Source organism: Streptacidiphilus sp. MAP12-33, from assembly GCF_041261265.1.
Lineage (GTDB): Bacteria > Actinomycetota > Actinomycetes > Streptomycetales > Streptomycetaceae > Streptacidiphilus.
Window position 1 is genome coordinate 1 of sequence record NZ_JBGCCA010000025.1, and the last position, 57,547, is coordinate 57,547.

Genomic DNA, 57,547 nt, shown 5'->3' on the forward strand with positions numbered 1-57,547 from the left:
CAACGCCCGCAAGGGCTGACCCCCCTCACCCCACCGCACCACCGGACCCCGCGCCCCACCCCGGGACGCGGGGTTCGTCGTACGATCAAGCGGCCCGTCCAGCTGCGAATCCGGTGGGGGACATGTGATCGTCTGGCTCAACGGCGCGTTCGGCGCGGGTAAGACCACGACCGTGCGCGAGCTCCAGCGGCTGCTTCCCGGGTCCCACATCTTCGACCCCGAGTCCATCGGCGACCTGCTCCGTGACCGGCTGCTCCCCGCCGAGGCGCTGGCCGGGCTCACCGACTTCCAGGACCTGGTGACCTGGCGCCGCCTCGTCCCCGACGCCCTCACCGCGCTCCGCGCGGAGCTCGGCGAGGGCGCGCCGCTGCTCGTCCCGATGGCGCTGCACCGCCAGGACTACCGCGACGAGATATTCGGCACGCTCGCGTCGAGGCGCATCGATGTCCACCATGTCGTGCTGCACGCTGAGGAAACGGTTCTGCGCAGGCGCATCGAGACGGACGACGTCGAACGCGCCGCCCGCGCCTGGCGCCTGGCCCACCTCGACGTCTACGCGGGCGCCCTCCCGTGGCTGCGCGAGGACGCGGCCGTCCTCGACACGGCGGAGCTGACGCCACGCCAGGCGGCCGAGCGGGTCCTCGCGGTGGTCCGGGCGGGGACGGCCCGCGTCCCCATCGTCCAGGACCCGGTGGCCAACGGCGACACCGTCGCCGCGGCGGTCCTGTTCTTCGACGAGGCGGACCGGGTCCTCCTGGTCGACCCGGTCTACAAGCCGGGCTGGGAGTTCCCGGGCGGCGTCGTCGAGACCGGCGAGTCGCCCTCGGCGGCGGCGGTGCGCGAGGCGGCGGAGGAACTCGGCATCACCCTCCGCGCGGACGAGCTCACGCTCCTCGTCGTCGACTGGGAACCCAAGCGGGGCCCCCGCAGCGGCGGCCTCCGCCTCGTCTTCGACGCCGGCGTCCTCACCCCCGCGGCCCGGGCCGCGCTCACCCTGCCCGCCGCGGAACTGCGCGCCTGGCGCTTCGTCGCCCCGGCGGACTTCGACACCCACCTCGCCCCGCCCAAGGCCTCCCGCCTCCGCGCGGCCCTCGCCGCGCGCCGCTCGGGCGCTGTCGCCTACCTGGAGGCGGGCAAGCGGCGCTGACCTTCGCTCCCGCAGCCAGCTGGACCACCCAGGGGCGCGGGGTGGTGCCGATCCACGGCTCCTCCCCCAGCCTTCGGCCGGAGGTGCCCCCTGCCTGGGCCCGAGCGGGTCACCCGTGCTACCGCCTGTGGTTGCCTCACCCAGGGGCGCGAGGCCCTGCTGACCTGCGGCTCCTCCCCCAGCCTTCGGCCGGGAGGTGCCCCCTGCGGGGCGCGACAAGCCACCCACGTGCGGATGGTCCGGGGCGTGCAGGGCCATACGCACGCCGGTGGTTGCTCGCGACCACGCAGGGCACCTCCCGGCCGGAGGCTGGGGGGAGGCGCATATACCCAGAGCCCCGCGCCCCTGGACAGGGCGACTGCGCCCATGAGCGACCCAGCCGACATGTCAGGATGGAACGCGTGCCGTTCACCTTCAGTCACCCCGCTGCCGTGCTGCCGCTGCTGCGTGACGGGCGCGGGCGGGGCCCGCTGATCGCGACCGGCCTGGTGGCCGGGTCCCTCGCGCCGGATCTGCCGTTCTTTCTCGACAGTCCGCTTCCCGGCACCTACGGCCTCGGACGGCTCACCCACCGTGGCTGGGCGGTCCCGACGCTCGACGTCGCCCTCGCCGTCGCGCTCGCCGGGGCCTGGTACGGGGTGCTGCGCGAGCCCGTCGTGGCGCTGCTGCCGCCGCCCCTCGCCGGCAAGGTCGACGCGATGACCGCCCCCGCGCGGAAGCCGGATGACCTCGGGGCCGCCGACGCCGCGTGGTTCGTGGCGTCAGCGGCGATCGGGGCGTTCACCCATGTGGGGTGGGACGCGTTCACGCACCACGGTCGTTGGGGTGAACGCCACTGGCCCGCGCTCGGGCACCGGATCGGGGGACGGATGCCTGTCTACCAGGCGTTGCAGTGGACGACCTCGGCCGCAGGCCTGGCCGTCCTGGGCGTGGCCGCCCACCGGTCGCTCGCCGCCGCGCCACCTGCGGCGACGCCGCCGCAGGTGGCGAGAGCGCGGGGGCATGCCGTTGTCGCGGGAGCGACCGTGCTCGGTGCGGTCCACCGGCTGTGGCGGGACCGGGCGCGACACGCCGGTCGGCGGATGAGCGGGAACGACCTCGTCGGCGCCGTCACCTTCGGCGGCGGCGCGGGCGCCGCGCTGGGCGCGGCCGGGTGGGCGCTGTCCGCGCTGCGAGGGGGACGCGCCAGTAATATGACCGATCGTGAGCGAGAACCCGCGCCCTGGCGCAGATGACATCGAAATCCGGTCGGATGCGCAGCCGGCCGCGCTCGAGGACGAGCTCGGCGGCGTCTGGGACGTCGTCGTCGTGGGCGCGGGCCCGGCCGGAGCGTCGGCGGCCTACGCAGCGGCGGACGCCGGGGCGACGCGCGTGCTGATGCTCGACAAGGCGGCTCCGCCCCGTTACAAGACCTGCGGCGGCGGCATCATCGGCCCCTCGCGCGACTCGCTCCCGCCCGGCTTCACGCTGCCGCTCAAGGACCGTGTCCACGCCATCACCTTCACCCTCGAGGGCCGGTACGAGCGCACACGCCGCTCGAAGCGGATGCTCTTCGGCCTGGTCAACCGTGACGAGTTCGACCACGGTCTGGTGCAGGCCGCCGAGAAGGCGGGCGCGACGCTGGTCACCGGCGTCACCGTCACCGGCGTGACCCAGCCGGAGGAGGCCGAGGGCGGCCTGGCGCTGGTCGCGCTGCAGGACGGCCGCGTCGTACGGGCGCGGGCCGTGGTGGGCGCGGACGGCAGCGCGGGACGCGTCGGCGCGCACGTCGGCGTCGTCTTCGACCAGGTGGATCTGGGCCTGGAGGCCGAGATCCCGGTCCCGCCCGCCGTCGCGGAGACCTGGCGCGGCCGGGTCCTGCTCGACTGGGGGCCGCTGCCGGGCTCCTACGGGTGGGTCTTCCCGAAGGGCGAGAGCCTGACGGTCGGCGTCATCTCGGCCCGCGGCAAGGGCACGGAGACGCGCGCCTATCTCAAGGACTTCGTCCAGCGCCTGGGGCTGGCCGGCTTCGAGCCGAGTGTCGAGTCCGGCCACCTCACGCGCTGCCGCGCGGAGGAGTCGCCGCTGTTCCGCGGCCGTGTGCTGGTCGCGGGCGACGCGGCGGGCCTGCTGGAGCCGTGGACGCGTGAGGGCATCTCGTACGCGCTGCGGTCCGGCCGACTGGCCGGCAAGTGGGCGGCGCGGATGGCCTCGGCGGCCGGCGAGGCGGGCGTCCGCCGGGAGGCGCTGGGCTACACGTTCGACATCCGTGCGGGGCTGGGGGAGGAGATGCGGGTCGGCCGCAAGATGCTTTCCGCGTTCGAACGCCGCCCGGCCGCGTTCCATGCGGCGGTCCTCACCTTCCGCCCGGCGTGGCGGGCTTTCGCCCGCGTCACCCAGGGGCACACGACCTTCGCCCGCCTCTCCCGCGAATACGGCCTCGCCCGCCAGACCATCGCATTTCTCACACGTCGGTAACCCCCAGAGCCTGGCGCCCCTGAAGGCGCCTACGGCGCCTGGATCGGGCCGAGCCAGGTGCCGCCGGAGGCGTCGAGGGTTTGGCCGGTGATCCAGCGGGCCTGGTCGCTCGCGAGGAAGCCGACGATGTCCGCGACGTCGGCGACCTCGCCGATGCGGCGCAGGCAGGCGACGGACTCGATGCCCGCCGCGAGCTCGGGGACGGCGAGGAAGTGCGCCGTCATGTCGGTGCGGATCACGCCGGGGGCGACCGTGTTGACGGTGACGCCCCGGGCGCCGAGTTCGAGGGCCAGGGTGGGAGCGAGCGACTCGAGCGCGGCCTTGCTGGCCGTGTAGCCGATCTGGAGCGGGACCGCCATCCGGCTCGCCACCGAGCCGATGTTGACGATCCGGCCGCCGTCCCGCAGCAGCGGCAGCGCGCGCTGGACGACCAGCAGCGGGGTGGTCACGTTCACCGCGAGCAGGCGGTTGAGCTCCGCCTCCGTGACCTCGGCGATGCCGTGCGCGGAGCCGATCCCGGCGTTGTTGACCAGGATGTCCAGTCCCTCGTCCGTGTCCAGCTGGTCGAAGAGCCGGTCCACCGCGCCCTCCGTCCCGAACGACGCCTGGACCGTGTACGCGCTGCCACCCGCGGCCTCGATCCGGGCGACCGTCTCCTTCGCCGCCGCCTCGTCCGAGCCGTAGTGGACGGCCACGTGCGCGCCGTCCGCGGCCAGGCGCAGGGCGATGGCGCGGCCGATGCCGCGGGAGCCGCCGGTGACCAGGGCCGTCTTGTGCGCCAGGGGCTGCTGGGTGCTCTGGGTGTTCATCTCTCGCGGTCCTCCCGTTTTCCGCCGGCCGCGTGTCGTCCGGCGATGAGCCCTACGTTCCGGGGGAACGCTGACCGCGCGCTGACCGGCCACTGACCGGCCACTGACCTGGCCACTGATCGGCCACTGCTCGGGGCTACTCCCGGGGGAGTAGGTGACCCCACCGCGCCGAGGGGACGCGGACGGACGATCAACCGGCATACCGTTCCCGTATGAGATTCCGCAGGCGCCGCTCGCGTCCGCTGTTCCTGCTGCCGGTCCTGGTCGCGTTCGTCCAGGTCGTCGGCACGCACGCGGTCGCGCGCCACCACACGGGCGGGACCACGCGGCCGCTCGACGCGCTGGCGACGGTGCTGCTGCTGGCCGGGCCCGCGCTGCTGCTGGTCAGGCGGCAGTGGCCGGTGCAGGTGTGCGCCGGGACGGCGGCCGTCGCCGGGGCGTACCTGTTGCTGCGCTACCCGTACGGGCCGATCGTGCTCAGCGTCGTCATCGGGTACGTGACGGCCGTGATGGCCGGACGGCGGCGCGCGGCGTGGATCAGCCTGGGGACCCTGTACGTCGCGCACGTCCTGGCCAACTCCTTCACGCACGCGCTGAGCTGGCCCGTCGAGCTGGGGCTGCTGGCCTGGCTGCTGGTGGTTGTGGCGGCCGCGGAGCTGATGCGGACGCGGGTCGAGCAGCGACGGCAGTGGCGGCTGGCCCGTGAGGAACGGGAGGCGCGCGTCGCGGACGAGCAGCGGCTCGCCATCGCCAGGGAGCTGCACGACGTGCTCGCGCACAGCATCTCGCTGATCAACGTGCAGGCGGGGGTGGCCCTGGAGCTGATCGACGACGATCCCGAGCAGGCGCGGACGGCGCTGCGGACCATCAAGGACACCAGCAAGCAGGCCCTCGGCGAGGTCCGCCAGGTCCTCGGCTCGTTGCGGTCCCCGACGGCGTCCACCGGCCCGGGCCCGGGGCCGGGACCGGGGCGGTGGCGGGGGCCGGGACCGTCCGCCGCGCCGCGCAGCCCCGCGCCGGACCTGGGCCGGCTGGACGAGCTGGTGCTTCAGGCAGCCGCCGCGGGGCTGACCGTCACCGTCCGCCGCGAGGGGAGGGAGCGCCCGCTGCCGTCGGGCGTGGGCCTGGCCGCCTTCAGGATCGTGCAGGAGGGGCTGACGAACGTGCTGCGCCACTCCTCGGCCCGCAGTACGGAGGTCATCCTCGACTTCCGCACCGAGGGCCGGCTGCTGCTCACCCTCCAGGATCCGGGCCCGGCCTCCACCACGGGCGGTGCCCGTGCGGGCGGCAGCGGTGCCGGGCTGGTGGGGATGCGGGAGCGGGCGAGCGCGCTCGGCGGCTCCGTCGAGGCGGGGCCCACGGCGTCGGGTGGGTTCCGCGTCCACGCCCAACTACCGTTGCAGGCACAGGATGCCTAGGAGGCTGACGACGTGATCCGGGTTCTGCTCGCCGACGACCAGCAGTTGGTGCGCGCGGGCTTCCGCGCCCTGCTCGACGCACAGGCGGACATCACCGTCGTCGCCGAGGCCGACGACGGCGTCGCGGCGGTGGCGCGCGCCCGCGAGCTGGTGCCGGACGTGGTGCTGATGGACATCCGCATGCCCGAGCTGGACGGTCTCGCCGCCACCCGGCGGATCTGCTCCGATCCGGCGCTGGCCGACACCAAGGTCGTCGTGCTGACCACCTTCGAGCTGGACGAGTACGTCTTCGAGGCGCTGCGGTCGGGCGCGGCCGGGTTCCTGGTCAAGGACACCGAGCCGGCCGAGCTGGTGCGCGCGGTGCGGGCCGCGCACGCGGGGGACGGGCTGTTGTCGCCAGGGGTGACGCGCCGACTGATCGCGGAGTTCGCCGCGCGCTCGAAGGAGCCCGAGCAGCCCGCCTCGCTCGCGCGGCTGACGGACCGCGAGCGGGAGGTGCTGGCGCTGGTGGGCCTGGGCCTGACCAACGAGGAGATCGCCGGCCGGCTGGTGGTCAGCCCGCTGACGGCGAAGACGCACGTCAGCCGCACGATGGTGAAGCTGGGCGCGCGCGACCGGGCGCAGCTGGTGGTGCTGGCCTACGAGTCCGGGCTGGTCCGGCCGGGCTGGCTGGGCTGAGCGCCCTCCAGGGCGCCCTCCAAGGCGAGGGCCTCCGCGCGCTCGCGGTTGTAGCGCTCCAGCAGGGCGGGCATCTCACGGCGCAGGAAGGTGAAGAAGTGCAGCGATTCGCCGAGCCGGGCGCTGGCGGGGGAGTCCTCGCCGAGCAGGTGGATGCCCTCGGTCAGCGCGCTCTGCCAGCGGCTCAGCACGAAGTCGCGGTTGAGCATGGCCTCGCGCCAGACCTCGTCGAAGACCCGGTACTTGTCCCGCCGCGAGCCGGAGTCGCGCTCGCGGCCGACCAGGTGCAGCTGGGTCAGGTAGCGCACCGCGCCGGAGACGGCGGCGGGGCTGATCTGCAGCGTCTCGGCAAGTTCGGCGGCGGTGAGACGGCCGCTCCCGGCGGTCATCAGCGCGACGAAGACGCGCGCGGGCATGCGCGGGAACCCGGTGTCGGTCAGCACGCCCGCGAACCGTTCGATGTAGGCGTGGAGTTCGTCCGGATCGGTGGTCACTCGATCACCCTACCGTCGCGTCATGTCAGGAGTTTCTCAATGTTCACGAATTCATGAAACAAGTGTAGCGTCGTCCCCATGACGACGGCCATCGACGTGTCCGCACTGGTGAAGACCTTCGGCCGGACCCGCGCCCTGGACGGGCTGGACCTCAGCGTCGTGCAGGGCGAGGTGCACGGCTTTCTCGGCCCGAACGGCGCGGGCAAGTCCACCGCCATCCGCGTCCTGCTCGGCCTGATCCGGGCCGACGCGGGCCGGGTCGCCCTGCTGGGCGGCGACCCCTGGCGCGACTCGGTCGCGCTGCACCGGCGCCTCGCCTACGTGCCCGGTGACGTGACGCTGTGGCGCGGGCTGACCGGCGGGGAGGTCATCGACCTGCTGGGTCGCCTGCGGGGCAACGGCACCGACCGCGGGCGCCGGGCCGAGCTGCTGGAGCGCTTCGAACTCGACCCGACCAAGAAGGGCCAGACCTACTCCAAGGGCAACCGGCAGAAGGTCGCCCTGGTGGCGGCGTTCTGCTCGGACGCGGAGCTGCTGATCCTGGACGAGCCCACCTCCGGGCTCGACCCGCTCATGGAGGAGGTCTTCCGCGGCTGCGTCGCCGAGGAACGCGAGCGCGGCCGGACCGTCCTGCTGAGCAGCCACATCCTCTCCGAGGTCGAGGCGCTCTGCGACCGCGTCAGCATCATCCGCGCCGGGCGCACCGTCGAGACCGGCACCCTCGCCGAGCTGCGCCACCTCACCCGCACCTCGGTCATCGCCGAACTCGCCGCGCCGCCCACCGGGCTGGACACGCTGCCGGGCCTGCACGACGTCGAACTGCGCGGCACGACACTGCGCTGCCAGGTCGACACCGACCACCTCGACGCCCTCCTGCGCGCCCTGACCGCCGCCGGCGTCCGATCCCTGACCAGCCGTCCGCCGACGCTGGAGGAGCTGTTCCTGCGCCACTACGAGCCGGAGTCAGCGACGGAGCCGGCCGGGGTGACCTCGTGAACGCCGCCGCCTCGATCACCGGGACGGGCCCGCTGCTGCGCTTCGCGCTGCGCCGCGACCGGACCATGCTCGCCTGCTGGGTCTACGCGCTGCTCGCCTCGGTCATCGGCACCGCCGTCTCCTTCCGCAAGCTCTACCCCACCGCGTCCTCGCGCGAGCAGCTCGCTGCCGGCATCAACGACAACGGCTCCCTGCGCGCCCTGTACGGGGCGGTGTACGACACCGGCAGCATCGGCGCCCTGACGGCCTGGCGCATCCTCGGCCTCGGCGGGCTGATGCTCGGGCTGCTCTCGGTCCTGCTGGTCACCCGGCACACCCGGGCCGAGGAGGAGTCCGGGCGGCTGGAGCTGCTGGGCACCGGGGCCGTCGGACGCGGTGCGCCGCTCGCCGCCGGGATCGGAGCCGCGCTCACGGCCTCGGCGGTCGTCGGTGCGATCACGGCCGCCTTCCTCGCGGGGAGCGGCGAGCAACTGAACGGCTCGCTCGCCTTCGGCGCGGCGCTGTTCGGCTGCGGCGCGTGCTTCGCGGGCGTCGCCGCCGTCGCCGTGCAGCTGACCGGCACCGGCCGCGCGGCCAACGGGATCGGCGGTGCCGTCCTCGGCCTCGCCTTCCTGCTGCGCGCCGTGGGCGACGCGGCGGGCAGCGGCGGCCCAGGGTGGCTGCTCTGGCTCTCGCCGCTGGGCTGGGCCGAACGCGTCCGCCCCTACGACGACAACGCCTGGTGGCTGGTGGCCCTGCTGCTCCTTGCGGGCGCGGCCCAGGCCGCGCTCGGTTACGGGCTCGCCGGGCGCCGCGACCTCGGCGGCGGGCTGCTGCCGCAGCGTCCCGGACCGCCGGCCGCCGCGTCCTCGCTGCGCAGCGCGGCGGGACTGGCCTGGCGGCTCCAGCGCGGCAGTCTGATCGGCTGGACCGTCGGCCTCGCCCTCGGCGGCGCGCTCCTCGGCGGCATCAGCAAGGGCGTCGACCAACTCGTCTCCAGCAGCGCCGGTGTCGAGCAGATCGTGCAGCGGATGGGCGGCACGGCCCAGGTGACCGACGCCTACCTGGCGACCGCGATGAACCTGCTGGCCATGGTGGCCGCCGTCTACGCCGTCCAGGCCGTGCTGCGGCTGCGTGGCGAGGAGACCTCGGGACGCGCCGAGCCGGTGCTCGCGAGCGGTGTCCGCCGGCTGGCCTGGGCGGGCGGCCATCTGCTCCACCCGCTGCTCGGCTCCGCCGCGCTGCTGCTCGCGGGCGGCCTGACGGCCGGTCTCGGCGCGGGCGCGGTCCTCGGGGACGTGCCGGGCTGGACCGGCAGGATGGTGGTCGCCGGGCTGGTGCAGCTTCCGGCGGTGTGGGTCTTCGCGGCGGTCACGGTGGCCCTGTTCGGGCTGCGGCCGCAGTGGACCGGCGCCGCCTGGGGCGTGCTCGGCGCGCTGCTCTTCATCGCCTACCTGGGCCCGGCGCTGAACGCCGGTCAGTGGCTGCTGGACCTCACGCCGTTCACGCACATCCCCAAGCTCCCCGGGGCGACCTTCCACGCCGCGCCGCTGCTCTGGCTGACGCTGCTCTCGGCGCTGCTGGCCGGAGCGGGACTCGCGGGCCTGCGGCGCCGCGACATCGGCTGATTCGTCCCGGTCTGCACCTACGCTCACCAGGGTGATGCATCTTCGCCTGATCGTGCCGAAAGCCCTGCTCACCCAGGTACGGGAGGTCCTGGACGCCGCCCTCGGGGTCACCCACGTCGTCGTCCTGGAGGGCGCCGCGGTGCGCCCCGAGGGCACCCTCGTCGAGTGCGACGTGGCCAGGGAGTCCGCGGACGAACTCGTCGCCGCCCTGCGGGAGCTGGGGCTGCCGCACGCGGGCGCGATCGTGCTGCGCGATGCCGGGTTCACCCAGTCCGAGGCGGCGACCCGGGCGATGGAGCAGGCGCCCGGGGAGGCCGCGGACGCGGTGGTCTGGGAGGCCGTCAGCGAGCTGACGCAGGAGGAGTCGACGCTCAGCGCCACCTACGTCGCCTTCCTCACCGTGGCCACCATGCTGGCCGCCTGCGGTGTGATGCTCGACAACGCGATCCTGATCGTGGGCGCGATGGTGGTCGGGCCCGAGTTCGGCCCGCTGGCCGGGCTCTGCGTCGCCCTGGTGCGGCGTCAGCGGCCCGAGGCGTGGCGGTCGACGGTCACGCTGGTGCTCGGCTTCGTGGTGGCGATCGCGCTCACCGTGCTGTTCAGCTGGGTGCTGGAGCAGCGCGGCCTGTTCAGCCGCACCCAGTTCGAGGGTCCGCGCCCGCAGACCTCCTTCATCTGGCAGCCGGACCGGATGTCCCTGGTCGTCGCCTGCCTGGCCGGGATCGCCGGGATGCTCTCGCTCACCTCCGCCAAGTCCGCGACGCTGATCGGCGTCGCGATCTCGGTCACCACGGTGCCGGCGGCCGGCAACATCGCGCTCGCGGCCACGTACTCCGCCTACGAGCAGGCCTGGGGTTCCTTCCAGCAGCTGGCGATCAACCTGGCCGGCATCGTCGTCGCGGGCACCTGCACGCTGCTCGCGCAACGCCTGCTCTGGTCCCGGGTGCGGGGGCGTGAACTGGCGCGCCTGCGCGGGTGAGGCGCGCGTCACGATCATCAGGCACTGTCAGCGCGGTCGTGTGCTGCATAGGCTGACCCTGCGCCGTCACAGAGTCGTGGCCGGCCGCCGTAACCGGGAAGGACTCGCACCGATGACCTCCGACGCAGAGCCGCTGGTCCGCTACGCCGTCGACCGCGGCATCGCGACGCTGACGCTCGACTCGCCCGCCAACCGCAACGCCCTCTCCTCCCGCCTGGTCGCGGAGCTGGAGCAGGGGTTGGCCGAGGCCGCCAAGGACGCCTCCGTCCGCGCCGTCGTGCTCACCCACACCGGCGGCACCTTCTGTTCCGGCGCGGACCTGTCCGAGGCCACCGGCGGCGACCCGACCGCCAACCCGCGCCGCCTGGTGACCGCGATGCGCGGCGTGCTGGAGTCCCCGAAGCCCGTCGTCGCCCACGTCGACGGCCATGTCCGTGCGGGCGGGCTCGGGCTGCTGGGCGCCTGCGACATCGTGCTGGCGGGCCCCAAGTCCACCTTCGCCTTCACCGAGGTGCGGCTCGGCCTCGCGCCGGCCGTCATCTCGCTGCCGCTGCTGCCGCGCCTGGACCCGCGCGGCGCCTCGCAGTGGTACCTGACCGGCTCGGTCTTCGACGCCGCCGAGGCGCAGCGGATCGGCCTGATCTCGCAGGCCTGCGCGGACGCCGACGCCCAGCAGGAGGCCCTGGCCGCGATCCTGGGCGCGTTCCGCAAGGCCAGCCCGCAGGGGCTCGCGGAGACCAAGCGGCTGGTGACGGCCGACGTGCTGCGGGTCTTCGAGCGCGACGGCGAGTCGATGGTGGCGCAGTCCGCGCTGCTGTTCGGCTCGGAGGAGGCCCGCGAGGGCATGCTCTCCTTCCTGGAGCGCCGCCCGCCGGCCTGGGCCGCTGAGTAGGCCTGGGCCGCTGAGTAGAAGGGCTGCGGAGTGACCCCTTCGGGTGTGACGCAGCCGTCGTCGATCCAGCGGTTACCGACCGGTTAACGTAGGCGCATGCCGTTCGCCGAGAAGATACGCCGCCGCGGTCGCGGCCTGGCCTCCCGCCTGGTCCACCGGGGCTGGGGCTGGGTCCGGGAGACCGGTGCGATCAGCGCCGAGCAGCCCGGTCCGCTGCGCTTCGCCGCGCTCGGCCCCTGCACGAAGCTGGCCTTCCCGCAGGGGACGATCTTCAACGAGCACGCGATCGCGATCGGCTGCTACTGCATCATCGGCGAGCGGGTCTCGATGTCGGCCGGCTTCGCGCCGGGCCTCCGGCTCGGCGACGAGCCGATCCTGCGCATCGGCGACGGCTGCGTCATCGGCCGCGACAGCAACATCGTCGGGCACCAGTCGATCCTCATCGAGGACAACGTCTGGACCGGGCCCAGCGTCTACATCTCCGACCAGAACCACTCCTACGACGACCCGCACCTGCCCATCGGCAAGCAGTGGCCGCGCAACGAGCCGGTCCGGATCGGCGCGGGCAGCTGGATCGGCACGGGCGCGGTGATCCTCCCGGGCGCGGACATCGGCCGCAACGTCGTCGTCGCGGCCAACGCGGTCGTGCGCGGCCACGTCCCGGACAACACCGTGGTCGCCGGCGCCCCGGCCAAGCCCGTCCGCCGCTGGACGCAGGCCGAGGGCTGGCAGCCGCCGATCCGCACGACGCCGCCGCGCGCCATCCCGGAGGGAGTCACCCACGAGGAGCTGCTGGCCCTCATCGGCTGGGACCTCCACCTCCCGCCCGAGGTGGCGGACTCCGTCGCCGTGGACCCGGACGCGGACCCGGTGTCGTAGCGCGCGCTCGACGGGCGCACCGGGCACCCGGATGGCACAGTGGGATGGATTCGCCTGCACGCCGGACCTCTCCGAGGAGGCCTCCATGCGTATCCAGATGCGTGTCCCGCTCGCGGCGGCAGCCGCGTCCCTCTCCCTCGCGACAGCCCTGAGCGGTTGCGGCTCCAGCGCGACCGGCAACGCGATCGGCGCGCCGGTGGCGGCGGCCTCCTCGGCGTCGGGCTCGTCCGACGTGCCCACCGCCGACCAGCTGCAGAGCGCGCTGCTCGCGGCCTCGGACCTGGGCCCGGACTACACGGCGCAGCCCGGCGACAGCTCCTCGCCGACCGACACCACGGCCCCGACGGGCTGCAGCACGTTGACGAACCTGATGAACTCCGCGCCCTCCAGCTCCCCGAACCCGGCCCAGGGCCCGGACGCCCAGGTCATCCTCCAGGGCGGCCAGACCGGCCCGTTCGTGGGCGAGTTCCTCTCCGCGCGTCCCCAGTCGGTGCTGGACCGGAACTACCCGTCCGTCGTGAACGCCCTGCGCGGCTGCCAGGAACTGGACTTCCCGACGGGCACGACACAAGTGCCGTTCAAGCTCTCCGACTTCGACATGGGTGCGCCGGGCACCACGGCCAAGCGCATGACCGGCACGGTCGACGGCGTCCCGGTCAACGGCTACCTGGCGGTGAACCGCCTGAGCCCGACCGTCGCCATGGTCTACCTCTACCTCGAAGTCGCGGGCGACTCCCCGCAGACCGCGAAGTCCTACTTCGACCAGGCGGTCACCAAGGCGAACTCGGCCCTCACGGGCAGCGCGTCGGCGGCGAGCGTGTGAGCGGAGGCCTTGTCGCGGGTCCGGCCGCCGGGTGAGACTCGCCGTATGGTGCTCGACGCCTCGACCCTGGCCGTACCCAAGGTGAGCTCCCCTGCGGTGATCCCCGCCTGGCCGGCGCCCGGTGAGCGCCAGGCCTGGCTGGACGGGCTGAACCTGGCGTTGCGTCGGCCCGACGAGTACGGCGGACTCGAGGCCGTGGCCAGGCTGCTCGACCGCCTCGCGGCGAGCGAGCCGCCGAGCCCGGACGGAGCGGTCTGGCTGCCGGACACACTGGCCCGGATGTCGACGGCCGGTCTGCTGCGGCAGGCGTTCCCCGATCCGGAGCTCCACGTGGTCGTGGCCCAGTACGCCGAGGACGCCCATCGCCGGGGCTGGTTGCGCGTGGACCGGACGCTGGCTCCGGCGGAGCACGCGGATCTGGTGGGCGCTCTTCGGGACTGGATGCGGGAGGACCGCACCTTTCCGGAGGTGGTGGCGCGCTTCGGCGACCCCTCGGTCGTCCACGGTCCCGCGGAGCCGGACCGTCCCAAGACCCTCACCTACGTGACCACCGACCGGCAGGCGCCCGTCGTGACCTTCCACCTCGCCGCCGACCCGGCAGCCGGGCCGGCGGTCGTCCTGGCCGCTCGGATCGACGAGAACATCCTGGGTGGATGGGACCTCACGCCCTATGGCGAGAAGTTGTTCACCGAGGAGTGAGGCGTCAGGCCTTCGCCCGCACCACCAGGGCCGCCACGCCCGCCAGGGCGATGAGGAGGGCGACCGAGAGCAGGGCCAGGGGCAGGCCGAGCCCTTGGGCGAGGAAGCCGATGACGGGCGGGCCCGCCACCATGCCGCCGAAGCCCAGCGTCGACGCCGTGGCCACGCCGCGCGGGCCGCGCAGCGCGCCGGCGCGGTCGATGGCGAGGGGAAAGATGTTGGCGAGCCCCAGGCCGACCAGGAGGAAGCCCGCGAGGGCCAGCGGCAGCGAGGGGCTGACGGCCGCCGCCACCATGCCGACGGACGCGATCGACGCGCCCGCGACCAGGAGCTTGGTGGGGCCGAAGCGTTCCACCAGGCGGGTGCCGCTGAGGCGGCCGACCGTCATGGTGAGCGAGTAGACCGCGAAGCCCGCCGCCGCGACGGCGGAGGAGGCGTGCAGGTCCTGGCGCAGGTGCAGGGCGCCCCAGTCGGCCATCGCGCCCTCGCCATAGGCGTCGCACAGTGCCACCACGCCGAGCAGGACCACCAGCAGCGCGACGCCCGCCGCGGCGGACGCGGCTGCGGACGGGGTCTCGGAGGACGGCGCGTCGTTGTGGGCGACCTCGTGGCGGAGCAGGACGCGGCCCGCCCACGCGGTGACCGCGAGGCCGCCGACCGCCAGCAGGCCCAGGTGCTGGGTGGGCGTCAGCACCGTCGCCAGCAGCCCGCCCAGCGTCGCGCCGAGGAGGCCGCCGAGGCTGTACGCGGCGTGGAAGGAGGGCATGACGGGCCGCCCGGCCGCGCGGACGAAGTCCACCGCGGCGCTGTTGATGCCGACGTTCATCGCCCCGTAGCCGGCGCCGAACAGCAGCAGCACCAGCCCGAGCGCGAGCACGGAGTGCGTCAGCGGCGGCAGTGCGACGGACGCGCACAGCAGCACACAGGCGGCGACGGTCACCGCGTGGTTGCCGAAGCGGACGCAGAGCCGCCCCACCGGGCCCATCGCCGCGACCGCGCCCGCCGAGACGCAGAGCAGGGCGAGGCCGAGCAGCCCCGGGGAGGCGTGCACCTGGGCCTTGATCTCGGGGATGCGGACGACCCACCCGGCGAAGAGGAAGCCGTCGAGCGCGAAGAACCCGGTGAGCGCCGTACGGGCGGCGGGCCAACGGGTCGAGGGAACGGAAGAGGCAGGATCGAGAGTGGAAGCCGACTCTATTTTGTCTATCTGCGGCACAAAATCATAATAGAAGGGTGACGCAGACCCAGACAAGCCCCGACCGGGGCCGCGCCGCGCTCGGGCCCGCCCTTGAGCTGATCCACACCGGCGCCGCACCCACCCGCTCCGCGCTGACCGGCGCACTCGGCGTCACCCGCACCACCGTCGGTGCGATCACCGGGGAGCTGGAGGCGCTGCGGCTGATCACCGTCGACGCCCGCCCCGTCGGTGCCGGGCGCGGACGGCCCTCGCACCGTCTGGAGATCGACCCGCAGGGGCCCGTCGTCCTCGCGGCCCAGCTCCACACGGACGGGTTCACCCTCGCCCTCGCGGGCCTCGGCGGCCGCCTCGGTCGGCCCCTCGACCTCCCGCTGGTCCAGCGGCCGGGCGACACCGACCCCCGCGTCGTGCTGCGCACCATCGCCGACGAGGCCGTACGGCTGCTCGCCGCGAGCTCCCGTCGCTGCGTCGGCGCGGGCCTCGCCGCGCCGACCCCCGTCACCGAGCCCGAACGGCTCGCCGTCATCTCCGCCTGCCTCGGCTGGCCCACCGGCACCCCCATCGGCGAGCTGTGGCAGGAGGCACTGCGCGACGCCGGACTGGTGCTCCCGGAAGGGGTCGCCCCGGCCGTCGCCAACGACGCCAACCTCGCCGCGCTCGCCGAGCACCGCCACGGCGCGGGGCGCGGCGCGCGCGACCTCCTCTACGTCACCGCCGGTCACGAGGGCGTCGGCGGCGCACTGGTCGTCGACGGCCGCCTGCACACCGGCAGCACCGGACTGGCCCTGGAAATCGGGCAGTTGACCGTCGATCCGGACGGCCTGCAGTGCCGCTGCGGCCGGCGCGGCTGCCTGGACGTCGAGGCCGGGCCGCCCGCACTCCTCACGGCGTACGGGCTCCCGGCCCAGTCCCCCCTGGCCGAGGTCGACGCGATCCTCGCCGCGGCCCGCGCGGGCGATCGCGCGGCGCAGGCCGCGGTGGACCACGTCGCCGTCCGGCTCGGGTACGGCATCGCCGCCGTCGTCGACATCCTCAACCCCGACCGGGTCGTCCTCGGCCCCTTCCACAGTGCGCTGCTGGCGGGCGCGCCGGAGCTGTTGCCGGAGACGGTCGCCGCCCGGGCCCACTGGGGCCGCTTCGGCTGTGTGCCGCTGCGCGCGGCGGAGCTGGCCGCGCCGGAGCTGGCCGGCGCGGCCGAACTCGCCTGGGCGCCGGTCCTCGCGGACCCGCAGGTGGTCGGCGCGGTGGGCTGAGCCGTACTCCCGGGGGAGCAGGGCAGGTGTCCCCCGGCAGGCGACGCCGCGGGCGTCCGCGCGGAGGAGTCTCTTCAGTACCGGATCGGTTCCGGAACTCACCTGAGGAGCGCGAGATGAACACCTTCCTGGCCGACGGATGGCACGGCGGACCCGGCCCGTGGATCCTGCTGGTGCCGCTCTTCTGGATCGGCGCGTTCACGTTCGTGCGGCGCGTGCTGTGGCGCGGGGGCCCGCGCGGTGGGCGGCGGGACGTCCCGTTCGGGCCGCGCGCGGCGGCGGCGTGGGGCGGCGGCCCGCAGCAGCAGGGGCCGGCGCCGTCCCCGCTGGAGACGCTCAACCGGCGCTACGCGAACGGCGAGATCGACGAGTTCGAGTACCGCCAGCGCCTCGACGTCCTCAACGGCACCGAGACCACGGCGTAGTGGTTGCACCATCTCCGGCGTAGCCGCCAGGGGCGCGGGGAACTGCGCGACAAGCCACCGGCGTGCGGATGGCCCTGCTCGATGAGGACCATCCGCATGTCAGTGACTCGTGTCGCGCAGTTCCCCGCGCCCCTGAGTAGTGCAACGGCATCAATCTGCCAGGACTGGCTCCAGAACGGCCCCCGCGGGCACCTCCACCGGGACCGGCACGGTCTCCAGCAGGGCGGAGCCCGGCGCCGTGGCCACCGTGAACCAGACGGTCTTGCCCGTCTCGCCCAGCTGCGCGCCCCACTCCTTGCAGACCGCCGCCACCAGGGACAGCCCGCGCCCGCCCGCGTCCAGCGGTTCGGGGCTGCGGGCCTGCGGCAGGTCGGGGGAGTTGTCGCAGACCTCCACGGTCAGCGTGTCCGCGTCGGCGCGCAGGCGCAACGTGCAGGGCGCGGTCGCGCCCACGTGCTGGTGCACGTTGGCCAGCAGTTCGGTGATGCCCAGCAGGGTCTGGTCCGTGACGGCGGCGAGATGCCAGTGCCGCAGGTGCGCCTGCACGATTCTGCGGACCACCGCGAACCTGCTCGGTTCGGCGGTGAGGCGCAACTCGTAGCGCCGGTCCATGTCCTCCATCGCGCTTTCGACTCCTTCCGATCTTCCGCTCGCTGCGGTCGACTTCGAAGAGTGAGCAATGAGAAGCATTCCGTGATACGACCAGCGTTTCCCGGTTCGCCCGGGAGCGCAACTTCTGACATCCTGCCCCGGATGCGAGCCCAGGGTAAGCACCCGGACGCAGTGAGTCGCGGATCATGCAGCCAGGTTCGGGATCATCCAAGCATTTGTTGTGACGTGGGCCACGTTACGATGCGAAAGAGGAACGAGGACCGCCCGAACGACGAAAGCAGCACGCCGTGAAGACCCTGGACGTGGACCGCAGCGACGCCGACTACCGTGCCTGGCTCAAGGAGGCGGTCCGCAAGGTCAAGGCGGACGCCAACCGCTCCGCCGACACGCACCTGCTGCGCTTCCCGCTCCCGGAGGAGTGGGGGATCGACCTCTACCTCAAGGACGAGTCCACCCACCCCACGGGCTCGCTCAAGCACCGCCTCGCCCGGTCGCTCTTCCTGCACGCGCTCTGCAACGGCTGGATCCGCCCCGGCAGGCCCGTCGTCGAGGCGTCCAGCGGGTCCACCGCCGTCTCGGAGGCGTACTTCTCCGCGCTGATCGGGGTGCCGTTCATCGCGGTGATGCCGCGCAGCACCAGTGCCGAGAAGATCGCGCTGATCGAGGCCCAGGGCGGCAGCTGTCACCTCGTCGAGGACACCCGGACGATCTACGACGTCTCGGCCCGGCTCGCCGCCGAGTCCGGCGGCCACTACATGGACCAGTTCACCTACGCCGAGCGGGCCACCGACTGGCGCGGGAACAACAACATCGCCGAGTCGATCTACCACCAGATGGCGCAGGAGCGCTTCCCCGAGCCGACCTGGATCGTCGCCACCGCCGGCACCGGCGGCACCTCGGCGACGCTCGCCCGCTACGTGCACTACATCGGCGCCGACACCCGCGTCTGCGTCGCCGACCCGGAGAACTCCGCCTTCTTCGACGGCTGGGTCGGCGGTGACACCTCCGCCACCTGCGAGTGCGGCTCCCGGATCGAGGGGATCGGCCGCCCGCGCGTCGAGCCCAGCTTCGTGCCGGGCGCGATCGACCGGATGATGAAGGTCCCCGACGCGGCGACCGTCGCCGCCATGCGCATGCTGGCCCGGGTGATGGGCCGCAAGCCGGGGGGCTCCACGGGTACCGGCCTGTGGAGCGCGCTGCGCATCGTCGCCGAGATGAAGGCCGCCGGGGAGCGGGGCAGCGTCGTCACGCTGATCTGCGACCCCGGTGACCGGTACCTCGACAAGTACTACTCCGACGCCTGGCTGGCCGAGCAGGGCCTGGACATCGCCCCCTACCTCGTCGTGCTGGAGAAGGTCCTGGAGACGGGTGAGTGGACCGGGGAGTGACTGGCAGGATCGGGGCATGAACGCGTCCCCCGGCACCGAGTCCCCCGGCACCGAGTCGACCGGCACCGAGTCCCCCGGCACCGAATCGGCCACCGCTGTGTACCGTGAGCTCGCCCGCGACGGCTTCGTCACCCTCTACTGGCATCCGCCGGTCCTGGAGGGTGTCGTGGACCGCCTGCTCCGGGCCGGATTCGCCGTGGTCCGGCTCGACGCCTCGGGCTGGCGGACCGAGGACGACCTCCATGACGACGTGGCCGCCGCGCTGGACTTCCCGAACTACTACGGCCGCAACCTCGACGCCCTCAACGACTGCCTGCGCGACGTCATGAGCGGGGAGTACGGCGTGCCGTCGGGCGCGGCCGGGGTGGCCTTCGTGTTCACGCACTACGACGCCTTCGTCCGCGCGTGTCCGCGCGAGGCGCACGTCGTGCTGGACATCCTCGCCGACCACGCCCGCCGGGCCTCGGTGCTCGGAGGGCCGCGCACGCTCTGCCTGGTTCACAGTGACGATCCGGATCTGGCGCCGGCGCCGGTCGGTGCCCAGCCCGTCCAGTGGAACCCGCGGGAGTGGCTGCACTCCGTGCGTCACCCGGAGGCCGGGGAGGGCCGGCGCTGAGGCCGTGACCTCCCCGGCTGCCATGCCCTCCCTGCCTGCCGTGCACTCCCCGCCTGCGGGGCGTGACGGGCCGGGCGTGCCGGGGCTCAGCCCCGGAAGTCGGGCGCGCGCTCCGGGGAGGCCGCGGCCAGCGCCGCCGTGACGGCGGCGACGTCGCCGCGCAGGCCGTAGACGGGCGTGCCGGGCTGCTGGCGCCAGGAGTCGGCCAGGGTGCCGGAGTCGACGGTGTCGAAGCCGATCTGGTCGATCACGTCTCGGACCAGCTTCTTCGCCGTCGCGTCGTCGCCCGCGACGGGCAGGGCCAGCCGGTCGGGGCTGCCCGACGGGAGCGGCTGCTCGACGATGTCGGCGGCGTAGGTGCCGTTGAACGCCTTGACGACGGTGTGGCCGAGCTGCTGGGCCACCCAGGCGCTCTCCGTCAGGCCCTCGTCCTCGATCGCGGTGATCCGGCCGTCGCGCTGCTGCGGGTAGTAGTTGTTCGTGTCGATCACCGCGAAGCCCGGCGCGGCCTCGGCGAAGAGGCCCTGCGGCAGGTTCGGGACGTTCTTCAGCGGGATCGTCACGATGACCAGCTCGGCGCCGCGTGCCGCCGCCGCGACCGTGACGGGCGTCGCCCCGGTCTCCTTGGCCAGCTCGGTGAGCGTCTCGGGGCCACGGGAGTTGGCCACCGCGACCTCGTGGCCCACGGCGGTCAGCCGTCGGGCCAGGTTGCCGCCGATGTTGCCCGCGCCGATGATGCCGATCTTCATGGAACAGCCTTCCGGGTCGGTCGTGTGGTGCCGAAAGCGACAACAGTCGCTCTCGTGCGACAACCCGGTTCACAGGCGGGACATTCCGTGTACGCGCGACGGTTTTCGGCGGTAGACCGCCCGACCGACACCGGCGGCGCGCGCCTCGGCGCTGACGACCAGCCAGTGCAGGTGGTACGGCGGGCCCTTGGCGCCGAACAGCAGCCCGCTGAACAGCAGCCCGCCGAGCGGCGGAACGTCCGAGAGGCGGTGACGACGAGGGCGGTCGACGGTGCGATGTGTTTCTCCGGCGCGGAGTGGAAGTCCGGCTCCCGCGCCAGGCGGACGATCATCCTCCCCGCCACTTCCAACCTATAGCGCATGGGGGGCCTTGCGGCAAGGCCCTGGGGAGGGCGCACAATCCTCGTCCGAGAACGAGTGCCATGGGGGATTTCGCATGACCGACGTGACCACCGACGTGACCACCGACGTGATCGTGGCCGGTGGCGGGCCGACCGGGCTGATGCTGGCCGCCGAGCTGCGCCTGCAGGGCGTGGACGTCGTCGTGCTGGAGAAGGAGCCGCAGCCGACGGGCTTCTCCCGCGGGCTCGGCCTGCACGTGCGCAGCATCGAGATCATGGACCAGCGCGGCCTGCTGGACCGGTTCCTCGCCAACGGCAAGCAGTACCCGGGCGCTGCGCACTTCGCCGGCATCAGCAAGCCGTGGCCCGGGCGGGTGGACACCGCCCACGGCTACATCCTGGGCATGCCGCAGGTGGTCACCGAGCGGCTGCTGGCCGAGCACGCCGTCGAGGTCGGCGCCGGGATCCGGCGTGGCCGCGAGGTCGTCGGCCTGCGCCAGGACGCCGAGGGCGTCGACGTCGAGCTGGCCGACGGCACGTGGCTGCGCGCGCGATACCTGGTCGGCTGCGACGGCGGCCGCAGCACTGTGCGCAAGCTCGTCGGCGTCGGCTTCCCCGGCGAGCCGACCCGGCGCGAGACGCTGATCGGCGAGGTCGAGCTCGGCGTGCCGGTCGAGGAGATGAACGCCGCGGTGGCGGAAGTCCGCCGGACCACCCACCTTCACTTCGGCGCCGCGCCGATGGGTGAGGGTGTGTACCGCTTCGTCGTCCCGGCGGCCCGCGTGGCCGAGGACCGCGCGGCCCCGACGACCCTCGACGAGCTCCGGCGGCGGCTGCTGGAGCTGGCCGGAAGCGACTTCGGCGTGCACAGCCCGCGCTGGCTGTCCCGGTTCGGCGACGCCACCCGGCAGGCCGAGCGGTACCGCGTCGACCGCGTCCTGCTGGCCGGCGACGCCGCGCACATCCACCCGCCGACGGGCGGGCAGGGTCTGAACCTCGGCATCCAGGACGCCTTCAACCTCGGCTGGAAGCTGGCCGCCGAAGTGAACGGGTGGGCGCCGCCGACGCTGTTGGACAGCTACCACGCCGAGCGGCACCCGGTGGCGGCCGACGTCCTGGAGAACACCCGCGCGCAGATGGAGTTGCTCTCCCCGGAGGCGGGGCCGCGGGCGGTACGGGCGCTGCTGGCGAAGCTGATGGATTTCGAGGACGTGAACCGGTACCTGATCGAGCGGGTCACCGCGATCGGCATCCGCTACGACGTCGGGGACGGTCACCTACGGCCGGGCCGTGAACTGCTGGGCCGTAGGCTGCGCGACATCGCGCTGAAGCAGGGCCGGCTGTACGACCTCACGCACGCCGGCCGCGGTCTGCTGCTCGACCGGACCGGCCGCCTGTCGGTCGCGGGCTGGGCCGACCGCGTCGACCGCGTGGTCGACGCCGCCGAGGAGTTGGACGTGCCGGCGGTGCTGCTGCGGCCGGACGGGCACGTGGCCTGGGCCGGCGAGAACCAGCAGGACCTGCTGGACCACCTGCCCCTCTGGTTCGGCGCCCCGACCGCCTGAGCCCGCCGCGAGCCCGCCCGCCGCGAGCCCGCCCGCCGCGAGCCCGCCTGGACGCGACCGCCTGGCCGCTAACCCGCCTGCTGGGCGCGGGCGTCGAGGCGGCGCATCGCCCGGCTGATGGAGCGCATCACCATCGGGCGGACGGCCTGAAGCGGAAGCTCGATCGCTGCGTGGCCCTCGATGGCCATGGTGAAGCGCAGCGTGGTGCCCTCGCCCTGGCCGGGGGTGAGCAGCCACTCCTCCATCCAGGCGTGCGCGCCGGGCAGATTGGTCTCCTCGATGCGGTAGACGAAGCGCTCGGCGTCGTCCCAGACCTGCACGCTCTCCACGAAGCGCACCCCGCCGCGCAGCGAGACCGCCCGGCCCGCGCCGACCCCGTAGGGGCCGGGGCCGGTGTAGGAGGCGCTGGAGACCTCGCGCCACCACTGCGGCCAGGTCGACGCGTCCTGCGTCAGCTCACGGAAGAGCGCCTCGCGGGACGCGCCGAGGCGTTGGGTGACGACGATTCGCAGCGGTGCCGACTGGAGGAACTCCGTGGTCACCGGGGAGAGACGCACGCCCACCTGGCACCTCTTTCGCTAGTTCGGTCTGGGGGCAGCCTAGATGACGCCCCGTCACATGGAGAATGCGGTATGGGTCACACGGGCCGGGCTCACCCGGCGATGACGACCTCACGGACCTGCTCGGCGACCGCGCTGCGGATCTCCACCGGCAGGCCCGCGTCGGTCACCAGGGTGTCGATCTCGGCGAGCGACGCGAAGGTCGACAGGCCGATGGTGCCCCACTTGGTGTGGTCCGCCACGGCCACGACCCGACGGGCGGCGGCGACGAAGCTGCGGTTGGTCTCGGCCTCGGCCAGGTTCGGCGTCGACAGGCCCGCCTCCAGCGAGATGCCGTGGCAGCCCAGGAAGAGCAGGTCGAAGTGGAGCGAGCGGATCGCCCGGTCCGCGATCGGCCCGACCAGCGCGTCGGAGGGCGTGCGGACCCCGCCGGTCAGCACGACCGTGGCGGGCGGCGTCGCGGCGGTGCCCTGGCGTGCGGCGTGCTCGAAGACGTCGGCGACCCGCACCGAGTTGGTCACCACGGTCAGGCCCTCGATCCGGACCAGGTGGTGGGCGAGCGCGTAGGTCGTCGTCCCGCCCGACAGGGCGACCGCGCTCCCGGGGGTGACCAGCCGGGCGGCGGCCTCGGCGATCTCCTCCTTGGCGCTCGGCTCCAGCGCGGACTTGGCCTCGAAGCCGGGCTCGTGCGTGCTGGCCTCCAGCACCGGCACGGCGCCGCCGTGGACCTTCTCCAGCATGCCCTGCCGGGCCAGCGCGTCCAGGTCCCGACGGATCGTCATGTCGGACACGTTCAGCTTGCGCGTCAGCTCGTTGACGCGCACTCCGCCCCGGCGCCGCACCTCGTCCAGGATCAGGGCACGCCGCTGCTCCGCCAGCAGACCGCTGTTCTCGGCCACCCGGCCCCCGTCCTCTCCGCCCGCGACGGCCTGGGCCGTCGGTGTTCGCGCCATCCTGCCATGGCCGCGTGATCCGTGGCGCGAAAGTGCTGTGCGGATCAGCGGGAAGCGGCAGCATATCGGCAGGACGTGTGCGGGGTGGACGGATGGACGAGGCGGCGGGGATGGACGGGTCAGCAACGAACGGTGCGACGAACGGTGCGACGAGCGGGACGTCAGGGGAGGCGGTCGTCCTTCCCGGGCAACGCGCGGAGGTGCCCGCCGCGGCGGGGCCCGTCCCGCTGCGGCTGGAACTGCTCGTCCACGGGGTCGGCGGGACCACCCCTGAGGCCATGCTGGAGAGCCCGCACCTCAAGCAGATCACCGGCGACTCCATGTCCGGCACCTACCGGCGCTGGCCGGACCAGGACGCCGAGCAGCGGCCGGGCGACTACGCCGGGGACGCGGTGCTGGAGGCCTACTCCTGGGCCAAGCTCACCTCGGGCGCCGCCAGCCGCGCGCTCTGGCTGTTGCTGCTGCCCTTCATGTTCGCCAACCTCGTGCACTGGATGCGCCCGCCCGGCGCCGCCGGTGGCCGCGCCGCCAACCTTCGCCTGTATCGCGCCTACAACGCGCTGGCCCGGCTGCTGGCCCTCTCGCTCACCGTGCTGCTGACCGGCGCCGCCTGCGAGATCGCCATGGACCTGGCCGCCTGGCAGTGCGCGGCGAACACCGCCTGCGTCGCGCACCACTCCTGGGCGGTCTTCGCCCTCGGTGGCCACGGCGGCTGGTGGGGGCAGCCCGGACGTCGTCTCGCGGTCGCGGCGCTGCTGCCGGTGGCCGTGCTGGCCGGGCTCGGGCAGGTCGCCCGGATGACCTGGTCCAGCTACGAGCGGGTCCGCCCGATGACCGCGCCGCGCACCGACGAGGCGCCGATCGAGATGGAGCGGGACCGCTTCTGGTACGGCGTGACCACGGTGGGCCGGCTCCGGCCACTGCACCTGGCCGGCGGGCTGCTCACCGTCGCCTGGACCGCCCTGGTGCCGGTCGTCGCCCACGACCGGCAGGCCGCGCCCTCCCGGGCCTGGTTCGGGATCGCGCTGCTGGTGCTGCTCGTCGCCCTCGGTGCGCTGCTGCTCGCGAGCCTCGGGACCGGCGCGGACGTGCTCCCGCCCCGCGCGCTGCCGGCCGTCGCGGGCGCGCTCACCGTGCTGGTCCTCGGCTACGCCGCCTGGAACCGTCCCGAGTGGTCCGCGACGGGCGCGCTGCCCGGCGCCGAGCGCGGCTTCGCCGCCCTCCTCGCGGGCCAGCTCGTGCTGGCCCTCGCCCTGACCGGCGTCGCGTTCGCACTCACCCGCCGTGGCAGGGCGGACGACCCGGTCGCGCCCGTGGACCCGGCGCTGACCGTCCCCAGCCCCGACCCCGGCGCCCCGAAGCCGGAGGACGAGGGATTCGGCGGCCCGAACGGTGCCGCGTTGCGCGGCCTGGCCGGGCCCGCGACGGCGCTGCTCGGGCTCGGTCTCGGCGCCCTGTTCAGCTCCGGCGCCGCCCTGTTCACCGCGCAGCGGCTCGCGAGCGGTGGCGGCGGCGCGCTGCCGCAGGCCGTCCCGCTGCTGGTGTGGCACGCCGGCGGCACGACCCTGGTGCTGCCGGTCCTGGTCGTCGTCGTCGCCCGGCTGGCCGTCCCGCTGCTGCGCGAAAGGAGCGCGCTGCGCCCCGAGGTGCTGGAGGCCTACGACGAGCCGCGCACCACGGACTCGCCGCGCACCGGACAGATCACCACCAAGCTGGCCGGGGCCCGGCTGACGGAGGCGGGCGGCAGCGTCATCGGCGGCCTCGCGCTGGTCGCGGCGGCGCAGCTCTGCGTCGCGCTGGCCGGCGCGCTCGTCAGCGGCGAGTCGCTGACGGCCGCGACGGCCGACCTGGGCATGGTCGGCTCGCGCCTGGGCGAGCTGCTCCAGAACCTCGGCGGCTGGCTCACCACGGCGCTGGTCCTCGGCCTGGTCACCCTCGGCCGCAGCGCCTACAGTTCGCCGGCGCGCCGGCGCACCGTCGGTGTCCTGTGGGACATCGGCACGTTCTGGCCCCGCGCCGCCCACCCGCTCGCCCCGCCCTGCTACGCGGAGCGCGCGGTTCCCGACATCGAGGCCCGCGTCCGCACCTGGCTCGACGCGGACCCCACCCGCCGGCTCGTCCTGTCCGCGCACTCGCAGGGCACGGTCCTGGCGGCCGCGGCCCTGTGGCAGCTCGACCCCGCGACCCGTGGCCGGGTCGCCCTGCTGACCTACGGCTCCCCGCTGCGGCGCCTCTACGGCCGCTTCTTCCCCGCCTACATGGGACCGGACGAGCTCATGCGCCTCCAGCGCGACATGCCGCGCTGGGACAACCTCTTCCGCCTCACCGACCCCATCGGCGGCCCGGTCCGCATCCCGGCGATGGCCGGCTCCCCGGCGGTCGACCAACCGGCCCTCCCGGATCCCCTGGCCTTCGGCCGCACCGAGCAGTACCCGATCCTCGTCCCGGTCAACGGCCACTTCGACTACCGCCTCGACCCCCGCTTCCTCGTGGCGCGGGACGCCCTGCTGACCGCGATCACCGTCTAGCCGGGCGGGGCACCGGCTACGGCAGGTCCTCGGGGAGCAGGAGCTGGAGCTGTTCCGTTGTCGCGTCCGGGAGTTGGGCGACACGGACCGCGTGGTTCTCGATCATGGTCTCGAAGACCTGGCGGGCCGTACGTCCGTTGCCGAAGGTGGGGCCCTTCGGGAGGGTGGCGAAGTGGGCCAGGAGGGCGGTGGCGGTGGGCTCCGCTATCGCGTACTCGTGCTCCTGCGCCTGGGTCTGGGTGATCCGCAGGAGTTCCGCGGCCGTGTAGTCCGGGAAGGTGATCGTGCGGGAGAAGCGGGAGGCGACGCCCGGGTTCGCGGCGAGGAAGCGTTCCATCTCGGTGGTGTAGCCGGCCACGATGACGACCACCTCGTCGCGGTGGTCCTCCATCAGCTTCACCAGCGTGTCGATCGCCTCGCGCCCGAAGTCGCGGCCCGCGTCCTCCGGGGCCAGCGCGTACGCCTCGTCGATGAAGAGGACGCCGCCCCGGGAGCGGTCGAAGGCCTCCGCCGTGCGCAGCGCGGTCGAGCCGATGTGCTCGCCGACCAGGTCCATGCGGGAGACCTCGACCAGGTGTCCGCGCTGGAGCACGCCCAACGACGCCAGGATCTCGCCGTACAGGCGGGCCACCGTCGTCTTGCCGGTGCCGGGGGAGCCGGTGAAGACCAGGTGGCGGCGGAGTGAGGGGGCCTTGAGCCCCGCCTGACGCCGGCGCCGACCGACCGAGATGAGGTCGATCAGCGTGCGGACCTCCTGCTTGACCGTGCCGAGGCCCACCAGCGCGTCGAGATCGGCCAACGCCTCCTCGGCCGGACGGCAGTCCGGGATCGGGGCGATCTGCGGCAGCCCGGACGCCAGCGGCTGCGCCGGGACGACGGCGCGGGCGCGGGCACGGACCAGGGAGGTGCCGGGCACGGCGGTGGCGAGCGGCGGCTCGTCCGTCACGGCGGGGGAGAGGAGGGGGCTGGGGGCGGCCTTCGCGTCGTCGGAGGTGCAGGCCTCGACCACCGGCCCCGGCTCGGAGAACTCGAAGCCGCCGCGCGCGTTCTGTTCGGCCCGGCAGCGCGTCAGGACCGTCGGGCAGCCGTCGATGACATGGAAGCCGAAGCCCTTGCCGTGCGTGGCCCGGCACTCCTCGAAGGTGCCGTGGCCGCCCGCGGAGACGTAGGCGCCCGCCTCCGCGCTGCCGCGCAGCACGCAGCCGCGCAGCACCGGATCGGCGCCGCGGGTGACGATGACGCCGGTGGCGGTGTCGGTGATCTCGCAGTCCGTCAGCAGGCCGCCGCTGCCGTGGTCGCGGAACCAGACGCCGGTCGTGGCGTCCTGCGCGGTCACCCGGTCCAGGCGCACCGAGCCGCCCGCACTGACGGAGACGGCCGTGCCGCGCACCTGGGCGAAGGAACAGCCCGCGGCCTCCGCGGTCGAGCCGCGGTCCAGCACGAAGAGGCCGTCCGGCACGTCCTGGACCCGGCAGTCCGTCAGTTTCGCGGTGGCGCCGGAGATCACCCAGACGGCCGGGTAGTCGCCGGTGGAGTCGACCAGTTCGCAGCCGACCGCCTCGACGGAGGTGTCGGTGTCCCACACGGACAGGCCGTTGCGGCCGAAGGAGCGCAGCCGGGAGTCGGTGAGCGTGAGGTGCGCGCGGCCGCGCAGGTCGGCGGCGTTCTCTGGGATGTCGTGCAGCCGGCAGCGGTCCAGCCGCAGGGTCGCCCCACCGTCCAGGGTCAGGCCGTTGTCGGTGACGCGGGAGACGGTGCAGTCGGTCAGCACGCCGGTGGCGTGGTCGTCCGCCTGGACGCCGTTGCCGTCGACCTCGGTGAACTCGCAGCCCTCCGCCTCGACCCGGCTGCCCTCGCCGGTCAGGACCAGGCCCGCACCCGAGCCGCGGCGCACCTTGGCGCGCACCAGCCGTAGCGCGCCGCCCGCGCGGACGACCACGCCGGACTGTGCGGTGCCGTCGATCTCGCAGTCCTCCACGAGCGCCTCGGCGGCCTCGGAGACGCGCAGGCCCAGCCCGCCCGAGTTCTCGACCTTGGTGGCGCGCACGACGGGCCGGGCCTCGCCGCGCACCTCCACGCCGACGGAGGAGCGGGTCACGATCCGGCACTCCGTCAGCTCCGGTGCCCCGGCGGCGATCACCACGGCGGGCGCGGAGACGTCCTGACCCTCCAGCAGCAGCCCGTGGACGGCGGCCGAGGCCAGCACGATCAGCGCGCTGCCCGCCGGCGGCTCGATCCGGACCGTGCCCGGACCTTCCGCGCTGCGCAGCGTCAGCGCCTTGTCCAGCACGATCGTCTCGCGGTAGACGCCGGCCCCCAGGGCGACGGTGTCGCCCGGCTCGGCTGCGGCCAACGCCTCGGCGACGGTGCCGTACTCGCCGGAACGGCGGCGCCAGCGCGAGGCACCGTCCAGGGTCACCCGCACCACGCCTGCTCCCATGACGATCCGGTGCCCCCAGCTCTCTCGTACAACTGCGTCCGCCCAAGGTACTGCGTCCGGCACGCCCGCCCGACCCTCTTCCTCCGACATCGATGACAACGAGCGCGACGGCGATCGGTAGCCGCCCGCACGGATGAGTCGACCTGGTGCGGTCAGTCGGGCTGGGGGAGCGGTCCGGCCTCCAGCACGGTCAGCTCGTCGCCCACGCGCACGGTGCCGTACGGAGCCAGCGGAACCAGGTGGACGCCGAAGGCCGCCTCCTTGCCGAAGCGGCGGCGCTTGCGCAGGGTGCGCAGCGGCTGCTGGCCGGTGAAGACCCCGGACTCCTGGTCGACGGTGGTCATCACGCAGCGGCCGCACTGCTGGACGACCTCGAACTCGACCTCGCCGATCCGGATCCGGCGCCAGCCGGTCTCCGCCCAGGCGGTCGGCTCGTCCACGACGAGGTTCGGCCGGAACCGCTCCATCGGGACGGGCCCCTGGGCGGCGGCGACGTCGGGGTGGTCCTGGGCGACGAGCACGTTGAGCGCGTCCAGGGAGGCGGTGGTGGTCAGCAGGAAGGGGTACTGGTCCGCGAAGCTGGTGGTCGCGGGGCGGGGGCGGCGGTGCGGGTCGTCCAGGTGGACCAGACGCACGTCCTGGTCGAGCAGCTTGCCGAACCACGCGCCGACGGCCGGGTCCTCGACGGCGGGCGCGGAGAAGGGGTCCCGGAAGATCGAGACGGGTACGAGCGCGCCCGCGGGGGGCGCGGGGACGCGCAGCGGCGCGGCGTCGGGGTGGCTGACGACGAGCGCGCCGTCCTCCTCCACGGCGGCCTGGAACCGCGCCAGGCGCGGGTCCTCACGCTGGGTCAGCACCTCGCCGTCCGGCTGCACCAGCATCCACCGGCGATCGCCGGCGAGCCCCCAGGGCTCGACCGTCCCGCTCTCCACCGCTTGCGCGTGGAAGGACTTGACCGGATGTATTCGCAGCGAGACGAGCCGAGGTGCCATGTCCCTATGGTGCCAGTGTTCGGGCGTCGGGACGCAGCACCACCCGGGGGCGCGGGGGGGGGGGCGGGCGCCCCCCCCGGGGGGGGGGGGGCGGGGGGGGGGGGCCCCCCCCCCCCGGGGGGGGGGGGGGGCCGGGCCCCCCCCCCCCCCCGGGGGGGGCGGGCGCCCCCCCCCCCCCGCGCCCCTGAGGTCAGTAACCGCGCTGCTGCGGGTACTGCTGCTGGGGGTAACCGCCGTACTGGGGCTGCGGCGGGGCCGGGCGCAGGGGGGCGACCGGGGCCACGGGGGCGCTGTACTGGGAGGGCATGCCGCCGTACTGGGGCTGCTGCGGGATGTACGGCTGCGGCGCGGGGTACTGCGCCGGCACCGCCTGCGGCTGGCCGTAGCTGGGGCTGCTCGGTCCGGGGCCCAGGGCCAGGCGCGGCGCCGGCATCGCGGGCAGGTTGCTGCCCGTGCCGTAGGAGGAGCCGTAGCCCGCTCCGTACGAGTTGCCGTACGACGAGCCGAAGCTGTCGTAGCCGGCCGGCGGCAGTGCCGCGGGCACGTTGATCGGCGCGATCTGGGGGACGCCCCGCTCAGCCACGAGGCTGTCGTAGATGGGGGTGTCCGAGGCGAAGGACGGAGCGTAGTAACCGACTCCGTCGTAGGAGCGGGAGGTCATGACGCATACGGTAAGCCCACAACGTGCCTGCTGAGGAGAGTGTCACCACAGGGAGTTGCTGGGTTTGCCGAGCTTTTGGATGAAGCGACCACGCGAATGTGTGAAAAACGGTCAGATCGCTCACCGAGACCGGTCACAAGCAGTCTCTTTGTTGATGCAATGTTTACCGGACCGACGAGTTCCGCCCTCCCGTGGTCGTGACCTCGGGAGGGCGGAAGTGGGTTTTCGGTCGTCCGTGCGACGGGTCAGGCGGGTCAGTCGCTCGGCTTCGGCGGCTGGTTGTCCCTGCGGCGCAGGTAGCGCTCGAACTCGCGCGCGATCGCCTCGCCGGAGGCCTCCGGCAGGTCGACCGTGTCCTTGGCCTCCTCCAGCTGCTGGACGTACTCGGCCACCTCGCTGTCCTCGGCGGCCAGCTGGTCCACGCCCAGCTGCCAGGCCCGCGCGTCCTCCGGCAGGTCGCCGAGCGGGACGCGGATGTCGAGCAGGTCCTCCACCTTGTTCAGCAGCGCCAGCGTCGCCTTCGGGTTCGGCGGCTGCGCCACGTAGTGCGGGACCGCCGCCCAGAACGTGGCCACGGGGATGCCGGCCTGCGCGCAGGCCTCCTGCAGCACGCCGACGATGCCCGTCGGGCCCTCGTAGCGGCTCTCCTCCAGGTCCAGCGAGCGGGCCACGTCCGGATCGGAGGTGACGCCGCTGACGGGGACCGGACGCGTGTGCGGGGTGTCGCCGAGCAGTGCGCCCAGGATCACCACCATCTCCACGCCCAGCTCGTGGGCCAGGTGCAGCAGCTCCTGGCAGAAGCTGCGCCAGCGCATGCTGGGCTCGATGCCGCGGACCAGCACCAGGTCCCGGGTCTTCGGCTCGGTCACCCGGATGACCGAGAGGCGGGTCGTCGGCCAGGTGATGCGGCGGACGCCGCCGTCCAGCCAGACGGTCGGGCGGTTCACCTGGAAGTCGTAGTAGTCCTCGGCGTCGAGCTCCGCGAAGACCTTGCCACCCCAGGTGTCGTCCATATGTGCGACGGCGGTGGAGGCGGCGTCCCCCGCGTCGTTCCAGCCCTCGAACGCGGCCACCATGACCGGGTCGATGAGCTCGGGCACGTCCTCAAGCTCGACCACCCCGGTGCCTCCCTCCACACTTGCCAGGTTCCGGCTCAGCTGAGCCGTCCCACGGACTGTAAGTGCCCAGCGTACGGGCAACCATTCCTTTTCCGGGGTGCCTTGCCCGGGCCCGGGCGTCCCACCTGGCGGAATCCGGAGGAGCGGATTGTGGGCGCTGCAATACGCTGGGCCTCGTGCGTCGGCGACCGAGTCGGCGCAAAGCCGACAGCCGTCGCACACAGGGAGCCCGCCATGGCCGTTTTCGTCCCTCCTGCTGCCCAAGAGCGCGCGGACGCGCTGCGCGAGGCGCTCGCCACCCGCGTCGTCGTGGCGGACGGGGCCATGGGGACCATGCTCCAGGCCCAGAACCCCACCCTCGACGACTTCCAGGGTCACGAGGGCTGCAACGAGGTCCTGAACGTCTCGCGGCCCGACATCGTGCGTTCGGTGCACGAGGCCTACTTCGCCGTGGGCGTCGACTGCGTCGAGACCAACACCTTCGGCAGCAACCTCTCCGCCTTCGCCGAGTACGACATCGCCGACCGGATCGTCGAGCTCGCCGAGGCCGGTGCCCGGCTGGCCCGCGAGGTGGCCGACGAGTTCGCCGCCAAGGACGGCCGGCAGCGCTGGGTGCTCGGCTCGATCGGTCCGGGCACCAAGCTGCCCACCCTCGGCCACATCGCGTTCGACGCGCTGCGCGAGGGCTTCCGCCAGAACGCGGCCGGGCTGATCGCGGGCGGGGCGGACGCGCTGCTGATCGAGACCAGTCAGGACCCGTTGCAGGCCAAGGCCGCGGTGCTGGGGTCGAAGGCCGCGCTGGCCGAGGCGGGCCTGACGCTGCCGATCCTGGTCCACGTGACCGTGGAGACCACCGGCACCATGCTGGTGGGGACCGAGATCGGCGCGGCGCTGACCGCGTTGGAGCCGCTCGGCGTCGACTACATCGGCATGAACTGCGCCACCGGTCCGGCCGAGATGAGCGAGCACCTGCGTTACCTGGCCCGGCACGCCCGGGTGGGTCTGTCCTGCATGCCGAACGCGGGCCTGCCGGTGCTGACCTCGGACGGTGCGCACTACCCGCTGTCGCCGAAGGAGCTCGCCGACGCGCACGAGGTGTTCACCCGCGAGTACGGGCTGTCGCTGGTGGGTGGCTGTTGCGGGACCACGCCGGAGCATCTGCGTCAGGTGGTGGAGCGGGTGCAGGGGCGTCCGGTCGCGCCGCGCACGCCGGTGCGGGAGGCCGCCGCCTCCTCGCTCTATCAGGCGGTGCCGTTCCGGCAGGACACCTCCTACCTGGCCATCGGCGAGCGGACCAACGCCAACGGCTCGAAGAAGTTCCGCGAGTCGATGATCGCGGGTGACTGGCAGGCCTGCGTCGACATCGCCCGTGAGCAGATCCGTGAGGGCGCGCACCTGCTCGACCTGTGCGTCGACTACGTCGGCCGCGACGGTGTCGCGGACATGCGGGAGTTGGCCGGCCGGCTGGCCACGGCCTCCACCCTGCCGATCGTGCTGGACTCCACCGAGCCGCAGGTCATCGAGGCCGGTCTGGAGCTGCTGGGTGGCCGGGCGGTGCTGAACTCGGTCAACTTCGAGGACGGTGACGAGCCGGGCAGCCGGTTCGGGCGGATCGCCTCGCTGGCCCGCGAGCACGGTGCCGGCCTGATCGCGCTGACCATCGACGAGGAGGGCCAGGCGCGCACGGCGGCCAAGAAGGTCGAGATCGCCGAGCGCCTGATCGGGCAGCTGGGCCGTGACTACGGCATCCCGGAGGACTCGATCCTGGTCGACTGCCTCGCGTTCACCCTCGGCACCGGTCAGGAGGAGTCCCGCCGGGACGGCATGGAGACGATCGAGGCGATCCGCGAGCTCAAGCGGCTGCACCCGGAGGTGCAGACCACGCTGGGGTTGTCGAACATCTCCTTCGGCCTCTCGCCGGCCGCCCGGATGGTGCTGAACTCGGTGTTCCTGCACGAGTGCGTCGAGGCCGGGCTGGACTCCGCGATCGTGCACGCCGCGAAGATCCTGCCGATGGCGCGGATCCCGGACGAGCAGCGCGAGGTGGCCCTCGACCTGGTCTACGACCGCCGCCGTGAGGGTTATGACCCGTTGCAGCGGTTCCTGGAGCTGTTCGAGGGCGTTTCGGCCGCCTCGGTGCGGGCCGGGAAGGCGGAGGAGCTGGCGGCGCTGCCGCTGGAGGAGCGGTTGCAGGCGCGGATCGTGGACGGTGAGCTGAAGGGTCTGGAGGCGGATCTGGAGGAGGCGCTGACGGTCCGTCCGGCGCTGGAGATCGTCAACGAGGTGCTGCTGGAGGGCATGAAGACGGTCGGTGAGCTGTTCGGCTCCGGCCAGATGCAGCTGCCGTTCGTGCTGCAGTCGGCCGAGGTGATGAAGAAGGCCGTCGCGTATCTCGAGCCGCACATGGAGAAGTCCGACGCCGAGGGCAAGGGCACGATCGTGCTGGCCACCGTCAAGGGCGACGTGCACGACATCGGCAAGAACCTGGTCGACATCATCTTGTCCAACAACGGCTACAACGTCGTGAACATCGGCATCAAGCAGCCGGTCTCGGCGATCCTGGACGCGGCGCAGGAGCACCGCGCCGACGTGATCGGCATGTCCGGGCTGCTGGTGAAGTCCACGGTGATCATGAAGGAGAACCTTCAGGAGCTGAACCAGCGCGGCCTGGCCGCCGACTTCCCGGTGATCCTGGGCGGTGCGGCGCTGACCCGCGCCTACGTCGAGCAGGACCTGCACGCGATCTACGAGGGCGAGGTCCGCTACGCCCGCGACGCGTTCGAGGGCCTGCGGCTGATGGACGCGCTGATCGCGGTCAAGCGCGGCGTGCCCGGTGCGGTGCTGCCGGAGCTGCGGCAGCGCCGCCACGCCAAGGTCGAGGTCGAGGAGCCGCAGGAGAGCACCGAGCGTTCCGACGTGGCCGCCGACAACCCGGTGCCGACCCCGCCGTTCTGGGGCGACCGGATCGTCAAGGGCATCCCGATGGCCGACTACACCGCCTGGCTGGACGAGGACGCGCTGTTCAAGGGCCAGTGGGGCCTGAAGGCCGCGCGCACCGGCGGACCCTCCTACGAGGAGCTGGTGGAGACCGAGGGCCGGCCGCGGCTGCGGATGTGGCTGGACCGGCTGCAGACCGAGGGCTTGCTGGAAGCCGCCGTCGTCTACGGCTACTTCCCGGCCGTGGCGCGCGGCAACAGCCTGGTCGTCCTCGGCGAGGACGGCCACGACCGCTCCGCCTTCACCTTCCCGCGTCAGCGGCGCGGCCGCCGGCTCTGCCTGGCGGACTTCTTCCGAGCCGAGGAGACCGGCGAGAAGGACGTGGTGGCCCTCCAGGTCGTCACCATGGGCAGCAGGATCGGTGAGGCCGCCGCCAAGCTCTTCGCGGCCAACTCCTACCGTGACTACATGGAGCTGCACGGCCTCTCGGTGCAGCTCGCGGAGGCCCTCGCCGAGTACTGGCACGCCCGCGTCCGCGCCGAGCTGGGCTTCTCCAGCGAGGACCCGAAGGACATGCGCGACATGTTCGCCCTGAAGTACCGGGGCGCGCGCTTCTCCCTCGGCTACGGCGCCTGCCCGGACCTGGAGGACCGCGCCAAGATCGCGCAGCTGCTCCGCCCGGAGCGGATCGGCGTCGAACTCTCCGAGGAGTTCCAGCTCCACCCGGAGCAGTCCACCGACGCGATCGTCATCCACCACCCCGAGGCGAAGTACTTCAACGCGCGTTGAGCAGTTCAGGCGCTTGGAGGATGTGAGGCGTAAGCTGTACGTCCCGTTCGGGCCGGTCACCGCGATGGTGGTCGGCCCGACGTGTCCCTGTCGTCCGTTCCGGACCCGTTCAGCGAGGAACCGCCCGTGACCACCGTCGCCGCCACCACCCTGCAGGCCGTCCTGATCGACATGGACGGCACGCTGGTCGACACCGAGGACTTCTGGTGGGAGGCGGAGAGCTCGCTGCTGGCCGAGCTCGGCCACCCGATCGGCGTCGCGGAGCGCGAGATCGTGGTCGGCGGGCCGATGAGCCGGGTGGTGGACCACCTGCTCAGGGTCTCCGGCGCGCCGCTGACCCCGGCGGAGCTCGGCGACGCCATCAACGAGCGGTTCGTGGAGCTGATCGGCCAGGGGGTGCCGGTGCGGGCGGGTGCCAAGGCGCTGCTGGTGGACCTGGCGGCGCAGGGGGTCCCGACGGCGCTGGTCTCCGCCTCGCACCGGCGGATCATCGACCAGGTGCTGAAGACGCTCGGCGCGCACTTCTTCGCCTTCACGGTGGCCGGCGACGAGGTCGAGCGGACCAAGCCGTATCCGGACCCGTACCTGCTCGCCGCGGCCCGGCTCGGCGCCGACCCCGCGCGCTGCGTGGTGATCGAGGACGCCCCGACGGGGATCCGCTCCGGTCTGGCGGCGGGCTGCCATGTGCTCGCGGTGCCCTCCGTGGTCGCCGTCGAGGCGGGGCCGCAGACGACGGTGCGTGCCACCCTCGAGGGTGTGGACACGGCCCTGCTGCGCGGCCTGCTGACTGCCGAAAACGGCTGAGAAGTGGCTGGGAATCTGCTGCCGAAAGTAACTACCTGCTAACGCCAAAACGGACATCTCTGGGCGTAATTGATCAATTCCCCTTGCTTTTGACGCTCCTGGGTCAACCCTCGGTAAGGATCATCTGCCTGATCATGGGATCGTATGGCAGGCTACCGACCACTTAACCCAGCGTGGGCCGGACTGCACCCCCACGCAGTGGTGCTCCGACCACGCGGCACGGCGGCGACACCCTCAGCGCCGGCAAGGAGATTAGAACTGATGTCAGCTCTCAAGCGGGCGGCTGCGCTCAGCTGCGTAGGCCTGATCGCCACGACCACCGCCTGTGGCTCCTCCAAGTCGACCTCGCCGACCACCGGCGCGCCGAGCGTGACCATCAAGGTCGGTGCCGCGAACGCGTACTCCACGCTGGACCCCGCCAACGCGTACGACCAGGGCTCGTGGATGGTGTACTACAACATCTACCAGGGCCTGTTCACCTACGCGCCGGGCAGCAACAAGCCCAGCCCGGACCTGGCGACGGACAACTGCGCGATGAGCGCCGACCAGCTGACCGCCACCTGCAACATCCGCGCCGGCGAGAAGTTCTCCAACGGCGACCCGCTGGACGCCAGCGCCGTCAAGTTCTCCCTGGACCGCGTCGCGAGGATCAAGTCCTCGACCGGCGTCGGCTCGCTGCTCTCGACCATCAAGTCGATCGACGTCGCCAGCCCCACCCAGATCAAGATCCACCTGACCAGCCCCGACGCCACCCTCGAGGACCGTCTCGCCTCCGGCGTGGCCTCGATCGTCGACCCCAAGGTCTTCTCCGGCACGGCGGCGGAGCCCAACACCTTCACCGGTGTGGTCGGCTCCGGCCGCTACGTGGTCGACAACGTCACCTTCGGCGACCTCGGCAACGGCAAGCAGGCCACCGAGGTCAAGCTGTCGCTGAACCCGAACTACAAGGGCGCGGCCTCGGCTCCGCAGAACTCCACGGTCGACCTGAAGTACTACGCCAGCCAGGCCGGTACCAAGACGGCGCTCGACAGCAAGGCCGTCGACGTCGTCATCCAGGACCTGAACGCCTCCGACATCGTGACCATGCAGAACGACCAGCAGCTCGGCAGCGGGCTGCAGGTGTTCCAGGGTCCCGGCGGCACCGTCCGGCTGATGTCCTTCAACACCGTCAAGGGTGTCTTCAAGAACCTGGCGGTGCGTCAGGCCGTCGCCGAGCTGGTCGACCGCGACACCATCTCCGAGGCCGCGTACCAGCACACGGTCACCCCGGCCTACTCGGTCATGCCGCCCGGCATCTCCAACGAGACCGAGTCCTTCTCCACCTACAAGAACAAGAAGTACACCGCCTCCAGGATCAAGTCGGACCTGCAGGCCGCGAACGTCTCGGTGCCGGTCCACTTCACGCTGGACTACGGTCTGGGTGACGCGGCCAAGGAGGCCGAGGTCAAGATGATCGCCAGCGAGCTGAACAACTCCGGCGACTTCCAGGTCACCCTCCAGGGCTACAAGGGCGGCTTCCAGGAGATGCAGGAGAAGGCGCTGAAGCCCGGCAAGTTCGACGCCTTCATGGTCGCCTGGTCCGCCGACTACCTCGACGCCGACGACTACATCTCGCCGCTGGTCGGTGGCACCAGCGGCCCCGGCCCGCTGTACAACAGCTGGCACAGTACGGCCGTCAACAGCCTGATCGCCAAGGGCCTGAACTACGTCAACCGGACCGACCCGGCGAGCTCCGCCATCTACAAGCAGATCCAGGACGACATCGCCGCCGCGGTGCCGGTGCTGCCGATCTGGACCAACCAGCAGTACGCCGCCGCGCAGGCGAACGTCACCGGTGTGCCGCTGACGCTGGACAGCTCCGGCAACGCGCGCTGGTGGATGATCGGCAAGAACGGCTCCTGACCACGGCGCGAACGACGGAGGGCCGGGCGGGCACGGATCGTGCCGCCCGGCCCTCGGCCGTTGCCGTCCGGGATCAGACGCCGCCGGGGCGGACCAGGCCGCTCTCGTAGGCGAAGACCGCCGCCTGGACCCGGTCGCGCAGGCCCAGCTTGGTCAGCACGTGGCCCACGTGCGTCTTGACCGTCGTCTCGCTGACGAACAGCTCGCTCGCCACCTCGGCGTTCGACAGGCCCTTGGCCACCAGCTTCAGCACCTCGACCTCGCGGTCGGTCAGGGTGGCCAGCGACGGCGGCGGCGCCTCGTCGCCCGAGGGCAGCCGGCCCGCGTACATGTCCAGCAGCCGGCGGGTGACGCTCGGCGCGAGCATCGCCGCGCCCTCGGCGATCACCCGGATCGCCTGCACCAGCTCCTCGGCCGGGACGTCCTTGAGCAGGAAGCCGCTGGCACCCGCGCGCAGCGCCTCCACCACGTACTCGTCCAGGTCGAAGGTGGTCAGCACCAGCACCTTGGCCGGGCCGTCACGGCCGGGGCCGGCGATGCGGCGCGTCGCCTCCACGCCGTCCATCCGGGGCATCCGGATGTCCATCAGGACCACGTCCGGCTGGAGCGCCCGGACCTGGTCGAGCGCCTGCTGCCCGTCGCCGGCCTCGCCGACCACGGCGATGTCGGGTTCGGCCTCCAGGATCATCCGGAAGCCGGTACGCAGCAGCGGCTGGTCGTCGACCAGCAGCACGCGGATCGTCACGGAACGCTCCATCACTTGACTCGATCTTGAACAGGTTGATCGGCTGGGCTTGATCAGTTGAGAGTGTCAGCCAAAGGGTACGCAGGCGGCGTACCGCCCCACGCGGGGCACAGCGACTTGTGTGCGCACCAGTCGCACAGGCGGTTCGGGTTGGCCGGCCACTCGCCCGTCTCCAGCGCCTGCTGGATCGTCCGCCACAGCGCCTGGAGCTTGCGCTCCGTGGCCAGCAGATCGCCCTCGTCCGGGTCGTAGGTGACGATCTGGCCGCCGCCGCCCAGGTACATCAGCTGGAGCCGCTTGGGCACGACGCCGCGCTCGCGCCAGATCACCAGCGCGTAGAACTTCATCTGGAACATGGCCTTGCCCTCGAAGTCCCGCGAGGGCGCGCGGCCGGTCTTGTAGTCCACCACCCGGACCTCACCGGTGGGCGCCACGTCGATCCGGTCGACGTAGCCGCGCAGCGTCAGACCCGACTCCAGCGTCGTCGAGACCAGCAGCTCCCGCTCGGCGGGCTGGAGGCGGTTCGGGTCCTCCACGCGGAAGTAGGAGGCCAGTAGCTGCTCCGCCTCGGTCAGCCAGGCGGCCAGCTCCTGCGCTCCCGACTCCGCCGGGAACAGCTCCGCGACCTCGGGACGCTCCTCCAGCAGCCGCTCCCACTGCGGCCGCAGCAGCGCTTTGGCGGCATCCGGCGTCCGCGCCCCCTGCGGGGCGTCGAAGAGCCGCTCCAGCACGGAGTGGATGAGCGTGCCCCGGGTGGCTGCCGGGCTCGGGGGCTCGGGCAGCTTGTCGATCACCCGCAGCCGGTACAGCAGCGGGCACGTCATGAAGTCCGACGCGCGCGAGGGGGAGAGCGAGACCGGGTGCGTGAACGCCCTCGGCTCGGCGGCGCCGGCGACCCCGGCGGGCTCGGGCTCCGGGTGCGCCGGCGTCTCCAGCGGGACGGCCTCCGGCGGGACCGTCTCCGGCGGGGCGGCCTGGCTCGGCACGGTCTGGCCCTCGTTCGTCTGGCCCTCGTTGGTGTGGGGGTCGGCGGCTTGCATGGGTCCGACCCTACGGCCTGTCGCCGACATCTCGCGGGTAAGAAGGGGAAAGGGCGGGCCGTCGGCCCGCCGCGTGCGTCGCCGTGGCACTGATCGCGTAGCGTGTGGCGCGCGGGCACGGCGTGGGGCAGGCCCGGGCTGGCGAAGGGGCGGACATTGAGCGAAGAGCACGGCGGAGCGGAGAGAGGGCCCCACGGGAACGGCGCGAACGACGCCACGGACACCACCGACGCCGACCGGCCGACCGGGGCGCTGCGCATGGGCCGCCCGTTCGGCGTCCCCGTCTACGTCACGCCCAGCTGGTTCCTCGTCGCGGCGCTGATCACCTGGCTCTTCGGCGGCCAGATCGACGCCGTGCTCCCAGGGCTTGGCGGCGCTCGCTACCTCGTCTCGCTCTTCTTCGCGGTGGCCTTCTACGGATCGGTCCTGGTCCACGAGCTGGCCCACACCGTCGTCGCGCTCCGCTTCAAGCTGCCGGTGCTCCGGATCCAGCTCCAGTTCTTCGGTGGCGTGTCGGAGATCACCAAGGAGGCGCAGAGTGCCGGGCGCGAGTTCTGGCTGGCCTTCGCCGGGCCGCTGCTCTCGCTGGTCCTCGGCGGGATCTTCCTCGTTGCGATGCAGTTCGTCACCCCGGCGACCGTCCCGGGCGTGCTGCTGACCTCGCTGATGCTGAGCAACTTCGTCGTGGCCGCGTTCAACCTGCTGCCCGGTCTGCCGCTGGACGGCGGCCGGATGCTGCGGGCCCTGGTCTGGAAGGCGACGGGCCGGCCGATGGCCGGCACGGTCGCGGCGGCGTGGGCGGGCCGGGTGCTGGCCGTGGCGGTGCTGATCCTGCTGCCCGCGTTCTCGGCCGCGCAGGCCCCGAGCCTCGGGATCGCCTCGCTGCTGACCGACGCGGTGCTGGGCGCGATCCTCGGCGCGATCATCTGGAACGGTGCGGGCGGCAGCCTGCGCAACGCGCGGCTGCGGGAGCGGCTCCCCGAGCTCAGCGCGGCGGCGCTGACGCGCCGCGCGGTCAGCGTCACCGGCGACACCCCGCTCGCCGAGGCGCTCCGCCGCCTCGAGGCGGCGGAGGCGCTCGGCATCATCGTCACCGACTCGACGGGGACCCCGGTGGCCCTCGTCCGCGAGCGCGCGGTGCGCGCGGTCCCCGAGCACCGGCGCCCGTGGATGCAGGTCGCCGAGGTCTCCGTCCCGCTCCGACCCGGCAGCAGGATCGCTTCTGCGCTGGCCGGCGAGGACCTCCTCGACGCCCTGCGCGCCGCCCCGGCGGCGGAGTACCTCGTCGTCGACACCGAGGACGCCCCCGTGGGCGTCCTGGCCGCCGTGGACGTCGAACGCGCCTTCGCCCGCGCCATGTCCGGCCAGGACCCGATCCCACAGCCGGTCGCGCCGTCATAGGGGCGCGAGCCTCTGCTGATGTGCGGCTCCTTCCCCAGCCTTCGGCCGGGAGGTGCACCCTGCGTCGGCGCGACAATCCCCCAGTCTTCGGCCGGGAGGTGTCCCAGAGGTGCCCCCTCCCACGCAGGTAGAGCCCAGAACGCGCAGGGCCATCCGCACTGGGGGGTGCTCGCGCCCCGCGGCGGAGCCGCTGATCAGCAGAGCCTCGCGCCGCTGGAGCGTGCGACCACAGGCGGGTTGTCACTGATCCGGTCGCTCCCGCGCAGGGGGGCACCTCCCGGCCGAAGGCCGGGGGAGGAGCCGCACATCGGCAGAGCCCCCCGCGCCCCGAAGGGAGTGCAACTGGCCCTGTGATCAGGCCGTAAACTGACCCCCATGACTCAACCGACCGGCGCCGCCCGCCGACGCGGGCCCTTCCAGGTCGGGGACCAGGTCCAGCTCACCGATCCCAAGGGCCGCCACCACACCATCACGCTCGAAGCCGGGAAGATGTTCCACACCCACAAGGGTGCGTTCTCCCACGACGAGCTGATCGGGGCCCCGGAGGGGTCCGTTGTGCGCACCACCGGGAACACCCAGTACCTCGCGCTGCGTCCTCTGCTCCCCGACTACGTTCTCTCCATGCCGCGCGGCGCCGCGGTGGTCTACCCCAAGGACGCGGGGCAGATCGTCACCATGGCCGACGTCTTCCCCGGCGCCCGCGTCGTGGAGGCGGGGGTCGGTTCCGGCGCCCTCAGCATGAGCCTGCTGCGGGCCGTCGGCGACAGTGGCTCGCTCTCCTCCTACGAGCGCCGCGAGGACTTCGCCGAGATCGCCCGCTCCAACGTGGAGCGCTACTTCGGCGGCCCACACCCGGCGTGGAAGCTCACCCTGGGCGACCTCCAGGACAACCTGGCCGAGACCGACGTCGACCGCGTCGTCCTCGACATGCTCGCGCCGTGGGAGTGCCTGGACGCCGTCGCCAAGGCGCTCGTCCCCGGCGGTGTGATCTGCTGCTACGTCGCCACCACCACCCAGCTCTCGCGCACCGTCGAGGCGCTGCGTGACCACGGCAGCTACACCGAGCCGCAGGCCTGGGAGTCGATGGTGCGCAACTGGCACGTCGAGGGCCTGGCCGTGCGTCCGGACCACCGGATGATCGGGCACACCGGCTTCCTGCTCACCTCGCGTCGTCTCGCGGACGGCGTGGAGCCGCCGCTGCGCCGACGTCGTCCGTCCAAGGGCGCCTACGGCGAGTCGATCGTGCCGGAGAAGAGCAAGGCGGGCCGCTTCCTGAAGCTGGCCGAGTCCCGCTCGGACGCCTCCGGCGAGGACTACGTCGAGGACTTCGACCACAGCGGCGACGAGGGCTGACGCCTTCACACGGTGACCACGGGGAAGCGACGGAACCGTCGCTTCCCCGTGGTTTTTTCGCTCTGCGCGCTGTGGGACGATGCTGCCCACAAACGCGCGTGCGAAGCGGGAAACGGGGTGTGCCCTGGTGGTCCAGGTGGTGGCGGGGTCGGGCGGCGCAGAGGTGACGAGTGAGGCCGTACAGGCCTCGGAGGCGCCCGCGACGACCGCGTCGCGGCTCCCCGCCCACGCGCGCAGCAAACCCTGGCACTGGCTCGCCACCGTGGCCGGCCTCGGCGCCGTGGTCGGCGTCGCCCTCGCCGTCGGCCCGGCCGGCGCCGTGCAGACGGGCGCGGAGGCGACCGCCCAGCCGCTGCCGCAGGGCGCCGCGGCGGCCCCGGACCCGGCCAAGGCCAGGCTGCCGATCGACTGCGGCCCGCTGTCCGTCCACATCGACCAGCACTTCTCCGCGGCGCTGCCGGGTGCCGGGACCCCGGTCACCGTCGTCGCCGCCCGCTGCGACGCGGGTGCCGGCTCACCGCCGGACGGCCTCTACGCGCTGGAGGCGGGTCGCGCGACCCCGATCCGGCTGCTCGACCCGGCCAGGCGCTTCACCGTCCGCAGCATGGCGATGCGCGGCGACGGCTCGATCCACGCCACCGTGGTCGGCTACTCCTCGTCCACCGTCCCGGACTGCTGCCCGGACCTGAACGAGACCCTGAGCTGGACCCTCGGCGCCGACGGCACCTGGGGCGCTCCGGTGGTCACCGGCAACGCCGCGCAGGTCTGAGCCGTCCGGCCTGACGTACCGACACCTCACCCCCCGTCATGTGATCTTCGTCACCGGCGGGGGGTGTTTGAATACGTGCGGGGTTACTCCGCGTCAGGTCCGTACACCTCGACCGCGTCGCGCACGCGGCGCACGTGGATGCAGTCGCCGGGGCAGTCCTTGGCCGAATCCACCACGTCCTGAAGCAGCGTCAACGGGACCGGCACGCACGCCCCCGGCTCCGCGCGCAGCTCCTCGTCGTCGCCCTTCACGTAGGCGAGGCCGTCGATGTCGAGCTCGAACACCTCGGGCGCGTACTGGACGCAGATCCCGTCGCCTGTGCACAGGTCCTGGTCGATCCAGACTTCGAGGGCCTCGGTGGCCCCCGTCTCGGTGCTGGTGGACATCCCCGCCGCCCGTTCCGCGTTCTCGATGATGCTGACCTCGTCAGCCTACCTCTGCCCGCTTTCGACCAATGCCGAGGTGGGTATGTGCCTTACCAGAGGGGACGTACGCAAGGGTGAAGATCGGACACACCCCATCGGACTTTCGATCAAGGGGTTTCAACACAGCCAGGCGCAGGTAGGGTCTGGAAGCGTCAGCTCCCCCCGGAGGAGGTGAGGACCGTGGCAGCCCACGATGACGACTACGCCCGAGGCGGCAGGCCCGCACGGGGTTCTGAAGATGCACAGGCACAGATCTCGATGCTCGAGCAGGAGATCGCAGTCCTGCGCCGTAAGATCGCCGAGCCCACGCGGCACACGAGGATCCTGGAAGAGCGGATCGTCGAGCTGCAGACCAACCTGAACGGCGTCACCGCCCAGAACGAGCGGCTCGCCTCCACGTTGCGCGAGGCCCGGGACCAGATCGTGGCCCTGAAGGAGGAGGTCGACCGGCTGGCTCAGCCGCCCGCCGGCTTCGGCACCTTCCTCAGCGCCAACGAGGACGGCACCGCGGACATCTTCACCGGCGGCAGAAAGCTCCGGGTGAACGTCAGCCCGAGCGTGCCGCTCGAAGAGCTGCGGCGTGGCCAGGAGGTCATGCTCAACGAGGCGCTCAACATCGTCCTGGCGTTGACCTTCGAGAGCATCGGCGACATCGTCACGCTCAAGGAGGTGCTGGAGGACGGCGAGCGCGCGCTCGTCACCGGCCACACCGACGAGGAGAAGGTGGTCCGCCTCGCGGAGCCGCTGCGCGACATCGTGCTGCGGCCGGGCGACGCCCTGCTGATGGAGCCGCGATCCGGCTACGTCTACGAGGTCGTCCCGAAGAGCGAGGTCGAGGAGCTGGTCCTGGAGGAGGTCCCCGACACGGACTACTCCAAGATCGGTGGCCTGGGCCAGCAGATCGAGCAGATCCGCGACGCGGTCGAGCTGCCGTACCTGCACGCCGACCTGTTCAAGGAGTTCGAGCTGCGGCCGCCCAAGGGCGTGCTGCTCTACGGCCCGCCCGGCTGCGGCAAGACGATGATCGCCAAGGCGGTCGCGAACTCGCTGGCCAAGAAGGTCGCCGAGGTCACCGGTCAGCCCCAGGGGAAGAGCTACTTCCTCAACATCAAGGGCCCGGAGCTGCTCAACAAGTACGTCGGCGAGACCGAGCGGCAGATCCGCCTGGTCTTCCAGCGCGCGAGGGAGAAGGCGAGCGAGGGCACGCCCGTCATCGTCTTCTTCGACGAGATGGAGTCGCTCTTCCGCACCCGCGGCTCGGGTGTCAGCTCGGACGTGGAGAACACCATCGTCCCGCAGCTGCTGGCCGAGATCGACGGTGTGGAGGGCCTGGAGAACGTCATCGTCATCGGCGCCTCCAACCGCGAGGACATGATCGACCCGGCGATCCTGCGGCCCGGCCGCCTGGACGTCAAGATCAAGATCGAGCGGCCGGACGCCGAGGGCGCGAAGGACATCTTCTCCAAGTACCTGAAGACCTCGCTGCCGCTGCACCCGGACGACGTCAAGGAGCACGGCGACTCGTCCGGCGCCGCCGTCGCCGCGATGATCCAGGCCGTCGTGGAGCGGATGTACACCGAGTCCGAGGAGAACCGCTTCCTGGAGGTCACCTACGCCAACGGTGACAAGGAGGTCCTGTACTTCAAGGACTTCAACTCCGGTGCCATGATCCAGAACATCGTGGACCGGTCCAAGAAGATGGCCATCAAGGACTTCCTCGACCACGGCCAGCGCGGTCTGCGCGTCTCCCACCTGCTCGCCGCCTGCGTGGACGAGTTCAAGGAGAACGAGGACCTGCCCAACACCACCAACCCGGACGACTGGGCCCGTATCTCCGGCAAGAAGGGCGAGCGGATCGTCTTCATCCGCACGCTGGTCACCGGTAAGCAGGGCGCCGAGTCCGGCCGCTCCATCGACACCGTGGCCAACACGGGTCAGTACCTGTAGGACCTGTACGACAACAGCACCACCTCGACGTCCGGCTGCGGGAGCCCGTGGGCCCTCGCAGCCGGACGTTCGTTGTCAGAAGCTCCCGGTTGTCAGCCCACGGATCTAGTCTCGTTACCGCACCGGTTCAATCCGTGGTGCGAAGGAGGGCCGCATGTCTGTACGGCGCGTCATGGGCATCGAGACGGAGTACGGGATCTCCGTCCCCGGTCACCCCAACGCCAACGCCATGCTCACCTCGTCCCAGATCGTCAACGCCTACGCGGCGGCGATGCACCGGGCCCGCCGGGCCCGCTGGGACTTCGAGGAGGAGAACCCGCTGCGCGACGCGCGCGGCTTCGACCTGGCCCGCGATGCGGCCGACTCCAGCCAGCTGACCGACGAGGACATCGGTCTCGCCAACATCATCCTGACCAACGGGGCGCGGTTCTACGTCGACCACGCCCACCCCGAGTACTCCTCGCCCGAGGTCACCAACCCGCGCGACGCCGTGCTGTGGGACAAGGCCGGCGAGCGGATCATGGAGGAGGCGTCCAGCCGCGCCCTGCAGCTGCCCGGCGCGCAGCCGATCCACCTGTACAAGAACAACACCGACAACAAGGGCGCCTCCTACGGCACCCACGAGAACTACCTGATGAAGCGGGCCACGCCGTTCGCCGACATCGTCAAGCACCTCACCCCGTTCTTCGTCTCCCGGCAGGTGGTCACCGGCGCCGGCCGGGTCGGCCTGCACCAGGACGGCTCGGCCAACGGCTTCCAGCTGAGCCAGCGCGCGGACTACTTCGAGGTCGAGGTGGGCCTGGAGACCACACTCAAGCGGCCCATCATCAACACCCGGGACGAGCCGCACGCCGACGCGGAGAAGTACCGCCGGCTGCACGTGATCATCGGCGACGCCAACCTGTCCGAGATCTCGACCTACCTCAAGCTCGGCACGACGGCGCTGGTCCTGTCCATGATCGAGGACGGCTTCGTCACGGTCGACCTGGCCGTGGACCAGCCCGTGCGCACCCTGCACCGGGTCTCGCACGACCCTTCGCTGCAGTTCCTGATCCAGCTGCGCAGCGGGCGCAAGCTCACCGCCGTGCAGCTCCAGATGGAGTACTGCGAGCTGGCGCAGAAGTACGTCGAGGACCGCTACGGCCAGGACGCCGACGAGCAGACCCGCGACGTGCTGGACCGCTGGGAGGACGTGCTCGGCAAGCTGGAGCGCGATCCGATGTCGCTCTCGCGCCAGCTGGACTGGGTGGCCAAGAAGGAGATCCTGGAGGGCTACCGCCGCCGCGACAACCTGGAGTGGGACGACGCCCGGCTGCACCTGGTCGACCTGCAGTACGCCGACGTGCGGGCCGAGAAGGGCCTCTACAACCGCCTGGTCGCCCGCGGCCGCATCGACCGCCTGCTGGACGAGGCAGAGGTGCTGCGCGCGGCCCACCAGCCGCCGGAGGACACCCGCGCCTACTTCCGCGGCCGCTGCCTGGAGCAGTACGCCGACCACGTGGCGGCGGCCTCCTGGGATTCGGTGATCTTCGACATCCCGGGCCGCGACTCGCTCCAGCGGGTGCCCACCCTGGAGCCGCTGCGCGGCACCAGGAACCACGTCAAGGCGCTGCTGGACCGCTGCCGCACGGCCGAGGAGCTGGTGCGGGTGCTCAGCGGAGGGTGAGCTTCCGAACGCCTGTACGCGCAGAGCGTAACGGAGGGGCCCCAGGTGCTCACCATGGGTGAAGTGGATCCCGTTGGGCATCATCCGGGCAACGATCGACGTTCATCGACTACAAGCCGTAGGGTCAGAGATCAGCTGATCCACTCAAGAGCGGGGTGAGGGACATGGCGGACAAGGACACCGGCGGCGGTCAGCAGCGGGCGAACCGCTCCTCCGAGGAGGTCGAGGAGACCGAGGTCGAGGCGAACGAGGCCTCGGACCTCAAGGAGCGCAAGGAGAAGCTGGACGACGACGTCGACGCGGTCCTCGACGAGATCGACGAGGTCCTCGAGTCGAACGCGGAGGACTTCGTGCGCGGTTTCGTCCAGAAGGGCGGAGAGTAGCTAAGTTCTCTCTTGATCGACTCACTCACCGGAAGGAAAGCTGTGGAAGCCTCTCTCAACGGCACCGGGCGTCTGCCGGCTGCCTTCCTCACGCCGGGCTCCTCGTCCTTCATGGACTTCCTGGCCGCCCATCAGCCCGAGATGCTGCCCGGCCGGCGGAGCCTGCCGGCCGGGATGCAGCCGATCGAGGCGCCGCACGGCACCACGATCGTCGCCGCCACCTTCGACAGGGGCGTGCTGATCGCGGGTGACCGCCGCGCCACCATGGGCAACATCATCGCGCAGCGCGACATCGAGAAGGTCTTCCCGGCCGACGAGTACTCCGCGGTCGGCATCGCCGGCACCGCCGGGCTCGCGGTCGAGATGGTGCGCCTGTTCCAACTGGAGCTGGAGCACTACGAGAAGATCGAGGGCACCTCGCTCTCCCTGGAGGGCAAGGCCAACCGGCTCACCACGATGATCCGGGGCAACCTCGGGATGGCCATGCAGGGCCTGGCCGTGGTGCCGCTCTTCGCCGGCTACGACCTGGACCTGGGCAAGGGCCGGATCTTCACCTACGACGTCACCGGCGGCCGCTCCGAGGAGACGGGCTTCGCCGCGACGGGCTCCGGCTCGCTCTTCGCCAAGGGCTCGCTCAAGAAGCTGTACCGCAACGACCTGACCGCCGAGAGCGCGGCCACCGTCGTCATCCAGGCGCTCTACGACGCCGCCGACGACGACTCCGCCACCGGTGGCCCGGACCTCACCCGCCGTATCTTCCCGATCGTCTCGGTCATCACCGAGGAGGGCTTCCGCCGCCTCGGCGACGCGGAGGTCGGCGAGCTGGCCGAGGCCGTCCTCGGCCACCGCCTGGAGCAGCCGGACGGCCCCCAGGCACCGATGCTCTGACCCGCCATCACCTGACCGTTCGACAAGAAGGGGCGACCGGTGTCGACGCCGTTCTACGTCTCACCCCAGCAGGCCATGGCCGACCGCGCCGAGTACGCCCGCAAGGGCATCGCGCGGGGCCGGTCCGTGGTCGTGCTCACCTACGCCGACGGCATCGTCTTCGTCGCGGAGAACACCTCCCGCGCGCTGCACAAGGTCTCGGAGATCTACGACCGGATCGCCTTCGCCGCCGTCGGCCGCTACAACGAGTTCGAGAACCTGCGCATCGGCGGCGTCCGCTACGCCGACCTGCGCGGGTACTCCTACGACCGGGCCGACGTCAACGCCCGCGGCCTGGCCAACGTGTACGCCCAGACCCTGGGCACCATCTTCTCGTCGACCGGCGAGAAGCCCTACGAGGTCGAGCTGATCGTGGCCGAGGTCGGCAAGAACCCCGGCGACGACCAGATCTACCGGCTCACGCCGGACGGCTCGGTGGTCGACGAGCACGGCAGTGTCGCGGTCGGCGGCAACGCCGAGTCCATCGCCACCTACCTGGACCAGCGCCACGAGGAGGGCATGACCCTGCCCGAGGCGCTCAAGCTGGCCGTCGACAGTCTGGCCAGGGATCCCAACGGCGGCGCCGCCCGCACCATGACGCCGGATCAGCTGGAGGTCGCGGTGCTGGACCGTGGCCGCTGGCAGCAGCGCAAGTTCAAGCGCCTGCTCGGCACCCAGCTGGGCCGGCTGCTGGAGGGCGACGCCACCGCCGCCAACGACGACGAGCCGGGTTCCCCCGACTCCGAGTAGAGGCTTCGAGCAGAAGTACAGCTTTTCCCACGGTTTCGAGACTGGGCGGGAAGGTGAACAAGTAGGCATGGACCGCCGAATCTTCGGGCTGGAGAACGAGTACGGCGTCACCTGCACGTTCCGGGGGCAGCGGCGACTGTCCCCGGACGAGGTGGCGAGGTACCTCTTCCGCCGTGTCGTGTCATGGGGCCGCAGCAGTAACGTCTTCCTGCGCAACGGGGCCCGCCTCTATCTCGACGTGGGCTCGCACCCCGAGTACGCCACCCCCGAGTGCGACGACGTCGCCGAGCTGGTGACGCACGACAAGGCGGGGGAGCGGATCCTGGAGGGCCTCCTCGTGGACGCCGAGCGGCGCCTGCACGAGGAGGGCATCGCCGGGGACGTCTACCTGTTCAAGAACAACACCGACTCCGCCGGCAACTCCTACGGCTGCCACGAGAACTACCTGGTCGCCCGCCACGGCGAGTTCTCGCGTCTGGCCGACATACTGATCCCGTTCCTGGTCACCCGGCAGCTGATCTGCGGCGCCGGCAAGGTGCTGCAGACCCCGCGCGGCGCGGTCTACTGCGTGAGCCAGCGCGCGGAGCACATCTGGGAGGGCGTCAGCTCGGCGACCACCCGCTCCCGCCCGATCATCAACACCCGCGACGAGCCGCACGCGGACGCCGAGCGCTACCGCCGGCTGCACGTGATCGTCGGCGACTCCAACATGTCGGAGACCACCACGCTGCTCAAGGTCGGCGCGACCGACCTGGTGCTGCGGATGATCGAGGCCGGCACGGTGCTGCGCGACCTCACCCTGGAGAACCCGATCCGGGCCATCCGGGAGGTCTCCCACGACCTGACGGGCTCCCGGCTGGTCCGGCTCGCCAACGGCCGCGAGGCCAGTGCGCTGGAGATCCAGCAGGAGTACTTCAACAAGGCCTGCGACTTCGCCGACAACCGGGGCATCCGCACCGGCACCATCGCACGGGTGCTGGACCTGTGGGGCCGCACCCTGGAGGCGGTGCGCTCGGAGGACTACTCCAAGGTGGACCGCGAGATCGACTGGATCATGAAGTACCAGTTGATCGACCGCTACCGGGCCAAGAACGGCATCTCGATGTCGCACCCGCGGGTCGCCCAGATCGACCTCGCGTACCACGACATCCACCGCCGCCGGGGCCTGTACTACCTGCTGCAGAACCGCGGCCAGGCCGAGCGGGTCAGCGACGACCTCAAGATCTTCGAGGCCAAGTCGGTGCCCCCGCAGACCACCCGGGCGCGGCTGCGCGGCGATTTCATCCGCCGTGCGCAGGAGCAGCGGCGCGACTTCACCGTCGACTGGGTGCACCTGAAGCTCAACGACCAGGCGCAGCGCACCGTCCTGTGCAAGGACCCGTTCCGTTCGGTCGACGAGCGAGTGGAGAAGCTGATCGCCGGCATGTAGCCACTGACATCGGCATGTACGTGCCGAAAACGTGACCGGCCAATGTGTTGTCGATCTCAGCGGGGAGTCGGCGCAAGGCCATAGAGTGGCGCGGACCATCGGATTCGCCACCACCCTAAGGATCACCGTGCGCCGACTCGCCGCCGCGCTGCTTCTCGCGCCCACGCTGCTGCTCACCGGCTGCGGGAGCAGCGCCAAGCAGGCCTCGTCGGCCGATGCGGCCGCCACTCCTTGCCCCAGCGGCAGCGCCGCGGCCGTCAAGCTTCCGGTGCCCACGCAGGTCGACACGGACAGCACCCTGCCCACCGTCTCCGGCGTCTACGGCAAGGACGCCAAGATCACCGCCGCCAAGGGCGACCCGAGCGGCAAGTTCGTGGTCAAGGTCCTCTCCGAGGGCAGCGGCCCGGTGGTCGGCAAGGACGACGTCGTCGGCTTCTCCTTCGTCGGCCAGACCTGGGCGGGCAAGACCTTCGCCGACACCTACGCCGACGGCGGCGGCTCCACGGTCGACAACATGCACACGACGCCGATGGTGCCGATGTTCACCCAGGCCATGGTCGGCCACAAGGTCGGCAGCCGGGTCCTGGTCGTGGCGCCGCCCGGGGCCGGCTTCGGCAACGCCGGCTACCCGCAGCTCGGCATCACCTGCCACGACACCCTGAACCTGGTCTTCGACATCAACATCTCGCTGCCGAGCGACAGCATGGCCAAGGGCACGCCGCAGACCGTCGCGGCCGACCTGCCCAAGGTCGAGGTCCCGCAGGGCAAGGCGGCGACGTTCACCATCAGCGAGGCCGAGCGCAACCCGAAGAAGCTCGGCGTGGGCGTGCTGATCAAGGGCAACGGTCCGGTGGTCAAGCCCGGCCAGAACCTGATCGCGCAGTACACCGGCGCGCTGCTCAAGGACGGCACCGTCTTCGACGACTCGTGGAAGTACGGCGGCGCCTCCAACTTCGTGATCGGTGCGGGCAAGGTCATCCCCGGCTGGGACAAGGGCCTGGTCGGCCAGACCGTCGGCTCGCGCGTGCTCCTCTCCATCCCGGCCGCCGACGCCTACGGGGCCCAGGGGAACCAGGGCATTCCGGCCAACTCCAACCTGGTCTTCGTCGTGGACATCCTCGGCGCCGCGTAACGTAGGGCCTGAGCAGTCCGACCAGGGCTGCGTCGTTACGTCCGTATCCGAGGAGAGCACTACCTTGAACATCGAGAAGCCGGAGATCGACTTCCCGGGTGGCGAGGCCCCCACCACGCTGCAGATCCGCGACCTGTGGGTGGGCGACGGAGCAGAGGCGAAGGCCGGCGACATGGTCAAGGTCCACTACGTGGGCGTGGCCTTCAGCACGGGCGAGGAGTTCGACGCCAGCTGGAACCGTGGCACCCCGCTCCAGTTCAAGCTGGGCGTCGGTCAGGTCATCGCGGGCTGGGACCAGGGTGTCCAGGGCATGAAGGTCGGCGGCCGTCGCGAGCTGATCATCCCGGCGCACCTGGCCTACGGCGACCGCGGCGCCGGCAACGCGATCGCCCCGGGCGAGACGCTGATCTTCGTCTGCGACCTGATGGGCGTCTGAGGTCCGCCGAGGTCGCTGACTTCACGGTCGACCATCGCACCCCCGTTCGGGGCGCCGCGCTACCACAGGCGGCGTTCGGGCGGGGGTGCGCTTTGTGGCGCGAAGGCCTACCGGTACGGTCAGTTGATGCGTGGTCCGAGCGGCCCGCCGCGGACCGTGACGCGCGGTGCCGCGCGTAGAGAAGGGTGAGCGATGCCCATCGCGAAGTCCGAGCGCCTGATGAACCTCGCGCTGTGCCTGATGAACACCAAGCGCCCGCTGAGCAAGCGGGAGCTGCGGGAGTCCATCGAGGCGTATCGCGAGGCTGGGGCAGCGGGGGAGCAGGCCAGCGAGGACGCCTTCAACCGCATGTTCGAGCGCGACAAGGACGACCTGCGCGAGCTCGGACTGGTCATCGAGGTCGTGGAGAACCCCCTCGACGGTGAGCTCGGCTACCTGGCCCGACGGGACGTCAACCGGCTGCCGGAGGTCCACCTGGACGCCGAGGAGGCCGCCGCGCTCAGCCTCGCCGCGGGCGTGTGGGAGCAGGCCCGCCTGGCCGGAGCCGCCAGCGGCGCACTCCAGAAGCTGCGTGCGGCCGGATCGCTCGCCGAGGACGACGCCGAGGGCCGCACCGCGTTGCAGCCGCGCATCCCCGCCCGCGAGGCCGCGTTCGAACCGCTGCTGGTCGCCGCCCGGGACCGCCGCCCGGTCGCCTTCGACTACCGCAAGTCCGGCTCCGCCGTCGCCGAGCCGCGCACGGTCGAGCCGTGGGCCCTGGAGTTCTGGCACGGTCACTGGTACCTGGCCGGGTTCGACCGCGACCGCGCGGACGTCCGCGTCTTCCGGCTGAGCCGGATCGTCGGGAAGGTCCGCAGCAAGTCCGGACGTTTCATCGGTGAGGTCCCCGACCACGTCGACGTGCGGCAGGCGGTCGCGCGCTTCGGCGGCGAGGGCGCCACCGAGCGGGCGCGCGTCCGGGTCCGCCGCAAGGCCGGCTTCCCGCTGCGCGCCAAGGCGCTGTCGGCCGAGCCGGTCGAGGGCGAGTGGGACGAGCTGGAGATCCCCTACGGTCTCGGGCTCGCCTCGGACCTGGTCGAGTACGGCCCCGACGTGGTCGTGCTGGAACCGGCCGAGCTGCGGGCGGACGTGATCGCCCGCCTTCGCGCGGTGGCCGCAGGCTCTTCTTCGAACGAGCCTTCTTCGAACGAGCGTGAGGAGCAGGCATGAGCAGCGCCATCGACCAGACCCGTCGGATGCTCTCGCTCGTCACCTATCTGCGCGAGCGGCCCGGTGCCCGGGTCAGTGAGGTCGCCCGCGCCTTCGGCGTCACCGAGCGTGAGCTGATCCGCGACCTCAGCGTGCTGCCGATGTGCGGGACCAGCTTCCGTGGCGGTGACCTGCTCGACATCGACACCGACGGCGAACAGATCTGGTGGCACAACCCCGACGACGTGGCCCAGCCGCTGCGGCTCGCCGCCGACGAGGCGACCTCGCTGCTGGTCGCCGCGCGCGCCGTGGCCGGCCTGCCGGGTCTGCGCGAGCGTGACCGCCAGGCGCTGACGCGTGCGGTCGCCAAGCTGGAGGCGGCGGCGGGCGACGTCGCGGAGGGCAGCACCCGGGTCGGCGTGACCTTCGAGGCCGAGGGCGACGTCTTCGCGGAGATCGACCGCGCCTTCGCGGAGCGCAAGCGCCTGTGGCTGAACTACTGGTCCTCCGGGCGCGGCGAGCTCACCGAGCGCGAGGTCGACCCGATCCGCCTGATCAGCGAGGGCCACACCTATCTCGAGGCGTGGTGCCGCCTCTCCGAGGACCGCCGGATGTTCCGTCTGGACCGGATCGCCGAGATCAAGGTCCTGGACACCCCCGCGGACCCGCCGCCGCTGGAGCTGCGCGACCTGTCCGAGGGCCTGGTCCACCCCTCCAGCGAGGACCCGCAGGTCGTCCTGGAGGTCGCCCCCGGCGGGCGCTGGGTCGCCGAGTACTACCCGCACGAGTCCGCGGAGGAGCTCCCCGACGGCGGTCTGCGGATCGTGCTGCGCACTCCGGACCCGTCCTCCCTGCTGCGCCTGGTCCTCCGGCTGGGCCCCGACGGGCGGGTCCTGGCCCCCGCGTCCCTCGCCGAGCAGGCCCGCACGTCCGCGGCCGCGGCCCTGGCCCGGTACGACGCATGAGCACGATCGCCGCGCCCACCCGGTTCCGGGCCTCCTGCCCGGACTGCCGTGCCACCGCCGAGCTGGACGCGCTCGCGTTCCGGCTCGCGCTGGGCCGCACGAAGGAACGCACCTTCTACTCCTTCACCTGCCCGGCCTGCGGCGTGGCGGTCCGCAAGCCGGCCGGGGAGCGCATCATCGACGCGCTCACCGGTGCCGGTGTGCCGACGATGCGGCTCCACCTGGGCGCGTGACCGTAGGAACCGGCAAGATCGTCCCGTTAGGATCGCCCGCATGACATGGCTGCTCGTGGGTCTCAGTACCGCCGGACTCCTGGTTCTGGGCTTCTCGGCCGTCCTCGCCTACCGTGAGGTGGTCCTGCTCGGCAGGGCGCTGGCCCGCAGTGCCGAGCGCCTCGGACGGTCCGGTGCGGAGGTCGAACGTGCGGCCGACGCCCTGGCCAGGCACGGGGGCGAGGCCGCGTTCACCGCCGTCTCACCTTCTGTTCAAGGCACGAACTGATCCGCGTAGTATCGAAGATGCGTCGAAGCGGCAAGATCTGCTGCGGCGCTCTGGACGCCCGTGACACCGCGGTGCGTATCATCGGCGCAGACACGACGACGAAGAGGGAACCCCGATGCTCGAAAACCGCGCACTGGAAATCATCATCATTGCGGTCATCGTGCTGCTGCTGTTCGGGGCCAAGCGGCTCCCGGACTCCGCGCGTGCCCTCGGCAAGTCCCTGCGCATCCTCAAGTCCGAGGTGGGCGCGATGAAGGACGACGGCAAGAAGGACGCGTCCGTCACCAACGTGCAGACCTCCTCCGAGGCGCAGGCCGAGGCCGCCGCTCCGAAGACGATCCAGTCCGCTCCCGGTGACACCGCCTCCGCTCGCCCGGTCGAGGACAAGCAGCCCACGACGCAGGTCTGAGCCGCACCCTCCTCCGACACCTTCTCCTTATCCGCTTAGGACACAGCCGCACGGTGAGCGACACCACGTCGAGGCAGAGGCCTCCGAAGAACGACGAAGGCCGGATGCCTCTCGCGGAGCACCTCCGGGAGCTGCGGTACCGGCTGATCGTCTGCGTACTCGCCGTGCTCGTGACCACGGTCATCGGCTGGCTGGTGCACGACTGGGCGATCAACGAGCTGGTCACGCCGGCCTGTCACATCACCGGGGTGCACGGCTACGGCGAGAAGACCGCGGCGTGTCCCAACGGCCTGCTGGTGAACAACGGCGTGCTCTCCCCGCTGACCTTCACCTTCAAGATCGCCATGATGATCGGCTTCATCCTGGCCGCGCCGGTGTGGTCGTACCAGCTGTGGGCGTTCGTCGCGCCCGGGCTGTACAAGAAGGAGAAGAAGTACGGTCTGGGCTTCGTGGCCGCCGCCGTTCCCCTCTTCGTGGGCGGCGCCTACCTGGCCTACACGATCTTCCCCAAGGCCCTGAGCATCCTGGCGAGCTTCAACCCCGCCAACTTCTCGCTGGCCTTCTCCGGCGCCGAGTTCCTGGACTTCTTCATCCGGATGGTGCTGGTCTTCGGGCTCTCCTTCGAGATCCCGCTGCTGCTGGTGATGCTGAACTTCATCGGCGTGGTGAGCGCCGCCCGGCTGCGCGGCTGGTGGCGCGGCGCGGTCTTCGGGATCTTCGTCTTCTCCGCCATCGCCGTGCCGACCGGCGACCCGGTCACCATGACCGTCCTCGCCGTGCCGATCTGCCTGCTCTACTTCGCCGCCTGCGGCGTGGCCACCCTGCACGACAAGGCCAGGGCCAAGCGCGACGCCGAGAACCCGGACCACCAGCTCGACGACGACGAGGCCTCCTCGATCGACCTGCGGCCCTCTGCCCTCGGCGCGGACGACCTGCCGATCCCGGAGCCGGTCAACGCGACCGAGCTGGCCGGCGGCGAGCCGATGATCTACCACCCGGACGACGTCACCTGAGACGTTTCATCACCTGGTAAACAATCTTGAGGTGGACTGTCGGTCCGGACGGGTACGCTCCTAGGCGAGATGACTGACCAGAACCTGTCCTCAGCTGACGAGAACCTCAGCCCCTCCGAGCGCTACGCCGCCGCGCGGCTCCGCGCCAAGGAGGAGGCAAGCGCGCTGCACGCCTTCCGGCAGCTGTACGACTTCCCCCTGGACGAGTTCCAGGTGGAGGCCTGTCAGGCCCTGGAGGGCGGCGAGGGTGTGCTGGTGGCCGCCCCGACCGGCTCCGGCAAGACCATCGTCGGCGAGTTCGCCGTGCACCTGGCGCTGAACCAGGGCCGCAAGTGCTTCTACACGACACCCATCAAGGCGCTGTCGAACCAGAAGTACCAGGACCTGGTCAAGCGCTACGGGCCCGACCGGGTCGGGCTGCTGACCGGTGACAACACCATCAACAGCGAGGCACCCGTCGTCGTCATGACGACGGAGGTGCTGCGCAACATGCTCTACGCGAGCTCCTCCACGCTCACCGGCCTCGGGTACGTGGTCATGGACGAGGTGCACTACCTCGCCGACCGCTTCCGCGGCGCCGTGTGGGAGGAGGTGATCATCCACCTGCCCGAGTCGGTCACCCTGGTCTCGCTCTCCGCCACCGTCTCCAACGCCGAGGAGTTCGGCGACTGGCTGGACACCGTGCGCGGCGGCACCAAGGTCATCGTCTCCGAGCACCGCCCGGTGCCGCTGTGGCAGCACGTGCTGGCCGGGAACCGGATGTACGACCTGTTCACCTCCCGTGTCGCCGAGGAGCGCGCGTCCGGGCGCAAGCGCGAGGGTGGCGCCGGGCGCGGCGGCGAGGCCGACGTCAACCCGGAGCTGGTGCGGCTCGCCCGCGCCGAGCTGGACCGTCGCGGGGCCGGGCGCGGCCGCTTCGACAACCGCGGCCGGGGTCGCTCGATGCCGAACGGCCGCCCGGGCCGGGCCTGGACGCCGAGCCGCGTCGAGGTGATCGACCGCCTGGACGCCGAGGGTCTGCTGCCCGCGATCACCTTCATCTTCAGCCGGGCCGGCTGCGAGGCCGCCGTCCAGCAGTGCCTGCACGCCGGCCTGCGGCTCAACAACGACGCCGAGCGGGCCGAGGTCCGCACCCTGGTGGAGTCCCGGACGGTGAACATCCCGCCCGAGGACCTGCACGTGCTCGGCTACTTCGAGTGGCTGGACGCGCTGGAGCGCGGCATCGCCGCCCACCACGCGGGCATGCTGCCGACCTTCAAGGAGGTCGTCGAGGAGCTGTTCCAGCGCGGCCTGTGCAAGGCCGTCTTCGCGACGGAGACCCTCGCGCTGGGCATCAACATGCCGGCCCGCTCCGTGGTG

The 57,547-nt window shown here is 72.1% G+C and carries 53 protein-coding genes (1 of these 53 cut by a window edge); 39 read left to right on the top strand and 14 right to left on the bottom strand.

The features are described 5' to 3' along the window. Positions 1-124 precede the first annotated feature (124 nt). From ABH931_RS23670 to ABH931_RS23680, 3 genes are all read left to right on the top strand, one after another. Positions 125-1,147 (top strand): NUDIX domain-containing protein, encoded by a 1,023-nt coding sequence (locus tag ABH931_RS23670; protein WP_370116616.1) that lies wholly within the window; start codon positions 125-127, stop codon positions 1,145-1,147. Between the two features lie 401 nt (positions 1,148-1,548). After that, entirely contained in the window at positions 1,549-2,382 is an 834-nt protein-coding gene (locus tag ABH931_RS23675) for a DUF4184 family protein (protein WP_370116619.1), read from the top strand. Then, positions 2,351-3,604, top strand: a complete 1,254-nt coding sequence (locus ABH931_RS23680) for a geranylgeranyl reductase family protein (RefSeq protein ID WP_370116621.1) — start codon at positions 2,351-2,353, stop codon at positions 3,602-3,604. The genes ABH931_RS23675 and ABH931_RS23680 overlap by 32 nt, the downstream gene beginning before the upstream one ends. Before the next feature lie 29 nt (positions 3,605-3,633). Here the strand turns inward: ABH931_RS23680 and ABH931_RS23685 are convergent, their stop codons facing one another. Then, positions 3,634-4,413, bottom strand: a complete 780-nt coding sequence (locus ABH931_RS23685; RefSeq protein ID WP_370116624.1) for an SDR family NAD(P)-dependent oxidoreductase — start codon at positions 4,411-4,413, stop codon at positions 3,634-3,636. A gap of 212 nt (positions 4,414-4,625) precedes the next feature. Between ABH931_RS23685 and ABH931_RS23690 the strand changes: the two genes are divergently transcribed. Both ABH931_RS23690 and ABH931_RS23695 read left to right on the top strand, forming a co-directional pair. Further along, a complete protein-coding gene (locus ABH931_RS23690; protein ID WP_370116627.1) occupies positions 4,626-5,831 on the top strand; it encodes a sensor histidine kinase in 1,206 nt (401 codons plus the stop codon). Between the two features lie 12 nt (positions 5,832-5,843). Further along, entirely contained in the window at positions 5,844-6,509 is a 666-nt protein-coding gene (locus ABH931_RS23695; RefSeq protein WP_370116629.1) for a response regulator, read from the top strand. On the opposite strand, the gene ABH931_RS23700 is transcribed toward ABH931_RS23695, so the two are convergent. After that, positions 6,470-7,003: a GbsR/MarR family transcriptional regulator gene (locus tag ABH931_RS23700; RefSeq protein ID WP_370116632.1), complete on the bottom strand. Its 534-nt coding sequence runs from the start codon at positions 7,001-7,003 to the stop codon at positions 6,470-6,472. The two genes, ABH931_RS23695 and ABH931_RS23700, sit on opposite strands and share 40 nt — an antisense overlap. Positions 7,004-7,081: 78 nt before the next feature. On the opposite strand from ABH931_RS23700, the gene ABH931_RS23705 reads away from it, so the two are divergent. The 7 genes from ABH931_RS23705 to ABH931_RS23735 all read left to right on the top strand — a co-directional run bounded on the left by ABH931_RS23705 (position 7,082) and on the right by ABH931_RS23735 (position 13,878). After that, complete coding sequence (locus ABH931_RS23705; RefSeq protein WP_370116635.1) at positions 7,082-7,999, top strand: ATP-binding cassette domain-containing protein; 918 nt, start codon at positions 7,082-7,084, stop codon at positions 7,997-7,999. Continuing rightward, entirely contained in the window at positions 7,996-9,606 is a 1,611-nt protein-coding gene (locus ABH931_RS23710) for an ABC transporter permease (RefSeq protein WP_370116637.1), read from the top strand. The genes ABH931_RS23705 and ABH931_RS23710 overlap by 4 nt, the downstream gene beginning before the upstream one ends. Before the next feature lie 31 nt (positions 9,607-9,637). Continuing rightward, positions 9,638-10,585 (top strand): DUF389 domain-containing protein, encoded by a 948-nt coding sequence (locus ABH931_RS23715; protein WP_370116640.1) that lies wholly within the window; start codon positions 9,638-9,640, stop codon positions 10,583-10,585. Between the two features lie 112 nt (positions 10,586-10,697). Further along, entirely contained in the window at positions 10,698-11,477 is a 780-nt protein-coding gene (locus ABH931_RS23720) for an enoyl-CoA hydratase family protein (RefSeq protein WP_370116643.1), read from the top strand. A gap of 96 nt (positions 11,478-11,573) precedes the next feature. After that, entirely contained in the window at positions 11,574-12,356 is a 783-nt protein-coding gene (locus tag ABH931_RS23725; protein ID WP_370116646.1) for a DapH/DapD/GlmU-related protein, read from the top strand. 85 nt (positions 12,357-12,441) lie between these two features. Beyond that, entirely contained in the window at positions 12,442-13,179 is a 738-nt protein-coding gene (locus ABH931_RS23730) for a hypothetical protein (RefSeq protein ID WP_370116649.1), read from the top strand. A gap of 45 nt (positions 13,180-13,224) precedes the next feature. After that, positions 13,225-13,878, top strand: coding sequence for a hypothetical protein (locus ABH931_RS23735; protein ID WP_370116652.1), 654 nt, complete (start codon positions 13,225-13,227; stop codon positions 13,876-13,878). Positions 13,879-13,882: 4 nt separating this feature from the next. On the opposite strand, the gene ABH931_RS23740 is transcribed toward ABH931_RS23735, so the two are convergent. Beyond that, on the bottom strand, positions 13,883-15,094 hold the full coding sequence (locus ABH931_RS23740; protein WP_370116655.1) for an MFS transporter: 1,212 nt from the start codon (positions 15,092-15,094) through the stop codon (positions 13,883-13,885). Positions 15,095-15,111: 17 nt separating this feature from the next. On the opposite strand from ABH931_RS23740, the gene ABH931_RS23745 reads away from it, so the two are divergent. Continuing rightward, positions 15,112-16,329, top strand: a complete 1,218-nt coding sequence (locus tag ABH931_RS23745) for an ROK family protein (protein ID WP_370116658.1) — start codon at positions 15,112-15,114, stop codon at positions 16,327-16,329. A 116-nt stretch (positions 16,330-16,445) separates the two neighbouring features. Beyond that, positions 16,446-16,754, top strand: a complete 309-nt coding sequence (locus ABH931_RS23750; protein ID WP_370116661.1) for an SHOCT domain-containing protein — start codon at positions 16,446-16,448, stop codon at positions 16,752-16,754. Positions 16,755-16,904: 150 nt separating this feature from the next. Here ABH931_RS23750 and ABH931_RS23755 read toward each other — a convergent pair whose 3' ends face one another. After that, positions 16,905-17,375: an ATP-binding protein gene (locus ABH931_RS23755; RefSeq protein ID WP_370116664.1), complete on the bottom strand. Its 471-nt coding sequence runs from the start codon at positions 17,373-17,375 to the stop codon at positions 16,905-16,907. Between the two features lie 278 nt (positions 17,376-17,653). On the opposite strand from ABH931_RS23755, the gene ABH931_RS23760 reads away from it, so the two are divergent. Then, a complete protein-coding gene (locus tag ABH931_RS23760) occupies positions 17,654-18,754 on the top strand; it encodes a PLP-dependent cysteine synthase family protein (RefSeq protein WP_370116667.1) in 1,101 nt (366 codons plus the stop codon). A 16-nt stretch (positions 18,755-18,770) separates the two neighbouring features. After that, on the top strand, positions 18,771-19,370 hold the full coding sequence (locus ABH931_RS23765; protein WP_370116670.1) for a barstar family protein: 600 nt from the start codon (positions 18,771-18,773) through the stop codon (positions 19,368-19,370). Between the two features lie 86 nt (positions 19,371-19,456). Here ABH931_RS23765 and ABH931_RS23770 read toward each other — a convergent pair whose 3' ends face one another. Further along, complete coding sequence (locus ABH931_RS23770) at positions 19,457-20,119, bottom strand: NADPH-dependent F420 reductase (RefSeq protein WP_370116673.1); 663 nt, start codon at positions 20,117-20,119, stop codon at positions 19,457-19,459. Positions 20,120-20,555: 436 nt separating this feature from the next. On the opposite strand from ABH931_RS23770, the gene rox reads away from it, so the two are divergent. Next, a complete protein-coding gene (rox, locus tag ABH931_RS23775; protein WP_370116675.1) occupies positions 20,556-22,025 on the top strand; it encodes a rifampin monooxygenase in 1,470 nt (489 codons plus the stop codon). Between the two features lie 68 nt (positions 22,026-22,093). Here the strand turns inward: rox and ABH931_RS23780 are convergent, their stop codons facing one another. After that, positions 22,094-22,582: an SRPBCC family protein gene (locus ABH931_RS23780; protein ID WP_370116678.1), complete on the bottom strand. Its 489-nt coding sequence runs from the start codon at positions 22,580-22,582 to the stop codon at positions 22,094-22,096. A 95-nt stretch (positions 22,583-22,677) separates the two neighbouring features. Beyond that, on the bottom strand, positions 22,678-23,484 hold the full coding sequence (locus ABH931_RS23785; RefSeq protein ID WP_370116954.1) for a DeoR/GlpR family DNA-binding transcription regulator: 807 nt from the start codon (positions 23,482-23,484) through the stop codon (positions 22,678-22,680). A gap of 164 nt (positions 23,485-23,648) precedes the next feature. Here ABH931_RS23785 and ABH931_RS23790 point away from each other — a divergent pair, with 164 nt between their 5' ends. Then, entirely contained in the window at positions 23,649-26,066 is a 2,418-nt protein-coding gene (locus ABH931_RS23790) for a hypothetical protein (protein ID WP_370116681.1), read from the top strand. Positions 26,067-26,082: 16 nt separating this feature from the next. On the opposite strand, the gene ABH931_RS23795 is transcribed toward ABH931_RS23790, so the two are convergent. The 4 genes from ABH931_RS23795 to ABH931_RS23810 form a co-directional block, all read right to left on the bottom strand. Then, complete coding sequence (locus ABH931_RS23795) at positions 26,083-28,506, bottom strand: right-handed parallel beta-helix repeat-containing protein (RefSeq protein WP_370116683.1); 2,424 nt, start codon at positions 28,504-28,506, stop codon at positions 26,083-26,085. 152 nt (positions 28,507-28,658) lie between these two features. After that, positions 28,659-29,498: an MOSC domain-containing protein gene (locus tag ABH931_RS23800; protein WP_370116686.1), complete on the bottom strand. Its 840-nt coding sequence runs from the start codon at positions 29,496-29,498 to the stop codon at positions 28,659-28,661. Positions 29,499-29,688: 190 nt separating this feature from the next. Next, the gene (locus ABH931_RS23805; protein ID WP_370116689.1) at positions 29,689-30,159 is read right to left on the bottom strand and encodes a DUF6643 family protein; all 471 of its coding nucleotides are present in this window, start codon (positions 30,157-30,159) and stop codon (positions 29,689-29,691) included. Between the two features lie 254 nt (positions 30,160-30,413). Next, positions 30,414-31,277, bottom strand: a complete 864-nt coding sequence (locus tag ABH931_RS23810; protein WP_370116692.1) for a PAC2 family protein — start codon at positions 31,275-31,277, stop codon at positions 30,414-30,416. A 234-nt stretch (positions 31,278-31,511) separates the two neighbouring features. On the opposite strand from ABH931_RS23810, the gene metH reads away from it, so the two are divergent. The 3 genes from metH (at position 31,512) to ABH931_RS23825 (ending at position 37,709) form a co-directional block, all read left to right on the top strand. Continuing rightward, positions 31,512-35,003 (top strand): methionine synthase, encoded by a 3,492-nt coding sequence (gene metH / locus ABH931_RS23815; RefSeq protein WP_370116695.1) that lies wholly within the window; start codon positions 31,512-31,514, stop codon positions 35,001-35,003. A gap of 126 nt (positions 35,004-35,129) precedes the next feature. Beyond that, a complete protein-coding gene (locus ABH931_RS23820; RefSeq protein WP_370116698.1) occupies positions 35,130-35,807 on the top strand; it encodes an HAD family hydrolase in 678 nt (225 codons plus the stop codon). Positions 35,808-36,068: 261 nt separating this feature from the next. Further along, the gene (locus ABH931_RS23825; RefSeq protein WP_370116701.1) at positions 36,069-37,709 is read left to right on the top strand and encodes an ABC transporter substrate-binding protein; all 1,641 of its coding nucleotides are present in this window, start codon (positions 36,069-36,071) and stop codon (positions 37,707-37,709) included. Between the two features lie 73 nt (positions 37,710-37,782). Here the strand turns inward: ABH931_RS23825 and ABH931_RS23830 are convergent, their stop codons facing one another. Beyond that, complete coding sequence (locus ABH931_RS23830; protein WP_370116704.1) at positions 37,783-38,454, bottom strand: response regulator; 672 nt, start codon at positions 38,452-38,454, stop codon at positions 37,783-37,785. Positions 38,455-38,507: 53 nt separating this feature from the next. After that, on the bottom strand, positions 38,508-39,494 hold the full coding sequence (locus ABH931_RS23835) for a RecB family exonuclease (protein ID WP_370116707.1): 987 nt from the start codon (positions 39,492-39,494) through the stop codon (positions 38,508-38,510). 138 nt (positions 39,495-39,632) lie between these two features. On the opposite strand from ABH931_RS23835, the gene ABH931_RS23840 reads away from it, so the two are divergent. From ABH931_RS23840 to ABH931_RS23850, 3 genes are all read left to right on the top strand, one after another. Then, a complete protein-coding gene (locus tag ABH931_RS23840) occupies positions 39,633-40,895 on the top strand; it encodes a site-2 protease family protein (protein ID WP_370116957.1) in 1,263 nt (420 codons plus the stop codon). 375 nt (positions 40,896-41,270) lie between these two features. Further along, on the top strand, positions 41,271-42,248 hold the full coding sequence (locus ABH931_RS23845; RefSeq protein ID WP_370116710.1) for a tRNA (adenine-N1)-methyltransferase: 978 nt from the start codon (positions 41,271-41,273) through the stop codon (positions 42,246-42,248). A 127-nt stretch (positions 42,249-42,375) separates the two neighbouring features. Continuing rightward, a complete protein-coding gene (locus ABH931_RS23850; protein ID WP_370116713.1) occupies positions 42,376-43,017 on the top strand; it encodes a hypothetical protein in 642 nt (213 codons plus the stop codon). A gap of 83 nt (positions 43,018-43,100) precedes the next feature. On the opposite strand, the gene ABH931_RS23855 is transcribed toward ABH931_RS23850, so the two are convergent. Beyond that, positions 43,101-43,403 (bottom strand): ferredoxin, encoded by a 303-nt coding sequence (locus tag ABH931_RS23855; RefSeq protein ID WP_370116716.1) that lies wholly within the window; start codon positions 43,401-43,403, stop codon positions 43,101-43,103. Positions 43,404-43,622: 219 nt separating this feature from the next. Here ABH931_RS23855 and arc point away from each other — a divergent pair, with 219 nt between their 5' ends. The 15 genes from arc to ABH931_RS23930 form a co-directional block, all read left to right on the top strand. Then, positions 43,623-45,389 carry a proteasome ATPase gene (gene arc / locus ABH931_RS23860; protein ID WP_370116718.1) on the top strand — a complete coding sequence of 589 codons (1,767 nt, stop codon included), beginning with the start codon at positions 43,623-43,625 and terminating at the stop codon, positions 45,387-45,389. 154 nt (positions 45,390-45,543) lie between these two features. Continuing rightward, positions 45,544-47,055 carry a depupylase/deamidase Dop gene (dop, locus tag ABH931_RS23865; RefSeq protein WP_370116720.1) on the top strand — a complete coding sequence of 504 codons (1,512 nt, stop codon included), beginning with the start codon at positions 45,544-45,546 and terminating at the stop codon, positions 47,053-47,055. A gap of 164 nt (positions 47,056-47,219) precedes the next feature. After that, on the top strand, positions 47,220-47,438 hold the full coding sequence (locus tag ABH931_RS23870; protein WP_370116722.1) for a ubiquitin-like protein Pup: 219 nt from the start codon (positions 47,220-47,222) through the stop codon (positions 47,436-47,438). Between the two features lie 42 nt (positions 47,439-47,480). Next, positions 47,481-48,326: a proteasome subunit beta gene (gene prcB / locus ABH931_RS23875; RefSeq protein WP_370116725.1), complete on the top strand. Its 846-nt coding sequence runs from the start codon at positions 47,481-47,483 to the stop codon at positions 48,324-48,326. A 39-nt stretch (positions 48,327-48,365) separates the two neighbouring features. After that, a complete protein-coding gene (prcA, locus tag ABH931_RS23880; RefSeq protein WP_370116727.1) occupies positions 48,366-49,115 on the top strand; it encodes a proteasome subunit alpha in 750 nt (249 codons plus the stop codon). Positions 49,116-49,182: 67 nt separating this feature from the next. Further along, positions 49,183-50,544 (top strand): Pup--protein ligase, encoded by a 1,362-nt coding sequence (pafA, locus tag ABH931_RS23885; protein ID WP_370116730.1) that lies wholly within the window; start codon positions 49,183-49,185, stop codon positions 50,542-50,544. Positions 50,545-50,671: 127 nt separating this feature from the next. Continuing rightward, on the top strand, positions 50,672-51,676 hold the full coding sequence (locus ABH931_RS23890; RefSeq protein WP_370116733.1) for an FKBP-type peptidyl-prolyl cis-trans isomerase: 1,005 nt from the start codon (positions 50,672-50,674) through the stop codon (positions 51,674-51,676). 64 nt (positions 51,677-51,740) lie between these two features. Further along, the gene (locus tag ABH931_RS23895; protein WP_370116736.1) at positions 51,741-52,112 is read left to right on the top strand and encodes an FKBP-type peptidyl-prolyl cis-trans isomerase; all 372 of its coding nucleotides are present in this window, start codon (positions 51,741-51,743) and stop codon (positions 52,110-52,112) included. 192 nt (positions 52,113-52,304) lie between these two features. Then, positions 52,305-53,321 (top strand): helix-turn-helix transcriptional regulator, encoded by a 1,017-nt coding sequence (locus tag ABH931_RS23900; RefSeq protein WP_370116739.1) that lies wholly within the window; start codon positions 52,305-52,307, stop codon positions 53,319-53,321. Further along, the gene (locus ABH931_RS23905; protein WP_370116742.1) at positions 53,318-54,265 is read left to right on the top strand and encodes a helix-turn-helix transcriptional regulator; all 948 of its coding nucleotides are present in this window, start codon (positions 53,318-53,320) and stop codon (positions 54,263-54,265) included. Before ABH931_RS23900 ends, ABH931_RS23905 begins: the two co-directional genes overlap by 4 nt. Beyond that, positions 54,262-54,498, top strand: a complete 237-nt coding sequence (locus ABH931_RS23910) for a hypothetical protein (RefSeq protein WP_370116745.1) — start codon at positions 54,262-54,264, stop codon at positions 54,496-54,498. The genes ABH931_RS23905 and ABH931_RS23910 overlap by 4 nt, the downstream gene beginning before the upstream one ends. Before the next feature lie 40 nt (positions 54,499-54,538). After that, a complete protein-coding gene (locus tag ABH931_RS23915) occupies positions 54,539-54,766 on the top strand; it encodes a hypothetical protein (protein ID WP_370116748.1) in 228 nt (75 codons plus the stop codon). A 115-nt stretch (positions 54,767-54,881) separates the two neighbouring features. After that, positions 54,882-55,175 carry a Sec-independent protein translocase subunit TatA gene (gene tatA, locus ABH931_RS23920; protein WP_370116751.1) on the top strand — a complete coding sequence of 98 codons (294 nt, stop codon included), beginning with the start codon at positions 54,882-54,884 and terminating at the stop codon, positions 55,173-55,175. A gap of 104 nt (positions 55,176-55,279) precedes the next feature. Further along, a complete protein-coding gene (gene tatC / locus ABH931_RS23925; RefSeq protein WP_370116754.1) occupies positions 55,280-56,188 on the top strand; it encodes a twin-arginine translocase subunit TatC in 909 nt (302 codons plus the stop codon). A gap of 69 nt (positions 56,189-56,257) precedes the next feature. Beyond that, positions 56,258-57,547: the beginning of a DEAD/DEAH box helicase gene (locus ABH931_RS23930; protein ID WP_370116757.1), read on the top strand. 1,599 nt of this gene lie beyond the right edge of the window; only the first 1,290 of its 2,889 coding nucleotides appear in the window; its start codon is at positions 56,258-56,260; its stop codon lies off the right edge, out of view.

Excerpts from the sequence above, each read along its gene's own strand:
- tatC (WP_370116754.1), top strand. The coding sequence starts at position 55,280 with ATGCCTCTCGCGGAGCACCTCCGGGAGCTGCGGTACCGGCTGATCGTC.
- metH (WP_370116695.1), top strand. The coding sequence starts at position 31,512 with ATGGCCGTTTTCGTCCCTCCTGCTGCCCAAGAGCGCGCGGACGCGCTG.
- tatA (WP_370116751.1), top strand. The coding sequence starts at position 54,882 with ATGCTCGAAAACCGCGCACTGGAAATCATCATCATTGCGGTCATCGTG.
- ABH931_RS23825 (WP_370116701.1), top strand. The coding sequence starts at position 36,069 with ATGTCAGCTCTCAAGCGGGCGGCTGCGCTCAGCTGCGTAGGCCTGATC.
- ABH931_RS23755 (WP_370116664.1), bottom strand. The coding sequence starts at position 17,375 with ATGGAGGACATGGACCGGCGCTACGAGTTGCGCCTCACCGCCGAACCG.
- ABH931_RS23720 (WP_370116643.1), top strand. The coding sequence starts at position 10,698 with ATGACCTCCGACGCAGAGCCGCTGGTCCGCTACGCCGTCGACCGCGGC.
- ABH931_RS23915 (WP_370116748.1), top strand. The coding sequence starts at position 54,539 with ATGACATGGCTGCTCGTGGGTCTCAGTACCGCCGGACTCCTGGTTCTG.
- dop (WP_370116720.1), top strand. The coding sequence starts at position 45,544 with ATGTCTGTACGGCGCGTCATGGGCATCGAGACGGAGTACGGGATCTCC.
- ABH931_RS23690 (WP_370116627.1), top strand. The coding sequence starts at position 4,626 with ATGAGATTCCGCAGGCGCCGCTCGCGTCCGCTGTTCCTGCTGCCGGTC.
- ABH931_RS23795 (WP_370116683.1), bottom strand. The coding sequence starts at position 28,506 with ATGGGAGCAGGCGTGGTGCGGGTGACCCTGGACGGTGCCTCGCGCTGG.
- ABH931_RS23770 (WP_370116673.1), bottom strand. The coding sequence starts at position 20,119 with ATGAAGATCGGCATCATCGGCGCGGGCAACATCGGCGGCAACCTGGCC.
- ABH931_RS23845 (WP_370116710.1), top strand. The coding sequence starts at position 41,271 with ATGACTCAACCGACCGGCGCCGCCCGCCGACGCGGGCCCTTCCAGGTC.
- pafA (WP_370116730.1), top strand. The coding sequence starts at position 49,183 with ATGGACCGCCGAATCTTCGGGCTGGAGAACGAGTACGGCGTCACCTGC.
- ABH931_RS23905 (WP_370116742.1), top strand. The coding sequence starts at position 53,318 with ATGAGCAGCGCCATCGACCAGACCCGTCGGATGCTCTCGCTCGTCACC.
- ABH931_RS23835 (WP_370116707.1), bottom strand. The coding sequence starts at position 39,494 with ATGCAAGCCGCCGACCCCCACACCAACGAGGGCCAGACGAACGAGGGC.
- ABH931_RS23705 (WP_370116635.1), top strand. The coding sequence starts at position 7,082 with ATGACGACGGCCATCGACGTGTCCGCACTGGTGAAGACCTTCGGCCGG.
- ABH931_RS23750 (WP_370116661.1), top strand. The coding sequence starts at position 16,446 with ATGAACACCTTCCTGGCCGACGGATGGCACGGCGGACCCGGCCCGTGG.
- ABH931_RS23790 (WP_370116681.1), top strand. The coding sequence starts at position 23,649 with ATGGACGGGTCAGCAACGAACGGTGCGACGAACGGTGCGACGAGCGGG.
- rox (WP_370116675.1), top strand. The coding sequence starts at position 20,556 with ATGACCGACGTGACCACCGACGTGACCACCGACGTGATCGTGGCCGGT.
- ABH931_RS23855 (WP_370116716.1), bottom strand. The coding sequence starts at position 43,403 with ATGTCCACCAGCACCGAGACGGGGGCCACCGAGGCCCTCGAAGTCTGG.
- ABH931_RS23910 (WP_370116745.1), top strand. The coding sequence starts at position 54,262 with ATGAGCACGATCGCCGCGCCCACCCGGTTCCGGGCCTCCTGCCCGGAC.
- ABH931_RS23870 (WP_370116722.1), top strand. The coding sequence starts at position 47,220 with ATGGCGGACAAGGACACCGGCGGCGGTCAGCAGCGGGCGAACCGCTCC.
- ABH931_RS23725 (WP_370116646.1), top strand. The coding sequence starts at position 11,574 with ATGCCGTTCGCCGAGAAGATACGCCGCCGCGGTCGCGGCCTGGCCTCC.
- ABH931_RS23800 (WP_370116686.1), bottom strand. The coding sequence starts at position 29,498 with ATGGCACCTCGGCTCGTCTCGCTGCGAATACATCCGGTCAAGTCCTTC.
- ABH931_RS23685 (WP_370116624.1), bottom strand. The coding sequence starts at position 4,413 with ATGAACACCCAGAGCACCCAGCAGCCCCTGGCGCACAAGACGGCCCTG.
- ABH931_RS23730 (WP_370116649.1), top strand. The coding sequence starts at position 12,442 with ATGCGTATCCAGATGCGTGTCCCGCTCGCGGCGGCAGCCGCGTCCCTC.
- ABH931_RS23805 (WP_370116689.1), bottom strand. The coding sequence starts at position 30,159 with ATGACCTCCCGCTCCTACGACGGAGTCGGTTACTACGCTCCGTCCTTC.
- ABH931_RS23900 (WP_370116739.1), top strand. The coding sequence starts at position 52,305 with ATGCCCATCGCGAAGTCCGAGCGCCTGATGAACCTCGCGCTGTGCCTG.
- ABH931_RS23765 (WP_370116670.1), top strand. The coding sequence starts at position 18,771 with ATGAACGCGTCCCCCGGCACCGAGTCCCCCGGCACCGAGTCGACCGGC.
- ABH931_RS23735 (WP_370116652.1), top strand. The coding sequence starts at position 13,225 with ATGGTGCTCGACGCCTCGACCCTGGCCGTACCCAAGGTGAGCTCCCCT.